Here is a 57671-nt window from a genome sequence, read left to right as displayed (position 1 = left end):
TAAATAATAGTAATTTTTTTAGGTGGATCGGGAGATACCCTTCCAGGTGTTTCTAAACGTTCTAAGGTTGTACTAGTAGATGTTGAATGTAAAAATGCTTTTTCATTAATTGCAACTCCCTCTAAAACATCTGCTAAATCACTATTCTTTGTATCAATTAAACCCAACATCTTTGAATTTGTTGAATCAATTATTGTTGTGGATGTTTTTCCTGTAATGCCTTGTACTTCACGTTCTTTTGTAACAATATTGGTATGAAAAACCTCCTCGAAAATTGTAGGAGGAGCAGCAATTGAAATTGATGTTTCTCCTATTGTTAACACTTGAAAACCATTCTCTTTTAGTTTTTTTACAGCTTTTTTTATTTTGTTTTTCTCGGAATAGAAGTTCTCAACTGTTTCACTTGTAATATTTTTCGATGTTGTAAATACAGATTCTCCACCTATTGAATGAACAGATGCCTCTGCATAAACAATTGATGGAAGTTCAAATGTGTTTGAATTTTTCAAAAGAAAAAACTCCTTTAATAAAATTAAACTCGGCATATTGCTTGTATTGACTTTAAAATTGCTAAAAGTTAATTTTCTAAAGTTACTACAATATTAGAAAAAAGTCTGGAAGAATTTTATTAGTTTATATTGAATGTTTTGAAGTACCGGTAAAGTAAATTTGGTACTTGATATGCGAAAGTATGCATTCTTCGCATTTTGTGGAGCATGTTCTTTATCGGGTTCTATAGCAGTCCATTAAGTACAGGACTGCTACATAGTGAGTACATCAATAGCTGCCATAAGTCCCACTCGCATCATGAATCAATTAGCACTATGTTTGGAGTTATGTCTATAGTTGTAACTACAGTTTCAACTATTAAAGTTAAGAAAATATCCAAACAAGTTCTTTAAAGAATATAAGCCTAATCAGTTTTATAATTTAAATCGATTAGGCTTATATTTAAAACAAAATTTAGAAAATATCCATACTTTTAGGTGCTAACATATATCCACAAAATTGAGTATATGGCCCTCTATTAGCGGTTCTTGGATCTGTAATTATGTGATTACTCTCGTCAGTATCTCGAGCAGGTGTTTGACCTGGTTTATGAGCCCAATTTCCATTACTACATTGACGATACCAATGATAATCAATAAAACCTGGTCCAGGTGCAATAACTAAAGCCATAAGAAAACGTGGTTTTTCGGTTTCTGGAAAACATCTACCCGCAACATCTGCTCCATCAGATATTGCTCCTTTCTTAACCTCTTCACAAGTTATATTATTGTACATATGACCTGAGGCGCGTCCAGGTTGTGCAAATGAATCAGTTCTTCGATTCGTAGCAAAGTTGTAACAATTATTATGTTGCATGTGATCCCGATTGTTCCAGAAACTTTGATCAAAGACTACTTGCTCTGAAGGACAAGACATTACATTGTCTTCAACCGTAGCATCTAACTCATTTTGCGGATGTGAAAATATTGGTATATCTTTAATCTGATTAACTGTCCAGTCAATTAATGATGGAGAAAAATTCGGATTATTCACTACTCCATCAGACATTGACTTAGTTCTTTCAAGCAAGCGTTCAGCAATTTCTCTTCCTTTTGATTCAATTGTAGATAATCCGTTTGCTATACTAAATGAAGACGGTAAACCATACAATTGAGGCAGATAATCAGATTTTAATGTAATGTTAATTCCTCTATACCCTAATCTTGTAACTTCTTTAGATAAGGGTGTAATAGCACCCTTATTTAAAGCTATTTCTTTAAGGAGAATTTTCGTTTCCTCATCTTCTGAAAAATTAAAAGTAGGATTACGAAGTCCTGAATATATATCTAGTGTAATGTTTAGCAAAATTTATAACCTCCTCAGAAAAACTAAATATTAAATAGATTAGTTGGTATTAAAGATTAATTTCTTTGTATACCGTCTCCGCTAAAGTACGAACTTGTTTATTTTTTTCGCCATTTACAAGTTTTTCAACTCCTGAACGAACCGTAGTATTATTTATTTGATTTTGAGAGATAGTCGATAATATTACTTTTCGTACCCCAGCATCTTCATCATTTAATAGTAAGGAAAGAATATTTGAGTCAACATCTCCCATACTTTGTGAATTGAAATTTTTAAAAGCAGCAGCTGTCGCAACTCGTACATCTGGTATAGAACTGCTTGCACCTTCCTCAAGAACTTGATTTGTTTTTTCATGTTGAATTAAACTTGCAGCATAGACAGCTCGAGGAGCTATCTCTTGTCCTCCATTTTTTGTTAAATCCAATAAAATAGGGATGATTTCAGGACCTAAATCCGAAGCAGCAGCGTAATCTGGTTCATCTCGATTAAGTAATTCAATTATTTTGTCTTTTAACATAATGTTTTCCTCCTTTTAATTTGGAGTTGTATATTGGCTATTCCGCATCGTGTCAATTTCTGAAGAGTTTAAATCGGGAGGTGGATTTGTAATATTACCAGTTCCGTTTCCAGTCATTAGCTGATCATTATTATTTACATGTTGGAGTCCCAATACATGTCCGATTTCATGCCCTAATGTCCAAACACTAGCTACTCTTGTTACAACTGCTCCTGGCCTTTGTAACGGATGAGCTGCACATCCATTGTAAGGAGGGATTGTGCTTCTTACAAAATATACAGTTAATTCATTATCATTAACATTATTACGGTATTCAAAAAGTTCCTTTTGTTCGTCAGTTATATTTCCCATGGTACATGTGCCTACATCAACATCCTTGAGATGAGGAAGATTTAAGGTTTCAGTACTTACTATTTCAACATCAAGACCTGCTGTCGAGTAAACTTCGCTCATAGCATTTACCATTTTTCCAATGGGGATATCAGGATTTTCTAACACTTTTAGATGTAAGCGGACTTTCTCGCGAGTAGCTGGCAATTTAATTGCTCCTTCCTTAATTTATAATACTACTATGACTATTTTAAGGCTTTTAGATATTAGTTTTGACAGTTAAAAAGCCATAGTTTTACAATTCAAACGTAGTTTTAACAATAAATAAAAATTTATTCGACATTTACCTAAACAAATGGAATTTGTATAGCCAAATAAACAAAAATTTAGTCAAGCAAAGATCTTCATAATGTTTTCTAAATCAATTTTTGTTCACAACCATTTGATCCAGAACTAAATCTTTTGGTACTTAAAAAATCGTTATATCTAAACTACGAAGCCATTGAAAATAGATGATTAAAAAGCTTAGAATGACTGATGTTTAACATTTTTATTAAAACATTTATTTTGCCTTCTAAGTTAATAAGAATTTCTGTAACAGCCTGAAGTTGACTACACCGTCGAACTAAGGAATAGCTCGCTACACGTTGACTAATCCAGACACAGATAATAGATAAGTAACGTCCTAAAAACTTACGCTTTTATTATGCAAAAGCTAATTCTCTAGCAAGGTTTTTTAAAATGAAGGGGGCATGTATAGTGGTCCTTAGAAACAATTGCCATTAGGGATTTATACCGATATCTCTAGTCCACATATGATTTGGAGTATATCTCATTTTAAATTTTATACCTTCCTCTTCATATTTTTAAATACTAAAGTATAATTTCTAATCTCATGTGAAAAATATACTTGTGAAAAATCTTACGTGCGGAGGGAAATTAGTGAAAAGTTCAAATGAAGTCTATACTTATCGTACAGGTGAAAAAATATTTTTAGATAAAAATCCAAATCAATTTGTAATACGAGCTCTACACGAGATAGTTAAAGAAAAATTAAATATAGAAAAGATAAAACTAGAGAAATCACCCCAACGCATCATGCATATTATGTTAGAGATACAAATACGGAATTCTTACTAACAGATTGGATTCTAGTAATGTTTCATGTTCCTTTTTCATTAAAAAAGTTAACGATTTTGCGAACCGTTATGGGTTAGTAGTAAAAGAAGCTTTTAATCATCGTGACTATATGTTTCAGTTTACTGAATTTACTGGAAGGAACCCTGTAAAATTAATTGTCCAATTAACTAAACAGGAGCCACTTGTAGAAGTAGCAGAACATGATTTAAATCGAAGAATGAAAAAATGTAATATCTCTCTCCCAACAGATGAGCAATATATAAAACAATGGCATTTACATACCTGATTCAACTACCCTGAATTAGCCCCCGCTCATCATCACGTTATGAGGAGGCTTGGAATACTTTAAATAATCTAGTAAGTTCAGGAGCTGTTGTTGGTGCTACAGACAATGGATGTAAAATGGACCATAAAGATTTTAATTCTCAAAATAAGTTTGCTTCTTGTGTGTATTTTAAAGGAGAGAATCTATTTACTAAACATGTAAGTGGTTCAAATATAAATAAAATGTACCAAGTAGGCGCTGACCATGGTACTTGCAGCTGAAGTTGATGCTGCACTTACTGTTGGTGTGACCTTCAGGCCGACTTATTCCTATAAAATGGGAATCACAAGGGCTTTTTGTGCTAATTTACAGATAGTAAAATGATAAAAGTTTTAAATTATATTGCTGATAAGATAGACGTTTTATCTAATTCTTGGGGAGGAAGTCCATATAATTTTTGGTCTCTTATGGTAATTAAACGTATTACGGAATTAGCTTTATCTGGAGAGCGTCGTCAAAAAGGAATCGTCTTTTTATGGGTAGCTGGGAATGAGAAAAGCCTCATTAATCATAGTTCTTCGGTCGAAATCCCTTACACTCAGGGATGGGAGTTTGATCCTAATTTTCATAAATTAATATGGAATCGTGTACATACATCTAAACATTTTAGAAATAATCTTGTAGGAATACCAGGTGTTATGCAAGTCGCTGTTTTGTCCAGTACTGCTCAGCGTAATCACTATTCTAATTATGGTACCGGTATATCTATTTCAGTTCCAAGTAACAATATACACCTTTATTCTTCAAATGAGGCTCTTCGTTTACCTGTGAAAGGACTTGGTATAACAACGACTACTGGTCGGTCCTGAAGACTCAACCGTAACAGACAGATTTGGAGGAACTTCTAGTGCTACTCTTCTAGCAGCAGGAAGAGCGTCTCTTGTCATTTCGTCTAATTCTGACTTAAGATTCCTAGAAGTAATATCTATTTTAAAGCGAACTGCTTTTAAAAATTTCAGCTTTGAAGGCTATGTAAAAACTCCTCCTGCAGTTTTTGATCGAGATACTTCATGGGATGTATCTCCAGTGTCACCTTTTTCAAAATCAGATTCCCCCTAACAAGTTAAAAAGTTATTATAAACAAACTTCAATAAAAAATGCCTTCCCCCTCTTTTTTATAATTCGATTTTTTGATTAGATGGATGTTATCTAAAACAGAATTATTTTTTGCATGTGCTTCGTGCTGATTCTTATAATTATTGTGTTTTTAGAGTAAATAATCACTACCCTTCTGTTGTCGACTTTCACATATCCCGATTAATCTCTCTTTATATTAAAAATAATTTATATAATGGGTCTTTTCATTTTCTATAGTGTAAATTTTTGTGTGGAATCTCTTATCTTATATTGATTGTGTCTTATACGAAACGAAACAAAAAAGTAAAGAAAAAAGCACATTTATATAAAACAACTTCTTTTTTGATATATTTTATTAAAGATTTCCATTTCAATTGTATTTATTTTTTTTCATATTAAAGACGAACAAAATCTCCTTAACTACCTTTAGACCTTTCATTATCTTGTCCTCAGGTTCTTTCTTAATCAGATTCGGATTACCCCTCTCTATTTGATTCGCAATCTTCATCACTGCCTTTTCTAGCTTCATACCGCCATGCCTGCTGAGTTCAATTAATTTCTAAATAACCATAATGGTACTGTCTATATATTGGCGTCTGCCACGATTATTCTTCTTTACAGCGAATTCCTCACACTGCAAGACTTCCATGTATTTTCTATAGATGCTATTACTTATTCCCAGTCGTTTGTATACTTCACTAGCAAAATAAACAATTTCATCCGTCTTAACGTCACGACACTTCCTAGTGAGAGTATTTCATGGTGGTTAAAAAAGTCTTGCAAATAAAAAGGCCCTGTTCAGGGCTTCTTATTATTTTTTTACAGCAAGACTATTCATAAATTTGCTAATAGTAGAATCTTGAAAGAAACGTAAATGAGAAGAGTTAATATCATACTACTTATCGATAATAATGAGGATTGGTGGAAAGAATTTAGATCCTTACTTTAGATTCTGGATAGTTTCGTTTTTTCATAATGAATGAATGGTTTGTATCCCCCTACAATGACAAGGAAGTAAAGAATCTTTTGGCTAGTTTTTCGTAGTGTCCTAGGTTGAGGGAAATATATATGCTTTGAGATATTGGCATCCAGATGACCATCTCTTCTTAATCATTTCATCACTGTATTATGACAAGTAACTGTATTCTTTAATCCTTGAAAATACAAATCGACAATATCATCACACGGATCATACCTAAAACGCTTCAGATTACTCAATATCGCTTTATCTCTATTTCTCATAACACAAGCAAAACAGACTTACTAAACGTCTTCTTATGGTGACAAGATAAGCATAAGTATTGTAGGTTCTCATGATTCAATGTGATATCTCGATTATCTATAGTCTCTGGTGCTATTTCAACAATATGGTCAAAGAATTACCCAGGTACTTCCTTCTAATGCTCGCGCATACCATCTAATGTTGTAGCAATGTATGACTCTCTGCATTTCTCCCATGCTGTTGACTAATAAAATTTCTTTGCGTATTCCTTTGCCATTCTTACCTACTACCTTCTATGTTAATAGGAATTAATTTGTCTAACTCCTCCTTATGGTAATCCCTAAAATACTGATTTTTATTGTCATACAGCTACCTAATACAACACATACTAACCCTAATAATATAAAAAACTCTGGTAACTCAAAGTGTCCGAGTATCATACATATAATTAAACCCATAGGAAATATAAGTAATTACATCCGAATTATAACTTCATTTTTCCTTGTTGTATAATTACTGACTAAAATATAAAAAGAAGTATCTCTGGTTCTAATTAAGGGTACTTCTTTTTATATCGTAAATCTAATAATAAATACATCCTTCACCAAGGAACGAGAAGTGAGTTGGTAGATATTCTGTTATAATTTTTATGCGACTTTTCATTTATCAATCCACACATATATAAATATATTTATTTTCCAGACCTAATTACTAAAAAAGTAATTTTATAAACACAAATACATTATACTTAACAGCCAATTATGAAAATTAATTTTTAATATAATCTCCACACCATTTTAAAAACACTACCTAGGAAATCTTCAAATTTATTATATAGGAAATTTGTGGCTTGTTAAAAACCTTCTGGCGGTTGCGGTATCCAATCCTCCCGTGTCATTGAAACAAATACTGGTTCATTGATGTTAATATTACGATTAACAATGTTCGCTAGCGTCGTAGTTTCATTAATTACTTGCATTCCTACCGTCGTAAACGTAACCGCATTGAAGATGTGCTTAGAAAGAAGGGGGTTTGTTAGAGCATGTGAAAATGCATCTACTGCTACCATTCTGCCGATTAAGGGAGGAACTGTCCCATTTATCTTTGTGTCTTCAGCGAATAAACCAATATACATCTCCATTCGATCAACCGTCTTATACAAATACTTTAGCTCAGCGATAACTTTGGAATCAGCTGTAATTTGTTCAAAGCTTGAAACTCGTGGATACGACATGACTTCCCTATAGTCGTTGTATGTGGCAAGACGGAAATCACGCCCCTGCTTAATACTACTTTTCTCCGCTTCATATAAAAAATCAGGAGTATTGTGCAGAGCTAAACGACCTGCAGCTTGTCGACTAGTTGTTTCGAATGCATATGCAAGTCCATAATTTATGAGTTTGGAATTATCGAACGCCATCTCCATTGTAGAATATTCACTAGATCCCCAAATAATTTTATCAGGTACAAGACTATGCCAGCGGTAAAGAAGATTAAATTCTGCTGGTATCCAGTTAGGACGGTTCCATTTTGCTGTCCATGCGACGTTCGGTTCTCCTCGAAATTTAAAATGAAAAGGAGCAATATGATTAATATATTCTTGAACAACCACTCGGATTAACGATGCAATACAAATGTTTCGAGAAATTTGAAATATCCGTTCGTCATCCCAATCAGGGTATGCTTGCTCTATTTCTCCACATATGCGATTATGCTCTCTTATAAATAGGGTGTTGACCATCGCTGTTTGAGCTGTAGAGTTCGCCCTATCTCCTCCAAATGCAAATAAAGTAGCACGCTTCTCAATTGGCCAATTGGATGGAAGCCTTATAGGTGTTGGCAAGTTAGCATACTCAGCTTTCTTCGTCACACCATCACTCTCGTATAAAAAAGGAGCATACTCTTCTTCAAATCCATCCTGATTTTTTAAAACTTGAGTCTTTAAGCGACCTCGACAGCCAATCTTGTTTGACATTTCTCTAATGGCGTTCGTTTGACATTCCGTCTGTCCATACACCTGTGAGAGATCGATTTCATGTGAAGAGGTAGTACGTTGTCTATTGTCATCTGCCGTTCTCAAGAAACCGTCTGTAAACCACTGTGCAAAAACTGGGAATAGGTTTGTCGATTTTTGTGACACCTTAATCCCACCTGTTCGCCGAAAAAGTTCAGTAACCTCAGACAATGGCGGGAGGTTTGATACGTTGCTCTCCGGCAAATATCTACTGTACCACGTCTTGTCTGTTAGTGTAGACCATGTAGTGTAGGGTGCCTTCAAACTAAGTGGAAGTGGCCTATTCCTCGTCTTATTAACAGCATTGTTAATGAGAATACAGTTTATGGCCTTCGAGAGTGATGATGATTGATTTATAAAGGACCAAGCTGGCTCAATATGTGTAAGAAGCCACGCTTCAACTCGGTTTTTTAGTCCATCTGAACTCTTGTCGCGTCGCGAAGTATTGATATGCGCTTCATTTTTATTAGCACGCGCATTGGCTGATGTATCTGAACTATTCATACATTACCCCTCCTGTCCTTGATTCCTTATTTTCCCGTCAAAATAGTGAAGCTTTCTGGAAAAGGCCCACCTTTAAAATCTATTTTGCCCGCTTCACCGCTCAAAAGCTTGGGAGTTATCTCAAGAAAAATTTGTCTAAGAACCTCCGGTATGGCTATCAAGCCAACATGTTTACCGAGGCATTCATGGTGCCCAAAACCAAAATGAAGGTATCGAGAACGTTCCCGATTAAGACGAACATTTAAAGGATCTGGAAATGCGTATTCGTCAAACATTGCAGAGCCTGTACAAATGACCGTTGGAGTTCCAGCTTTAATAGTAGCTTCTCCAGAAGTTCCTTGAGCAAGTGTAATATCTTGTCGACACACTCTAGGCACAAGAGTTGTAATCGGGTTAAATCGTAAGGCCTCCCATACAATGGCTTCAAAATCTTTCATTTCTGCTCTACTTGTCTGAATTGCGAGGTTTGTTAGCTTTGAACTTAAAAGTATCTGCTCCAACGCCTGAACTATAGCCTGTGACATTGTCTCTATAGTTCCTACCAAAAGGCCACATACGTTTGAAACTGCTCTCTCAAGAGAGATTCCACCAACATCGTCTTTTACCATCCGGCACAGACGGGACACAGGATCATTTGCTGAATTTGTTTGAGTAAGCTTAGTATTAATGAAACTCCTAACATAATTCTGCATCTCGAGTCCGGCCTTCACATTATCTGCATGCACAACAGAATCATTTCCTGGATTACGAAACATATCGTGTTGTGTGGCACGAGACCAGCGAAGCATCGTTGAATCAGCAGGTCCTATAAACCCGAAATAATTCTGGACAATCCTTAGAGGTACTAGTCTTCCTAAACTACTTACTACTTCCATCTTTTCGCCGGTATCATGAAGCGAATTCTTAGCAATCTGTTCCACTAAACTTCTTATTATTGGAAAATCATCCCACCGAAGTAGCGATCGCATTATCGATTTCTCATGCCAGTTAAGCTCCGTATTATCGTAACTTAACATGAATGGTCCCACCGAAGGGTCTATCTTAGGTCTGTATGGTTCGACTGTGAACACCTCCGGCTGATTTAATGCCTGAATAACGTCACTCCAACGAGTAATCATTGTGAAGGAGGGTGTAGAAAAAATTGGTCGGGATTTACGAAGTTCTGCATACATTGTACGCCAGTCAATACTTAGCCACTTATAAACCAGTGCAACTTTATCTGCTGGCGCCGATGAAGGAATCTGATTATATTCGGTAAGAAAACTCATATTTACCTCCTCTTATCTCCTTACTGCGTCATATTAATCGTGGAAAGCAATGTGTATATGTCTAACAATATTTATGTAATACATATAAATACTCAAATACTGAATCTTTTCTTCTGAATATAAGTTTGATGAGGAATTAACATTGTTTTCTTACCTCCTCTTTTCTCAATACTTTCCAATCCCTAGTTTTTACACTATCTCCGTTTTATACATAATACATAAATTTATTGTACCCACGATCATCTTAGCTCAGTACATACATGTAAACCATTGTTTTACTAGCATCTATGTAATATAATTATAGCTCTACTATTATAAAATCTTTACATTAGTTATTATGCCCATTTATTAGATTTTGATTAGTAAAAAACACCAAAAAAATTAGAGATTAATGAATATTGTTTCATTACGAATTAAATTTATCAGCAAAAATATATAAAGGTGATTAAACTTGACGAAATGTAAGTTATATACAAATAAATATCGTTAAAATAAATAAAATTTATAAAAAACTTAAGATATAACTTTTGCTAACAATGACATACTTCTAACATAAAAAGCTGATTTTCCAATTAAGGAATATCAGCTTTTTAATTTTTTATGAAATTTATAAATTAAATTGCCAGTTAGCCTAAGTACATTTCTTTATGACTTTCTTTACATAATAGTAATATCTAATTACAAGAATTAAACATCATATCAAAATCATTTTGCTTTAGGAATTAAATAATTATAAAATAAGTAATTCTTAGAAATAACTTATGATTTGAATCCTATATCGTCATTTATTATGTCCCATCTGTTTTATTTTTCATACTATTGCTGTTATTATATCGTTTAAAATAATCATTTACTGCTATTTTTCCAGATTCTATAAGTTCTTCCTGCTCGTCTTCTCCAATTTTAAAATCAATAGCTGACACACCTACTGAATTTATAAAAACGGTTCGATCAAAATCAAATTCACTTAATTGAGTATTCTCCTGGTTTTCCATTAGACTAGCCGTCAAATTCCAAATATAGTCAAAAAAACTGCTAATTTCATGATTTTTTGGTAAAGCCTTACCGCTAAAAATATCTATTACATCTTTTGAATCTACTCTAAATCCTAGTGTTTCTTTATTATATACATATTTGTTTTCTATAATTTTTCTATTTTTAATATCATATACATCTTGTAAACCATTTACTGTTTCAGTCAAAAATTTCTCTCTATCGAATAATCTTACAGGGTAATTTGACAACACCCCGCCGTCAACATAATAATCATCATGCATTTTCACAGCTTCAAAAAAGAATGGTATTGACATTGAAATTCTTATAGCTTCTTTTATTTTCATATCTTCATACTTTTCATTATCAGCCGAAAAAGTTTCCACTCTATGTGTAGATAAATTGGTGCCCTGTACATATAAATCTTTAAATTCTTTCATTTCTTTTAATTGCTTAAAGGTAATATCTTTATTATTTGTTTTAGTTTCAATAATTCCTTCTAACCACTCTACAAACTTATCTCCTTTAAAAAAACCATGCTTGTCACTTAACAACCTCACCGTATCTCCAATTTTTCCAAAACCACCATCCATAAATGATTCTAGATTCATCTCTTTCAATTTCTGTTGTGTTTCTTTAGCGGTATAACCTAAAGAAACAATTAAAGCTATAATTGCACCAGCCGACGTTCCACCAACCCGCTTAATATCTTTTAATACATTTCCACCTTCCAATGCTTCCAATGCTTCCAACACACCAACATACGCAATGCCTTTTACCCCTCCACCTTCAAATACTAAATTTTTAAATGGAAAATTCATACATTTACCTCCCTTATACAAAATTAATGAACTAGTCTATCTCCATTTAATATGTGTTACTGAGTTTTTTTTATACATTAACAAAAGGAATTTAACCGTTGAATATTTCTGTAATAAATTTTTTTATATAGTTAAGGCTATAATTTGAACACTAACTATAATAATACTTGTTAATCAACAAATAATATTTATATCGGAGGTTACTAATCATGCTCTTACCATTATTTTAGAAATTTCTTCAGGGCGACCTAATCCATCGCTTTTGAGATAATGAGGAAACAAACACTATTCTAAAAGAAATTGCTCTAAATCAAGAAATTATTACGCCTTATAATTAAATGGGAAAATTAGGATTTAAAGGCATAAACATTTCATTTACAGCTGACTATCTATCAAAAGAGTATACATTTCCTTTTTTTCAATATTGCAATAAATTGACTAATAGTTCGAAATACTTAGAAACAACTAAACGTATCTTCTTCCATTCACTTGTTTTTAAAAATCCTCTTTCAAAACCCTTAATTTCCATTTGTAAGTTTTGGTGGAAGTTCTTTAATGGTCAATTTAATAGCAATAGGAATATTAATTAACATTTCAATTTTTAATAAAATAAAGTTTGATAAACGTAATATACAATCTTTATATTTTTTAAATTTGACCACATTAATCAATCTATATTTAAAGAATTTCTAATTAATTTTCTAACTATATGAATATAAATATCTATGTTCACTTTAATACGAAAAAAGACAAGCATAAATTTACGCTTGCCTTCCGTTCTCAAAATCAATTACACCTAAAACAACGTGTGGTTAACCAAATCCAGATACTGTCTTCTAAGCCCTATTTTTTATTTTTCTAAAACAATTCCTGCTATTTCATTAGCATATTTTTTAGAGTCAAATTCATCATAGTTACTTAGTACTACGACAGACAAATATTCTTTTGGAAACCGCATGAAGTATGAACGATAACCTGCCCAGCTACCTGAATGCTCCAAGTATCGAAACTTAAAACCTTCTGCAACTCTCAGCCCAAAAGCATAATCTTCGTTTTCAATAATCGTTTCTCCAGCTGAAGAAATTTTCGGACCTATTTCGCTCATTCTTTTAACAAGTTCTTTTCCACCAACGGTGCCTGTAGTTAAATTTTCTCCCCATCTTACAAGATCTTCAACATTTGTATGAACTGCCCCATCACCTGTATGTTCCCAAGGGCTTTCATAGATTTTATATGTTCCTTGCTCATTCTTCGAATACCCACTAGTAATTGGTATAGTAGTTGGGTAGTAATCTACAATTGTTGTGTCTTTCATATGTAAAGGATCAAAAATACGCTCCTTTGTAAACTGAAGTAGAGACTTGCCACTTACCTTCTCTACCACTTGTGATAATAAAAAATATCCTGTATTGCTATACTCAAATTTTGTGCCCACTGGGAACCTTGCAATTTGATGACCATTTAGGTGTTTTAGTGATTCTTCCACAGTTAATGTATCAGTAAATTTAATATTTGCTGCTTCAGCCAATGCCATATAATCAACTAGCCCACCAGTATGATGAATTAGATGTCTCAATGTTACAGGTTCAGCATATGTTCCTATAAAAGGGACAAACTTTACAATTGAATCATCTAAACTCAATCTTCCCTCTTGTTCTAAGAGCAATATAGAAAACGCTGTAAATTGTTTAGAAACTGAGGCGATATTAAAAACGCTCTTTGTGGTTATCGGCAGATTTTCCTCTATAGAAGCTAAGCCAACTGTACCTTTATACGTTACTCCGCTATCAAAACTAGCAATATATGCAAAGCCAGGAGCTTTTGGTGAAAACTTTTTTAATAATTGTTTAATCGCTGTATGCGTCTTTTCATTATATGTATTATTCATCTTAATCACATCCCCTTTCTTTTAGATAATTAGAAATAGATTACCTTATTATCTTTCTCATATTGAGTCCAATTAACCTTCATATCCAATGTTTGATATAGGGAATATCTCAAGATATCTCATTTTAGTTTCCAAGGAAACCAAAATGGAGTATAATTATATTTGCACAATAGATATCGTTTACAAATCCATTGTGCAAATTCTTATATTAGCTCTTAATTACGTAAAAAAATGGAGGGCATGACATGGAAAATTATTATGATGTAGCGGTAGTTGGCGGTGGTCCGGTTGGACTTATGACAGCATGTGAATTAGCTATTCAAGGTGTAAAAGTTGTCGTTTTAGAGAGAAGATTAAATCGGATAAGAAATTCTAGAGCACTCACACTTCACCCCCGCTCCTTAGAATTAATGGCTATGAGAGGTATTGAAAATCGCTTTTTATCTAGAGGGAAGAAATTAGATACAAGCCATTTTGCTGCCCTAGATACAAGATTAAACTTTAAAAATTTAGATACCGATTTTCCATATACACTTTTTATTCCCCAATCTATTACAGAAGAAATATTAGAAGAGCGTGCGTTAGAATTAGGTGTAGACATTAAACGTGGTCATACTTTAAAAGATTTAAAACAGTATGAAACATTCGTACAACTAGAAATAGAACAAGGAGAAACAATATATAAAATAGAAGTTCCATATGTAGTAGGCGGTGATGGCGCAAGAAGTCTAGTTCGTGAGTTATCACATATACCTTTTAATGGAACAGATACAACAACTACCGCTATATTAGGCGATGTCATTTTAGAAGATGTACCAAATAACCCATTTTTTTCTACATCTAATATAAATGGGATACTAATAATGGTACCTATTGCACCTAATGTATTTCGCTTTGCAATTGTAGATCCTAAGAATCAGACAATACCTGTTCATGTTGCTGTCACAGAAAAAGAGCTTATAGATAGTATTTATAGTATTACAGGTGAACATATTCAAATTAAAAGCTCAATATGGCTTTCTCGTTTTGGAAATGCAACCAAACTAGCAAATACTTATCAACATAAACGTGTATTCTTGGCAGGTGATGCAGCGCATATCCATTTTCCTGCAGGAGGACAAGGTTTGAATGTAGGCTTACAAGACGCTTTTAATTTAGGATGGAAATTGGGACTCGCTATAAAACAAAAAAAATATGAAAGCCTATTAGAAAGTTATCATATTGAACGACATGCTGTGGGAAGACAATTTTTCAAGGAAGTACAAGCACAAGAACAATTAATGATAAACTTTTCAAATGCAGGTATAGAATTAAGAGAATTATTCTCGCATTTACTCACATACCCAGAGGTAAATCAAGATTTAGCTAAAAGAGTAAGTGGCTTAGGGGTTATATATTCCTCTATGCATACGAAAGAAAGGAATCCATTGATAGGGAAAAGATGCACAAATCTTACTATTTCTTCTCAAAATAAGAAAACTCATAAACTCTTTGAATTGATGCAAAATGGTAAATATATTTTATTAATACCTCCTTCTTATAAAGAAGAAATAGATAAAATGAACATTGATTCACACATAAAGGTGGTTGTAGGTGAAATACAGGATTCTCAGTTAAAAAATATAGTTGTCATTTTAATTCGCCCCGATGGTCACATAGCTTACATTGAGTATGACGAAAGAGAAAAATGTAAAGATTTGAAAATAAAGTTGAATGATTTTAAAAAACTACTATTTATGGCATGAAGTAAGAAATTTCTAGTATAAACATTAAAACAATAGAATTTCAAATACCCCCACAACTATCAGTGGGGGCATTTTATATTAAATGAATTGCAATTTAAACCAATCTTCTACTCAAACTGAAGCTTATTAATGAACCTCAATAGTATGTTTGAAGGTTGCTTGTCTTTACTAAGGACCCATCCATAAGAAAGAGGCTCAAGGTTAGGTACATCTAATACAATAGAAACCATTTCTTTTTGATTATTTAATAGATTATGTTTAAATGAATAATCCAATCCAATTGTAATAGCAAGTTCTTGCTTCACTGCATTTTCTATTGCTTGCGTATTATTAGAGATGAATAATATATCCACATTCCCATACTTAGAAAATAACTTATTAATGCTATCCCGAATGTATTCATCATCATATAAAACCAAATCCTGATTTACTAACTGTTCTGGTACAAGGATTTTCTCTAATGCAAGTGGAGAATTTTTATTAACTCCCACAACTATTTTAACGTCTATTATTTTTTTAAATGTAAAATTATTATGTCTCTCTCTAAACTTCTCTGATGATGCAATAAATCCAATATCAATCTCGCCTTGTTGAAGGTCTTCTAGTATTTTTTTATGATCTTTTTCATAAACCTTTATATTTACATAAGGATGCTCCTTTTTGAATGTAGAAATTATATTTATTAGTACATGCATAGGCCCAGGGATCGTCGCAATTCTTAACTCCCCGTTTAAAGTATGATTGTAGATTTGAGCTTCTTCTTTCAATTCTTTTACTTGCAGTAGAATATCACTAGCTTTTTTTATAATCGATTTCCCCTCGGAAGTCGGAACTGCCCCCAATCCTCGTGAACGTGCGAAGAGTTTTACTCCCAGTTCATTTTCTAACAAGGAAATAGATTGACTAATTGCTGATAAAGTAACGTGAGACTGGAGTGCAGCCTTAGTAAATGATCCAGTATTCGCTACCGCTACGATATACTCCATTTGTTCAAAATTCATCTTAATACTCCCTTTATTAAGATTTACTTAATTATTAGTAAATATATCTAAATTTTAATGAATTATAAATAGAGTTACAATACAGATAGTTGTTATTAATCTTTCAATTAATAACAATTTTGTATAAACACATTTAACATTCATTATATAAAAATAAAGGAGATGGATAACACTAAACCCGAGAAGAGTCGCTTTTATCACTGGTTGAGACAGAAGAATTGGTAAAGAAACTACATAAAAGTTTGCTCAAAAGGAAATCAAGTTGTAATAGCTAATTTTAATGTGGAGCTAGGTAATGCAACCGCTATAGCCATCCAGGAAAATATTGGAGGATCGATTGTTATAAAAACAATTGTTTCAAAGTTTAAAGGAACTGAGTGATTAATAGAAAAAACTGTTCAAGCTTTTGAAAGAATTTTCATTATGTTTAACAATGCCGGTATTGGCTATCCCACTGCTGTTTTAGAACATGACTTGGATGATTACCATCGTATCATTTATATCAATCAACACGGCGGAACCTATGGTATTATTGGCACCGCTAAAAAACGCGTGAATTACATCTTCATGGTGTAATTATTAATATTGCCTCTGTTTTTAGTTTTCTAGCATCAATAGGTACTTATGCTTATCCTGTTTCAAAGGGTGCTGTTATTATGATGACAAAATCAGCAACTTTAGAGTAAGACGATTATGGAATACGGATATTTGCAATTATTGATACACCTATTAGCTGGTATCCAGAGATAGCAGGCAATGCAACTAAAAACAACGAAAAATCCAGGATATGCATCATTTAAATAAGCATTATTAATATGATTAAAAACTTATTACTAAACAAAAAATTTATAGAAATACTATGATGTTTACTAATCAAATGGAAAGTAGGTATTATATATGTGCGGAATAGCGGGATGGGTTGATTGGTCAATGGACCTTTCTAAACAAAAAGAAACTTTAAAAAACATGACAAATTCTATTATACATCGTGGACCAGATGCAGAAGGATTTTGGTTCTCTAAACATGCAGCTTTTGGTCATCGTCGCCTTATTGTAATTGATCCTCAAGGTGGTCTACAACCCATGTTGTATAAGGATGGGGAGACAACTGTTTCACTAACATTTAATGGAGAAATTTATAACTACCAAGAGCTACGTATTGAACTAGAGCATTTGGGCCATGTATTTCAAACAAAATCAGATACCGAGGTATTATTACACGCATATCTAGAATGGAGAGAAGATTGTGTACAACACCTTAACGGGATTTTCGCCTTTGGTATTTGGGACGAGAAATTACAACGACTCATGTTAGCCCGTGATCATTTAGGGGTGAAACCACTCTTTTTTGCACAACGTGATAATTCGATTATCTTCGGATCTGAAATAAAAGTATTACTTTCTCATCCAAATGTACAAGCAGAAGTGGATACAGAAGGACTTTCCGAAATCTTCTGTCTTGGCCCAATGCGAACACCTGGTCATGCAGTATTTAAAGATTTACATGAAGTGCGCGGAGGACACTACATTCTGTTTACTTCTAATAAAACTGAAAGTAAGCAATACTGGAAGCTAGAAAGCAAACCACATACAGATGATATAAATACTACAGTTAATACAATTCAATCTATTTTAGAGGATACAGTGAAACGACAATTAGTTGCCGATAGACCCGTGGTTACAATGTTATCAGGAGGTTTAGATTCCAGTGGTTTAACTGGATTAGCAGGAAATGAATTCAAACAAATCGGAAAGACACTTCATACTTATTCTCTAACTTTTACAAATGAAGAACGAGATTTCGAAGAAGATTTTCTTCGCCGTGATCGGGATGAACCTTGGGTACAACGTGTATCTGAGCATGTTGGAACACAACATCATTCTTTTGAATTAGGATCTGAAAAGCTCATTGAAAATTTATTAATTCCAATGAGGGCTCGTGACTTACCAGGTGTTGGGGAACTTGAAACATCTTTGTATCTTCTCTTTAAAGAAATGAAAAAAGATGCTACAGTAGCCCTTTCAGGAGAATCAGCCGATGAAGTTTTTTCTGGATATCCTTGGTTCCATCAAGAAGAGTTTTTAAAAGCGGATATTTTCCCTTGGAATGTAAACTATTCTTATATTACAGAAATTTTATCAGAAGACTTAAAAACAAAAATAAATCCTATCAACTATCAAAAACAACGTTTTCAAGAAGCTGTAAATGAAATACCCTTTTTAGAAGGAGAAAATGATTTACAAGCAAAACAACGTCAAATGTCTTATATGTTTATTACGCGATTCCTACCTTTTATGTTAGAGAGAAAAGATCGTACTAGCATGATGACAGGTTTTGAAGTACGTGTTCCATTTTGTGATTATAGACTGGTTGAATATCTCTGGAATGTACCGTTTGAAATAAAAAGTATCGATAATATTGAAAAGGGAATTTTACGTCGAGCTTTCCAAACTGTTCTTCCCACAGATGTATGTTATCGTAAAAAAAGTGCATATCCAAGTACAAAAGATAACGCCTATTTACAAGGAATTAGTGTATGGATGCTAGATGTATTAAACGATAATACCTCTCCTATTCTACCTCTTATTAACGTAGAAAAGGTTCGTGCAATTGCACTAGGTACAGATGAAATCATTACTGGTAATGAGGCTAGAGGTTTAATTGATTATCTACTTCAAGTGAATAGCTGGCTTCAAGAATATCAAATTAAACTTATCTAAAATATATTCGATAGATAGCAAAGTAACATTTTATATATGTCGAACAATTAAGATGGATCCCTGCCATCCCTTGTTCGAAGCCAATTCATCTCCCGCCTACTCACTGGGCTGTAACCCTTCACGCTCCTTGAGGAAGGAGTCTTCTTGGCTAAAATGATAAAAACCGTAAAGATTAGAAATCTTTACGGTTTTTATTTGGATTATTTACATGCGTTGCGTATTCGGATTTATATAGTTATTCTGAATCACTTTATTTTTAAAAATTTAACTTCATTAGATTTATTTAATTGTAGCCTCCACCTTTATTTGTTCTTTTTGGGTATTGTTATCTATAGCTATATATATTTTTTCAATTTTATAGACGGTATTTCTTGGCAATAATAATTCGTATTGCCCTGGATATGCAGTCAAGTCATCTGAATTCATATAAGCACCATGAGTCCCAGAGCCTACCTTAAATTCTGTCATAACTGGTCTTGTTTTGGCATATCCGGCATCAATAAGTATAGAAGTACTTATATATCCAAACTCAGTTATTGTTTTTCCTTGGAATTTTTTTTGTATTTCCTTGAATTTCTCCCTATCAACCTTGCCATTTTTTATTATGGAATTATCATACTCCTTTCCAAAAATCCATGCATCATCCCCTCGATACACTTTTATATTGTCATTCATTTTTGCCTCTTTTCTATTTAATGCTTTATCTAAGGATTCAATTTTTTTCTTCATTGTAAGATCAGAATCTAATTTACCCGCATGCGTTCTTAAGAATTCATTATACGGCCTTGCATTTTTTGTATAATCTCTTATGGCAGATTTCTCTTCTTTACTCCACTTACTAAATTGTTTTTTTCCCCAAGCATCAGCTTCTTCTTTGTTTGTACACAGCTTATATTTGTCTACATTATTACAGTCCTTGGGCTTTGACGGTATATTTCCTATATATTTTGATGTAAATTGAAACGTCACATTATCATTTGGCTCAGTCATCGCAAATGTAGAGGTAGTACCACCAAATACAGTTAAACCTAATGATAGAATAGTAGCTATAGCTAGACTTTGTTTTTTCATACTAAAACTCCTCTTATTCTGTATTTTTTTAAAATTAAAGGTTTCCATTCTCCAAAACTATGTTTATATAGATCCGTAGAGCTATCATGACTATGAACTTTTACAAATGGGTAACATAGTCATAAAACAATAGAAAAGTATTATTATAGAAATAGTATTCAATTCAAAGAATAAACTACCCCATTAGAACTCGTACCTTAATAGTTATTCCTATAATTTACCCCTGGTTATTTATTGTATATAAAGTGAAGTGCGCATTGTATTGAATGGGAAATTAATAGAGGTTTTTTGATATTCAAATGTCCCCTGTTGATGTCCAGATGCATCCCACTTATAATACCAACCAACAATTGGGTTGCCGCCAATTACAGTTGAGCCAATACTCTTTACTGCTGAACCATTCATTTTTGCAATCGGATTTTGTCCATATCCAATTTCTTTTGTGTAAATATATAGGTAACTTCCTCCATGGTTCCTTGTTGTACTAAAGCTATTAGTATTGATTGTCTCTACCCCACCTTGCTCAGACTCTACTTGTACAACATTTAAGGAAGACAATGGTGCTGCAGGACCAGCAGATGCCTCTGTTGCCATTCCTAAACTTACAAATGTAGTGATTGCTAACGACGAAATCCCTAATGCTACTTTTTTAAACATAATAAGATCCCTTCCCTCCATTTATTGTATATCATCACAAACATAACTTTGTTTCCTAAATATGTAAATATCTTGAAGTTGTAGAAATATAAAACAGAATATTCTGTTTTATATTTCTACAGCTTTATCAACACAAGAGATAGGCTTTTCGCCTTTTTACGTAGATCGTATTATGGGCATGTCTAATTGTTCATCCTTTACTACTCTGTGGGATTAGGTTATCAAATTGATAAATTTAACAATTTATTTTCAAGATATTTATTAACTAGAGTATTATTAATGAAAGAACCATTATAGGGATAAGGAAACGATTCTAGGTATGAAGTGTCACTATTGGCATTAATTAGAAATAAAAAAAGAACTTTATTCAAGTTCTTTTAACCAATGAGACTAGGTGGTCTAGCTGACACCTCTAATTTGACATATTTCTTCATTGTAAATTCTCTTTTTCCTTTTAATCCATTAAAGTGTGTAGTTTTATAGACATACCGCCAACATTTTAACGAGAATATAAGCTAAGCAAGATTTCACATAAGAAAACGTTACTTTATTTCTTATTCCTATAAGAAATCACAGTGTGCAATCCAATCATTTGTTGTACTATTTTTAGCAAAATAAATTCCGCCACCATGAATCATCTTTAAATGTGCTTTTGGATCTTCTGTTATTTGAAAAACAAATTCATAATCCGCCGGCCATTGGATGCCTGATTGGGCAAAAGAAGCATAGCCACCTAATTTATGTATGTAATAATTTTCTTCAAAAATATCCTCGTAGTATTCAATATCAATTGTGTTTTCAAGTTCTAAAATTCTATCTTGAATGTTGTTTGGAAAATCTTCCGTATCCCATTGTGGAAACTCATCAGTTACTAATCTAGGGATTAAGGGAAAAGGTTTTAGATTTGGAAACGTAAGTGACATCTCATTGGGTACTAGTTCCTCTAAAGAATCATAATCTCTAATACAAAAATTCCTCGATAAGTTGGACAAATCTTTAGCAAAGTTTGGAGAGAGAAATACTGCGATGGCTTTCAAATCTTTTACTGCTTCTGGAAGAAAAGGTATTTGAGTTAAATTAAGCATCATGATCGCATACATTTTTTCTCCATAGCGGTCAATTGGGTAAGTTTCATTTGGTAATGAATAGTGAATCTTTCCAATCCAACTTTCATTTATAGATAAATCGGGCCTTTTTCCTCCTGTTTGAAAGATAGTTGCTCTTTTTCTTAGGATATTTTTTATTTGATCTATTTCCAAAGTATTTCTCCTCCTAAATTTATATTTTGTTTTCTCTTGATTTCATTTAATAATGATATTGTATCAATATTGTGAGTTTTTTGTTATAACGATTCTTTTGAAGGGTGCTGTTAGCGGCAATTTCACGTATCTTTTTGTGGTTTTACTGTCAATTTAAAACAAATTTGTAATGTTGTAAGTCCTTTCAATTTGCAAAACTACGTGATATATTTTTAACATATAGAGCGAAATATATCACGTAGGAGGATTGTATGAAAAATAAAATGGCTTATTTAGGATTTATCGGTTTTTTAGGGTTTTTGGCACCTTTCTCATTTTTAGGTGATATTACGTGGGCAGGTCTCCTATTCAATTTCTTTTTCTTCTTTGCATATGCAAAAGTGGTACCAGATGAGCTTTTTATACTACATGTTCGCATCTCTGCTACAAGAGCTTTTTTCGTAGCATTGGTGCTAGGTATCATACTAGTTTTGAGTATATTTATTTTTGAAAATCTACATATAATCCGTTTCCTTGTTATTATTTCAGTTTTTGCACCATTAGGTACCTTCTTAATTAACTTAGAAATATTTGAGCGTAGGGAAAAGAAAGGAATGCAAGATGCCACTTAAGACTCGAATGAAAGAATATAGAGTAAAGTTAAATATGTCTCAGGAAGATTTAGCTAATAAGGTTGGGGTTAGAAGAGAAACAATTGGCAATCTCGAAAACGGAAAATATAACCCTTCATTCAAACTTACTTATGATATCGCAAAAGTTTTAGAAGCGCCTATCGAGACTCTGTTTTGGTTTGAAGAATAGAATAATTCTAGTACAAGTAAGTCAACTTTTGTAATTAATATATTCATGTGTTTTGATCAATTTTTTCATAAAATCTACAATCAGAATTTGAAAATTGGAATCTATTTTGATTAATTTTTTTCAAAATAGATTCTTTTTAGTGTTAATTCAATACGGATTTTCAAAGCATTTAGGGGCACGCCACATCGCTATCAAGCTGACAAAACAAAATATCCCCTAAAACGAAAAAGAGATGAAGAAAATAATAAAAAGCTTATCATTATGTATTAAAAGATAAGCTTTTTTGTCTATACTTATTAAATTTTATTGGATTTATTCCATGCTATTACAATAATAAAATATTGAATACCAAACAAAATAGTAATAAGTAGAATAAACTTAATACATATTAAGATCCATCCAACAATATCTTGAGGTAATTGATTATGATATGTAGTGTAGGCTACACCAGAAAAAGATAAAATAAGAGTATAAGATAATTTAGCTTTTAATTTTTGTTTTAATTTTTCCTTGTTATCGATTTCTGGTTCGTAAACACCAGCTAAAATGGATCTAATAAAGAAGAATACTATATAACAGATAATGATACCAAGAGCTGTAGCCCATTCTAGAACCGGTCTTTGTAAGTATACGCCCCTTATTATTAAATCTAAGAAGGCTAGCAATAAAACCACAATTCCAGATTGAGCCCAAATTTTCATTTCGATTTGTTGAATTCTTTCATCTGAATGTGTACTGAGTGAAAACAAATTTTTAAATTTTTCCATTCTATTTTTCCTCCCAAAATAATTCATCTAAAGTTTTATCGAGTGATTTAGCTATATCAATACAAAGCTTTAAAGATGGATTGTATTTATTAAGTTCAATAAGGCCAATTGTTTGTCGGGTAACATTTACAAGCCCAGCTAATTTTTGTTGAGTTAGCCCCTTTTCTGTTCTTGCAATTTTTATTTTGCTTACTGACATTAAATGCACCCCGTTTGTAAAGGTAATCTTTACTTTTTATCTTATATTCTATATATTAAATTATAAACAAAATAAATGAAATATATATTTTACATTAGGACGTATATAGATTGCTTTTATCCTTTCTTTTTCCATTTCTATTATTTTTGTCTCTAAAACTATCTCACAAAGTTAAAAAACAAATTATGATTCTGGTACTGCGCATATTTATGGGAGCTTTGTAACACCTATTACATCAGTTTATAAGCCAGGATTATTTGTAGATGTTATGAAAATTGATAAACATAATTATTATGGTGGCAGCTTTAAAATTAAAAAATAATAAAAGTTAATTTCACTAATGATAATATTTTTGATATGATCAATGTATAATAAAAACATAACTCATGTAATAGTCTAGGCGGTATACTTAACCAACGGCCGCTTAGTTAATGAGTTATACCCCTTAGAAAAGGTACCTTGCAGCAGGGGTGCCTTTTCTTTTATTTTTAGTGGTAAATTGAAGCTATATAGTTAAAAAGTATAATGATTAAATTGTAATTGAAGTGAAGTATGTATCCCATATGAATATTTTTAAATATTAGAAAGAAAATCATTTGAGCGATAGCTGGTATTCCAATGATAGTTAAACATTGTACCCAATTATTGTTATACGTAGAGAGATGGAGTAATCCAAATGAGCTTCCAGACAATATTAAAGAGATTGTAATAGAAGCTATGGGGCTTATTTTGAAGGAACGTATGATCTTATGCCAAAAGAACAATATAGATACAAACATAATGTTTTCTCCGATTAATTGAATTGCAACCCCAGGTGTTTTGTGAAGCATATTAGTAATCCCTTCATTCCCAATAGGATTAGATGTTCCTTTGAATGTTGTAAAAGATATTAGTACGGCTAAAAATAACAACATAATAGCATAAATAATAAAAGCACATAAAAAAGAAATTTTTAGCTGCTGGAAAGTGATTTTTTTAGAAAACAAGGATCTTTGATCCCGCATTATAAATAGGAAAACTAGTGAAATAGGAAAAGAAAAATAAAGTGATTTAATTATGTATTGCATTAGTAAATCTAATTTATTTATATAATTAAGCGTAAATGAAGGGAAAGGTATGTAAACTGTAATAATGCAAAATATGACAAGTATTAGAAACTGCAGATACGTTTTAGTTTGCACTAAGCAATCTAAATATGTGTTGGCAGCACTTAATGCCTTTAAGCTCTGCTTAAACTCTTTAAAAACTGCGTTCATAACACTCCTCCATTTGTATAACAGTAAATGTTTTTACTTCATCATCTTATATGCCATTCTTCCCTTATTGTATTAAATGTAATCTTATCTCTACACACATCATAAAACTTCACGTACCGTACTTATTAATTACATTTAAAATATAGTCACCAAGGGGATTTCTATACAAAAAGAAAAAGCATCCCTCCGGATGCCTAACTTACCTTATTTATTAAATACATTTTCATCATGATGATATAAGGGATACTTCCAAAGGAATTTCTTCATTCTCCGTTCAACCCACCTAATAAAACTAGTACTTAGTTGCTGTTCTTGCAACCAATCTTGTAATTTTCTATATTCATACCAATATGTTTCTTGGTTTTCTTTAATAGACTCTAAATAGTTTAATTTAGTTGTAAAATATAAAAGTTATTCTAAAGTTGATTTTACAAAAAGTATATTTAATATATGTAAGAATAATTGATAGCATAATTAAATTATTGCTTCTATTAATTTATTTAGTGTTTGACCATAGTTAACTTTTCCCCAAAAATCATTAGAAATTTTTAAGTTTTTTACATTAAATATATCCATATATTTTTTAATTAAAATCTCAAATTCATTTTTATAGTACACTGCATCAAAAGAATTATAAAAAAACAAATTTTCAATGAATAAAACGTTAAGTTTTTTATCTAATTTTAAATCAATAGTTCCAATAATCTTTCCTTTTATTAAAATTGGTAAAGCATAATAACCATATTTTCTTTGATTTTTTGGTAAATAACTTTCTAAACGATAGTCTACTTCAAAGAGATTCATCAATCGAATTCGATACCAGATTAAATTATCAAATGGTGATAAAAAAGACATATGTTGTGGTTCATCATTTAATGTATTGCCAAATATAAAATCTTGATCGACTTCAAGAATATAAAATAATTCCGTGACATGTTCAATATTAATAGGTTTAATTACATTTTTCTCTATTAATCTAGTTATTGTTTGATTAACTAGATTTAATTTAATTCGATAGTAATCAGCTATATCTTTTGCACTAGCAATTCCCATAGATTTCAACGCACTTATGCAGTAATAACTATACATTTCTTCAAAATTAAAGACTCCCATTTCATTTTTTTCACAGGTATCACTTGGTATGTATAGTTTATTAAATTTTAAATCCCTAATTACTTGCACCATACCACTTCGCCAAAGATTATCTAGGGCTGAACGAACTGGGCTCATTTCCCAATTCGCAAGATCTGTTTTTGCTGTATAGAAATGTTCACTTATTTCTTTTGTAGTCAAAGGATTGCTAGTGAGTATAAGATGATAAACACTCAATATAAAGTCAATTTCTTCTTTACTCAATTTAACAAATAAAGACTGCTTAAATTCAAATAAACGATGAGAAGTATACTTAAATTGATTAGTAGGTAGTAATGACATAGCGTGAACATATGACTCAAATACTTGTCTCTCTTGATACAATTCAATAAGGTCCGATTCTTTATATGATTTTAATCGAGAATGAAAAACTAAATTATGACTTCTAGAAAAAACATTTATTGTATCTATTTGTATTAAACCTAAATCCTCTAATATACGTATAATCCCCTCTTTCCCTTGCAATTTGGGCTCATAATAAAGGTTTTGTCTATAAAGAAACATTCGAATTGCTTTTTCTTTAGAAATTTTGTACATTTGACATCCCTTTCTTATTGCTTCGAGTTATAATTGATAAAATAATTACCGTTAGTGATAAAATCCCTCCAAATATTAAAAAAGCTACAGAAACAAGTGGCTCACCAAAATTCATTACAAATGTACTTGCTAAAGTTGTCCCAAGAGGAAAACCAAATGCTCCGAATGAGGATAGAACAGTAAAAATGCGCCCCAACTTTTCTTCAGGAACATGCTGTTGAACAATCGTTCTCATATAAATCATTGCTGGTGCTGAAATAATACCAGATAATGAAAATAGCATTACAGCAACCCATAAATCCGATACTATAAAAAGGAAAGCATACACTATCCCATGAAGAATAATCGAGAACATAACAAGTTCATATAGACTGTGTTTAACTTTTAAAGCACCGATAACTAGTGAACCTATCACAATTCCAAAGGATGTAGCAGCACCTAGCATCCCATAGCCTGTTGCACCCTCCATTAGTTGGTTCTTATTAAAAATTGGAAGAAGTGTAGGTGATGTACCCCAAATTAATAAGTTCCATAGAAAACTAATTATCATTAAAGAAGCAATACTTTTGTTTTGAAAACTATAAGACAATCCCTCTCTAAATTCAGTATTCCAACTACTGAATTTTTGAGAAAGCTTTTGCTTTTGATTTTCTATACCTTTTACTAATTGCTTTTTAGGAAAAACATACATAAAAAAGATTGCAGAAATAAAAAATGTAATAGCGTTAAATATAAAAGCAATTTGAATGTATTCTTGTGAAGCAAGTATTCCACCAATTAATGGTCCTACAACTAATGCTAAATCAAATTGAATATACATGAGAGAATTCGCAGTAACCAAATTTGCTTTATCTACCGTTTTAGGAACAACCATATTTTCTCCAGCTTTAGTAATTGGTGCTAAAGAACTCGATATACATAGTAGGCCCAAAAATAAAGAAAAGTTTGCAATTGAATCCAAAGGAACAATTAATAAATATAGGAATAGGCATCCACGAATTATATTTGCTAATACTACGAGAGTTCTTGGAGAACGATCTACATATACTCCCCACAAAGGGCCAAGTAATATAGAAGGCAACTCTAAACATATTAATGCCAATGTAATAAAAAGAGGACTAAAAGTTTGATTATATAGCGTCCATATTATAACAACTACTGCAACTGCGTCACCTATACCTGAAATAAATGAACCGATCCAAAGTAATAAAAAACGTGGATTGAATAATAAAGGTTTATATTTCATTAGGTTCATATATTCTCTCCTTTATAATTACTTCCTCTTTTAAACTCAATGCTGATTTATGGAATACATACATTTTCCCAAGTGGTTCTCCTCTCAAGATTTGTTTTTTCTTTCTAGGTTCAAAAGCAATAGGAAGTCCTAAACCACTATGAAAAGATGGTAACATTTTAGATGTTAAGAGACCAGGGTGTGTAATAAACTCACTTATGCCTTCTAAAGGTTGGAAAAGTAAGACAAAATCTTTTGGAATCTCAACATTCCATCCTAATTTCCATTCAAATGATCCCTCACCATTCGGAACAAACATACTATGCCAAACACCGTCAATTATTGATTGATGAATTCTAAACCATCCGTCTGGTTTTAAACCAATATATATATCATCACGTTTTACCCAAAAATCAATCCCTCGAAGGTGTTGTATTTCTTCTAAATCTGTTGTGCTTTCCACCGATACCTGAACTTCTTCAACAGGTTCTATTATTACATCGATAGGTGAGCATATAATCCAACCTAATTCCTTGGCAAATTTGTATGGCCAGCAAGCTCCTTTTTTTCTTTTTTTATGAAACCAACGTATTTCGGAAAAATTTTCGCTCGATAAATTAACTTTCTCTTTTTCAGGTAAAATTGCCCATTCCGTTAAAGGGTAAAAAGTAACTTTATCCATTACAACACTCTCCTTAATTGTGAAAGAAAGGGAGCGTAAAACGCCCCCTTCCCAATAAATTATTAAGATTTAATATATTCTTTATCATTACTATTTATTTGATTTTCATAATGAACAGGATCGTAAATATTAATACTACATGGTCCGAGTCCTACCTTTATTACATCAACTTTTTCTTTCTTTTTTAAATCGATTACACTTAAAGAATTTGCATCATGCATTAAATCTGGTGAGAGATGTCGGCTAAATGCTGAGCATAAAATCACATGTTTTGCTTCATCGATTTTTAGTCCGCGTGGTGTCGGCCCAACAGGAATTTGTTTAACCTCTTTTTGTTGTAATGTATCTATTACGCTTACTGCATTTGAAGCTTCACAGCTTACATATAAAAAAGGTTCTTTTGGATCGGCAATAACTGCGCGTGGACCATAACCCACAGGAATTTCATTTTTTACTTTCATATCTAGTAAGTCAATTACGGAAACTGTATGTCTATGAGTGTTGGCTGAATATGCGTGTTTTCCATCATAGTGAGAAAATACGTGATAAGGTTTTGCATCTTTACCAAGGTATAACCTATAATTTTCTTTCATTTCTACTGGGTTATTATAGTTGATTTCAACAACCGAGATAGAATCTGCTCCCCAACAAGGTATATTTATATACTTTCCATCTGGAGTAACAGATAAAGCACGAGGATTATCTCCTACAGGAATTCTCGTTATTTCTTCTCGTTTAGAAGTGTCTATTACTGATACATCAGCAGAACCAGAATTTGAAACAAATAACAATGAGCTGTCTGGGGTTAAAGCTACTCCACGTGGTGACAATCCAACAGTTACACGAGTAACTTCACGGTTATTCGCTAAGTCAATTATAGAGATTGTATTTCCCGCACAATTAGAAACATAACCGTACACACCTTTTTGGTCGATTGCCATTCCTCCTCGAGGGCTCCCACCGATAGGAATACGACCAACTTCCTTATTTTCTGTTAAATCAACAACAGAAATATCATTAGAATCTGTATTTGTTACATATGCTAAACGTTTCAGACCAATCACTCCTTGTCATTTGTTTTGTATTACAGAAATAATTCTATAAATTTCCTTTATATTAATCAATACCTTATAAAGTAATAGTTTTTGATAAATATTTGTATAAAAATACTATTAAATTATCTAAATATATTCCTTAATATTTTCATTATTTGATTATAAAAAAATGCCTTCCTCTATCTCCTTTTTTGATTCCATTCTATTCTTCACTTAACTAATAGGGATTACCATATTGAAAAAGAAAACTTACGTTTAGACACATTTAAACAAAAAAACACTATACATTGAGAACACAATGATAGATAATTGGTTATACAATTTTTAACTTTTGTTGACTTGAGCCTTTTTTACTATAGCTCATCTGGCAATTGGTCAATATCCATTTCTATAATTTTAGAATTTGTGGATGAATTCTTGTAAACTACATCTTAAAATAATAAAAAACAGAAGATTTATTGGAATAACGTTAAAAAGACCCCATATTACTTTTAAAGAGTTTAATATGATTCTATACTTATAGTATTGTTACAATAAACAAAGTCTCTTAAAAACGAATCTGAAAGGTCATTTTTAAGTTACGAAAACAAATTTTTGGATTTTGTGTAAATAAAAGAGAAAAAGATCCGTTTTATGGACCCTTTTTCCTTTTGTTATTTTAAATTAGTGTAATCTGTATTGACCTGTTAATTGCTCTTCAGCCATTCGAACTAAGCGTTTGGTAATTTCTCCACCGACAGAGCCATTTGCACGTGATGATGTATCTGGTCCAAGTTTGACTCCTAATTCACGGGCAATTTCATACTTCATTTGCTCAATAGCACTTGTAGCAGCAGGAATAAGAATTTCATTTGTATTACTTTCGTATCTTTGAATATTCATAATTGCACCTCCACTATATTTATATATAACATGTGCTTAATTATGATATTTATACGTAAGTAAACTATTTTCTTCTATTATTTTTAGGAGAACTCTTTTTCGTTCTCTCTTTCCCATATTCCACTAATTGAATTTGAAACACATCTGAATCCTGAATTCCTAACACGTTCATTTCTTCTCTAAATGAACGCTAGGGCTTTACTTTTATTTATTTTTCTTGACCATTTCTTAATGTATAGATTCTAGAGTACTCTATAATTAACCCTCCTCAACGTTAAATAATATACATTGTATACATTGCATTTCAGTATAACAATAAAACCGCCTGTAAGGACGGTTTCTCTTTGCGTTATTTTTTTATGGCTCTACGCTTTCTTATTTTCTCTTTAATATATTTTATGTTACGTATACCGAGACGAATTGAAGCGAAGAAAAGGTAAATCATTATAACGGTGTAGACTACTAACCAACACGTATACATAAATGTACCTTGAAATCCATTTTCGGTAAGCCAGTTAGTCACCCACATACCACCAAAGTAAGCTGGGATTGTTAGCAAGCTTACATCTTTAGGATCTGTCGCAAGATAAATCATTAAAAATAGAAAAGCGAGTGCCCCTATCGTACTAACATTTTCAAGAATCATTTTCAAAAACCACCTACTTTATAATTTGTATTATATCAATAATTCACTATCTTACTCGCATATTGTCCCTGTATTCTTGATTACTGCTTCTTCTTTCTGCTGTCATATAACGACTTCCCTACCATGATGAGAAATACAATAAATATAGTTATATAAGGGTTATCGAAAACTAGGAAATATACGCTAACTGCAAACATAAATGCTAAAATTAAATATCCCAATTCTCCCACCTCGTCACGCCAAAAATATATTCATACTTTTATGCTCTTTCCTTCTTGTTTAAAGTTTTAAAGCCTGTTTTCCTACTTAAAACAGGAACTTTTATTTTCAAAAAACCAAAAATAGGCAGTAACAATAAAATTAGATGGGAGAACACCTAATTTTAAAAGCCCTTTTGCTTCAACTATTAACCATTGGGGGATTAGCTCCCTCCACTGACAGAGCCAATTGCACGTGCTGATGTATCTATTCCAAGTGTAACTCCTAATTTACAAGCTGTCACTAAACATAACTACAAAAGTACTCTTGATTGAATGTATTTTTTTATCAATAACCAGCTTTCGTATTATTTTTCATACGAATAAAACCCTTGTTAATTATATAAAAAACACATAATAAAATAAGGTTTTTATATTGAAATCTTATATCAACATATCCGCAAATGAAGCCCCCACATTATTCTTTCGTTTCATATGCTTCTCTAAATAGATCTTTGTTGTTTGAATATTTTCGTGCCCAAGTGTTTGCATTAAATGATATAAATCTGCATTTCCTTGTTCAACTGCCATGATTGCAAAAGCATGACGGAATGTATGTGCCGTTACAGGATTTTCACGATACTGTAGAAAATCTAAATTTGTCTTTTTTATCATGTCTGTTACCTGGTTGGATAACGTTTTTGGATTATAAAAATTCCCTCTTTGATTTACGAATAAAGGACATTCATCTCCCCTATCCAATATAGTTTGGAATCCCCTTCTCCGTCTCATTTCGCTAATACATTGGAATAAATGCTCAGGAATGAAAAGTTCACGTACTTTATCCCCTTTTCCTGTGACTTTTAACCAATACTTTCCGTCATAATGTAAGTCTTTCACTCTCGCGGTGCACAATTCTTGAATTCTTGCACCGGTACTTGCTAAAGCGAGTAAAATTGTATAGTTTACTAAATGCCCTCGTTCTTTATAAAATCCTAAAATTTTCATCACTTCATCATAAGATAGGTCCCGATTTGGCCGATCCTGTTCATTTACATTAGCGCGCTGCAGTTCTTCATGAAGAGGTCTTTCAATATAAGCAAATACATGAAGATGTTTTAGAAAAGAACGTATAAGTACTGATTTTTTTGCAAGTGTTGCGACCGCGTACGTATCTCCATTTCTACCGTTCTCTACCTGCTTTAACCAAGCATTATATTTACGAATATGCCAAGGTTGCAATGTTTTTAATAAAGATTCGTTTTGTTGTACCTCTTCCCCATTCAATTCAAATTCTTCTGCATGCTGCACCATGCACTGACAAAATGACAAGATTTCGGACACATAACTCTTTTTCGTATCCTCTTTTCTATTCTTCTTTTCATCCATATCTTTTTGTAAATGTACAAAATGATAAATGACTTCTATATCACTTAAATACGTATATTTACTCTTTCCCTCTTTTTCTGCAACTTCCATCTTCTCTTCCACTTTATCTACATGACGATTGTTATACAAGAATGGAACGATATCTCTTATATTCTCTACATATGTATCTATATATTTACTTTTATTTTTTATAATAGGTAAGTTTTCTTTTACACTTTCATTATCCATATTTCAAATTCACCTCTCCTATTGAAGATTATGAATACAATTATCTTTATTATCTATACTTATCATTTTATTTCACTTCTATTAATTATACAAATGATAATTCCTATTATTTCTGTAAGAATCCTACATTCTTCTCTATTAACCTACGTTTATATTTTTTTATAATTTATTAATAAATATATAAAGTTTAATCGTTTATTATTTAACATTAAAATTAATTTTATAATAAAATCAACTATACAACGCAATTAAAATACAAAACAAATTACATGTATGTTTTAATTATAATTATGTATAAGAACTTTAATAATTGCTATTTCTTATTTTAAATATATATCATATTCTGATATGATATATACATATCTAAAATACTAGCAAACAATAATTATGGAGGTGTCATTTCATGACACAAGATTTATTGTTCATTACAAAACCTACTGTAACGACAAAAGAGGCAGCCGGCTTATTAGGGGTAACGGTACAAACAATTTTACAAAAAGAAAAAGATGGATTAATAAAGTGTGTATATAAAGATAACTGGAAGCAATTCGGTAGTAAGATTTATTATTTAGAGGATATTAAACGTTTAAAGAATATTGAAGAGGTTGAAGGATATAGCACAAAAGAAGCAGCTGAAATTCTTAATGTAGCACCATCTACAGTTTTTACCTATATCAAATCTGGTAAATTACCTGCTTCAAAGATAGAAAAGCGTGGAAAAGAAGTATATATCATTGATAAAGATGACCTTGAAACCTTTCAACTTACTTATGAAAAAACTACCTCAAAAGAGCGAAAAACATTCATTACTAAGATTCAAGAGGAAGAGATATATTTATATCAATTATTAACACATCAACACAATGGAAAAACAGCTAGGGTAATAGAGATTAATGGAGCAGATGGCAAGATTCTTACAGAAGACGAAGAAATTTTTCCTCTATCCACTTATAAGGAACGTGATTATTCCTTTGAGCCTTTCCATAAACCAGCTGTAATTACGAAACGTGGGTATTTATCTTTTTCATTTAAAAAACCTCAGCTATTTCATTCTATCACTTATAATCTAATAAATTTATTTTATAAAGAGCTAGGTGTCACAAATATGCGATTGAGTGTTTCATCTGATACTATTACATTAGAAATTAAACCTTTTGTATTACAAGTTGATCCAGTTCAGTTTCAAGAGGAGATTAAATACTTACATTCTCACATGAAATCCGGCACGATACTTCCGCACGTAGAAGGTATTTACTTTAAAAGTAATGTAGAGTCATTAACTTTTCATGCAGATCATGAATTCAAGCAAAAAATAGTGCAAATGGCAGCGGACGCGGGTATGGGACAGGAAGAATTTTTATTACAAGCTGTAAAATCTTATATAACAAATTTGGAACAGCAATAAATTTGTTATCTTTTTTATGAATGAAATTGTATAGATCAATTTGATATTAAACAACTTAAAAAAGCCATATTACATTTCAAATGTAGTATGGCTCTTATTATTTAGATCAAAATTTAAAAATTTTATTATTCATTTACAAAAAATGCTTGTTGAAAGTTAAATAAGAATTCTTTAGCCCCTAAAACTAAAAATTGTAACCCTTACTAAGGGTTACAATTTTTTATTAACAAACATAATACTTAATTCCCATCAATTAACTGATTACTTAATATTTTCCACTTGTTTTGCATTTGAATATACAGCAAAATACGATAGTAGCATACCTAAACCTCCAATTAGAACAATTATTAAAGACATTGTCATTGATTGGAGAAAAGTTCCTATAGTGATTCCTAGACTTGCTAATATAGAAGCACCCTGAATTGAAAAAGAACCTAACGCTAAGTAAGATGCCCTTTTATCTCTAGGTATTAACTCCACTTGTAATACTTGTCTAATTGGGGAATAAATTAATTCACCAATTGTAGCTATAGTAATAAAAAACATTAAAACTAGCCATTGATTAGAAATTGCTAGAACTCCATATCCTATCACATTTATTAATATCCCTATTAAAAAAACTTTTCTTTGATTAAATTTCTTTATCATATTACTAACAACAAATGTTAATGTAACCGCCAAAATCGTATTAGTAATCACTAATAGGCTCATCATTTTTATACCATCTAATTGGAAATTGAAAATTTTCATCGGAATAAACTCTTCTGCTAGTCTAACTCCAATATAGTTACCTAAAGATAATTCCGCTGAAAAAATACATATTCCACCGACAACAAAAGAAAGCCATTTTTTATCCTTTGCAGCTAAAAAATAGTTTAATAACATATCCTTGATGCTTATATTTGTTTCCTTATTATATAAGTGGTTTAATTCATCTTCCTTGTCATCAATAAATACCTGATATATATAAGTGGTAGCAAATAAAATTATAGTAAGCATAGTGAATAACTCAAATCTATATTTAACGTAGAATAATCCACCTATTACCATCCCTAACGATAAGGATACATTATATAACCAATAATCAAATGTATAGATGGATTTTCTATTATCTTTAGTAGTTGAATCAATTATTATTGCATCCATTGCTGACTTATGCAAACTACCTACTATAGCTGATAACATAAAGAAAATAATTACACCTGATACTTTATTTATTAAAGGATATAAGAAAATAGTCATTCCTAAATATGATATCGCATTACTAAGCTGCCCTATTAGTAGAATTTTTTTTCTTGGATACCTATCTGCAAGATACCCCCCAATAAGAGAAGAAAGGAATTGAAGAATAATATTCAAGGTAAGTAAAAAACCAGTTAATACCTTCCCTATCTCATCCGAAAAATATAATGCCATAAAAGGTAAAACAGTTCTTGTAGCAAATCTATTAAAAAAGGAACAGATTAATTTTATTTTTATATTTGCATGGAATTTTCTAAACATTAGTATTCCGTCTTTTTCTTTTAGATTAGCCATATTTAATTAATCCATAATAACTTTAATTTTAGCTATAGCTTCTTGAGCAGCCGACAAAGTTTTTTCTGCTGAATTTCCCTTTGTAATTACATGCCCTAACCTACCAAAGCTACTATCAGCGTCTGTTATTTGATCTCCCTCTTTGATTCCAACTGATAATTCGACAATATTTTCATCTTGAACGGTATCATTATTATTTATTATTGTCCTTACTGTGCCAATTTCTCCTTCTTTAAACCAAATAGAAGCATATCGCTTGTAATGTGTAATATCTTGTATTTTATCAATTACCTGCTCACCAATTGAATTTCTTGCAGTCATTTCTAAAATATCTATATCTACACTTACAATTTCATATAGTTTAGAAATCATATCCCCACCTAAGCGAACATGTGTCTCGATTGCTTTTGGACCATTATTTGTCAACATAATTTCTGTGTGTGAAGGACCATTTTTAATATCAATTGCATCTAGAACTGTTTTGACAAATTTCTTTACTTCATTGCTTTCTTTTTCGGAGAGACCACTTGGAACTGTATGTCCAATTTCTACAAAGTTTTTATTATTCTTATGTTTCTTAGTAATACAATAAACCTTATGCTTGCGATCTTCCGTAAATGCTTCAACACTATACTCCTCCCCACAGATAAACTCCTCTGCACAAAGTAAATATTGAGAGAATTTTTCTCTATACTTTTTGAAATCTTTCTCTAAATCAGGGTATTCACTCTCTATTTTCCATATCCCCGTGCTTGCAGTAGAATTAAGTGGTTTGAGAATTATTGGTACTTTTGTTTCTTTCATAAAAGCATTAAGATCATTAAATGTATCGACCAGTATACTTTTTGTATTATCAATATTTAATTCTCTTAACCTTTGCCTAAAGGCAAATTTATTATTCACAAGATTTATAGTGTCTAAATTATGGTCATAACTAATTCCTAACTCCCGAGAAATTTTGAAAGCAATCTCTTGAAAGTCTTCATGAAAAGTAGCTATAAAGTTAATTTTATTGACTTTGTTTATAGCTCTTGCAAATTCGATAAACGCTTCATCACTTGATGATTCCGGCAAAGTAATTACCCTGTCATAAATTTTAGAATAATAAGGCTTTATTTTCTTAGTTGTATTAAGAATTGATATTTCTGCCCCTAAAGCCTTTATCCTTTTATGGATTTCTGAAAATCCACCTAAAACTAATATATGCTTAGACATAAAACACACCTCTTCGTTTTTAATTTTCAGTTAATAATTCCTTAAGATCAACATTAATAGAAGAATCTAAGCTTAAAGCCTTGTTTCTAATAGAGTTTCTACTTTTAACAAACTTTCTTGCTTCATTTTTAAACATGTTATCTACCATCGAACTCGCTAAAATCCAATCAGGTTTAATCCCATAAGTTTGACTTATATTTTGTATATCAACTATCCCATTTTTTAAAAACCTAGAATTTTGTTTAAGAATTGATTTATATATATCTACGGAATAAATATTTATTTTATCTAAAATATCCGAAAATTCTCGGTCCTTATCCCTTATACTATATCCTTGCTCATTTAATGAGGCCTCTAAAAATTTAAATATATTATTTTTATTTGCATCTGAAAAATTAATACTATTTAAAGAAGCTGCCACTTCTCTCATTAACTTTTTCAAAAAATGCCCATGATAACTAGCACTCACTTCGACTAAACCATCTTTGACCAAGAATGCGATTGACCTTAACAATAGAGTGATCTTCATTATAAGTGTATCTTTTAAATTTAACTCAGTTGATACGTAATTATAGAGTGGAAAAATACTATCAATAAGGACTATTTTATCTAATTGATTTAATATTAGTGATAATCTTTCTTGAAAGATAGCAATATCAGATGTCCAAACTCCATTATGTTTAATAAAAGATATAGATCCTAAAGGGACACAACCATTTTTGTATTTGTAATAAGGGTATGTATAGAAACCTTTTGGTCTATTAGATCCGATATTAAACTCTTCCATATTACGCCAAACAAACAATTGACTCTCCTGTATTCCTTCTAAAATAAAAGATCGTCTTATTTCCTCCTCATTTGCTATTCTAAATAATAGATTTTCCTTAGACAATCCTAATCCTTCTAGAAAACCAAATATATGATTCAATGTATATCTTGGCGATTCACTAGCTAAATTAAATATACTTAGGGAAACCTCTGTAGGATTAGCCAGTGGGGTATTCCCAACTCCATCTAATTTATTACCAAAAAAAACTGCTTGTTTTGTTACATAATCTTGCGAATCTTTCTCATTACTTAAATTATTAAATAATGAAATATTTGCGGATATAGCAGACATATTAAAGTACGTCTCTTCATTGTTACGGACTATTTTCTTTTCATGTAGCAATTTATAATCTAAATCGAGGAAATATTTTATAAATTCATTTGTTATTTCCTTAGATTTAACCTTCATTATACTAATTCCTTTTCTTTTTTTATAAGAGTAACATAGCCCTCTCTAATAATATCGGACTTGTTTACTCCTAATTCCAATATTAGATTTTCTATCTTTTTCATAGCTTCATTAGATTCTTCCAAAACAAGTAATTCAACTTCTACAAATTCACCTAAATCTTTAATAATATCTATATTTAGAGTAAAATCATCTTTTTTATAAGTTCTTCTGTATTTATCTATAACTAAAATTGATGACAAAGAATCTTCCATAAGTGTTCTAATAAATGTTAAATTGTCACCATCAATATTAATTTCTAACTCATCCCAAATACCTGGTTCAATGGTTTTCTTCCTTACTGCACTGTTTCCTTTTTGAGAATCAGTTCTTAGTCTATAAATATATGATCCAACTACATCTCCTTCTTTTTCGAAACCCTTGTGCTTAAAATATTCATCTATTTGCCTTTTTGCTGATAATAGGGTGAAATTCAAATCCGATAACTTCCCATGTATATATTCTGCATTATTAATTTTAAATCTTAATTCAACTTCCTTCATACCTGTACCTCCATTTTGTGTTGTTCTTTGTATTCAAGCTGTTTTTTTCTAATTTCATTAAAATGGTTACTATTTATAAACTGTTCCATTCCCATATAAGTATTTTCATTTGTTCTATGTACACATAAACGCACATTATGTTCATCTAATTTATTCTCTAAACGAATTCCATAGAAATATTCACCACATGTATCATTCTTTTTCAACTCGCAAGAATTACACATAGAGTCCAGGAATTGAGGTAACAATATCTTAAATCCGATTTCCCTTTTACCTGGAATATCATAAAAAATTGTTCCACTGGAAGCTCCGTAAATATATTTCCTCCTTTTTTCAACAGCACCATACGAATCTAGTAATTCTCTTACTGCGTTTACCGATTCTTCTAATAGGTTAACTTCATGAAGTATTCTCATATCAATATCATGCTTAAAGGACCAATCAATTACCTCTTTAATCCTTGAAATATCTTTATGTGAAGCCATTACAGTATTTAATTTAACTTTTACTCCGGCTTCCTTAGCTGCAAAAATACTATTAAATTGTCTATCTTGTTGTATCTTAGTCCACTTTAATGAACGATCAATTTGTGTTGAGTGAAGCTCTTCTGTTTCAATTGCATGTAAACTAAAATTAATTCCATCTATACCTGACTTTATTACTTTATTAATAATTTCTTCTGAATTTCCCACACTAGTCATCTTCACCGTGAATCCATGTTTTTTCAAAAATTTAATAGAATCCACTAATCCATTATATGTTGTAGGCTCTCCTCCAGTAATATGCACTTCATTAATTTCAAGTGAATTACATAAATTCAAGAATTTTTCTGAGAATTCACCTTTAAATTCAATGTCCTTCGTAATTTTCGGATTTCTCGCACCAGTGCCTTCATTATGACACCACCAACAATTCCAATGACATCTATCTGTAATTTTAATTCTAATAGATTTCAAAGGTACCACTTCACTGTTTTCTTTAGGACTTAAAAAAGATAGTACTTCAGCTTTATTATTAAATTTCAAAATAACTTACCTCCACTTTAGAATTTTCAGTTAATTCTAGGTGTTAAATCAGTTAATTAATTTCAGCTTTCCCAAATAGTATTTTCCTCAAAATATTGCTCTAAAATTTTTACTCTCTCAAACAGTTCTTTTTGGTTGTCACCTTTGAAATATACTACCGCATAAGAATCACTTGGTTTCACTGCTGAACCCTCATAATATTCCCCTAATATCCCTCTCTTCTCATAGTTAAAGCACCAATCAAAAGGTATTTCTTTAGGAAAATCAATTAAGAAGCCTTTTTGAGGTCTTATAAACAATTGTCCTGAAACATTTCGTTCGATAATATTCATGTCTAAAGGAACTTCCGCCTGTGCTTGCGTTAGAACCCTATCTAAATCTAGATTATATGAGTACTTTATCAACTCCTCTGTACCTGCACCAATTGTCCTACTCCCCATTTCACATATAAATAATTCATTTGATTTTCCATCATGGAATACTTCAACATGAAATGACATGTTTTTTGCAAGTGGCATTTTCTCTAGAGAATTCTTTACAAATTCTATTAGCTTATCTGCAAATTCATTTCCTTTCTCAAATAAAACAGACCCAAAACTAATATTTTCTTTATAAGCAAGGGGTGTATTTATGTAAGATGAGGCACAGCAAAACACTATTTCCCTATTAATTAATAATCCATCTACATGATATACCCTTGCATCTAAATACTTTTCTACCATATAGCTCTCAAACGTATTTTTACGTAGGCATTTTTTCAAATCCTGTTCATTATTTAATACCTCTATTCCCTTCGATGACCAACTACTTAAAGGTTTGATTAATACAGGATAACCTTCTTGATTAATGAATTCAAAAAGATCGACTCTATTATTAATTTTTTTAAATGCAGGTACCCTTATTCCTTGCTGTTTTAAACAAGTCTTCATCAAATATTTATCCCTAAAATGCATCGCGCTGTTTAATTTTTGACCCTCAATCCCTAAGTAATCTCTTAAATATCCCGCTCTAATTATTTCACCCTCCTCTAAAGCAATGAGGGCCTTGATTGGATCATTTTTATGTATTTCCACTACCTCATAATCTACTAATCCATTAATTGAAAAATCGTTAAACCCTTTTCTTAGTAGGCTAGTATCTTTAAAAGAGCTAACTGTTTCTTGATGATTCAAAAGATAGATTTTTTCTTTTGACTCTCTTAGCCATTCAGCATAATTTTTTTTATTTTTTGATACTCTGTTTAATATAACTATTGACATTGTTTCCTCCTTAACCACGTTAATTATTTTGGTGAATAAAAGAAAATGATACAAATAATTACAAAAATACAATCAAAATAATAACTTAAATTTCAGATAATGTAAATATTTTTAATTTATTGTAAATTTAACACCCTTATATTAGCACAATGTTAAAAAAGTGTAAATATTATTAATTTATTGTAAATTTTATTTTTTAATTACTATACTTAGATTTTTAGATAATAATTTAATTATTTAATTACTGCTATAGTCGATTTCATTTAAAAATAGTAAAATATAGTTAAAATCTGCAAAAAATCAATTATTAATTCATTAAATAATAAACAAGGAGGCGCAATCTAAAATTGAAATTTATAGAAATTGGAATTGGAAACAAATGGTTTTTGAGGACAGAAACAGAACTTAGTGACGGTAGTGAATTCGAAGAAAAAGGTATCTCCTATCCAATAAAGTTTCAATCAGTATATATTAGAATCTGGATAAGAAAAACCGTGCTTATCATTGATTCAAAAGAAGGCATAAAAAAAACAAAAAAAAAGCGTAATGCTTTTAAGATTATTTTAGGAATTGCAAGCCTTTAAATACACTGAATATCGATGGTTTTCATCTGTTATATCACATCTATTTTTCTGTACAGTAAAATTTCTAGGTAGCAGTTTACTATAGAATAATCCCTGTTGTTTATTATTAAGCTACGCTTCAGCATACTGGGATCTTGAAGCAATATTAGTTCCCCCGTATGCTTCTATCACTTTCCTTAATATTTCTCTACCATGCGCATATCCAATAAACTTCAACAAAAAAAGGACCGCCCTATATCAGTTCGATCCCGCTTGTATATCCTTTATATGGGGTAGCACCACATTGCCATCAAGCTAAGATAAGTAAATACCCCAAAAACGAAAAAATAAGCCGTTGTCTGTCAAAAATACACGGAATTTTCGTCCTGGGTTGCTAAAATAACCTTTAAGTTGTTGGGCATATTGTACCACCCCATTGTTATCAAGCTAAGCTTATATAACGGCAATAATAAGCAAGAGTATTTCTGTTAATGCTTCTAAACAGCTAGATAACTGAGTTAAAGACGTCGTAGCGATATTTTGGTTCATCCATACACATAAAGCGACTAAATCTTTTGCTTGGTACTTACTGGCTCCTTGCACAAAACCAACATCTCTAGCAAGATTTCGTAAGGTATTTGGGGATAAGGAGTTTTGAATTTTTTTGAGCAAATAGTTGTAATTCGTCAGATACAGACATAGACATACAAAAACGCCATCCTTTCGTATGATTCTATAGAAAGAATAGCGTATTTTTTCATTTAAGGAGGAATTTTATTTTATTAGCTTAATAGCGATGGAGCGGTACCCCTTTAAGTACAGTGAAGTATCTTATATCAAAAATTAAACAACTTTATTTTAACCTCGTTCTAAATTTAGAACGGGGTTATGCTTGTTTTAGGTTTTAAAATTAAATAACTTTATTATCTTTTTACAAAAAAACCTTTCTACACTTTTTTATTACTTAACTAAATATAATTTCTCTTATTGAAATTTTTAATTACCTTATTCAAAATTACAAAAGAAACAATATATTTCATCTTTTATTATGAATAAGATCAGCTTTTGGTTTACCATAATTTTATTATGGATAACAATTTAACTGTATAGTTTATATACTATTCATTCTTTATGATGAAATCATTTTCTTATTTTAGATCTTCTTGTTTTGGTACAATTTTAATAGATCTCTTACTAATCCGTATAAGCATACCAAAAGAGAGAAAGATAAAAAATCCGCCAAATAGAGCAAATACAACTGTAGGCTTGAAATGTGCTAATAATAATCCCGAAACAATTGGTCCTACAGCCATTCCCATATATCTAATAAAGTTAAACATTCCCATTGCACTTCCTCTATTATGTTCAAATTCATTTGCAATTATAGTAGCAAATAAAGGAGTGAGGATACCAATTGATATTCCGTGGAGGATTAAAGCAACTGTTACGCCAATTAAAGTTTTCGAGTGTGTAACAGCAAATAATATAACGCTCAAAGCTAAGACTACATTTCCAGTTATAAAAAGCTTTTTTTGTGAAATTCTTGATTGAATTGTTTTAAAAGTCATGCTGCCAATCATTAAACTAATAGCCATTGGTAAGTAAAGTAAACCCACTACCTGTAAACTTAATTGATAATGATCAGTTAATAAAATTGGTAAGTAAACAATGAAGGAGAAATAAAGAAAAAATGCAAAGAAACTTAATATTAATATGGAACTGCCCACTTTGCTTTTAAATATAGAAGCATAGTGAGATATAAGTGTTTTCCCACTCAATTCTTTTTTACTTCCTACACGATCCTTAGGGAAATATATCCAATTAGTTACAAATAGAATTAAAGAGACTGCCACAAGTAGCCAGAAAACACCTGGGTAATTATATTTTTCCCCAATAAAACCTCCTAGCACAGGTGCAACAGCAGGTGCAATGGATAACATGGTTTGATATGTACCCATTGCACTTCCTCGTTGTTCTCCTTGAAATACAGTACCAATTGTAGTTGCAGCAATAAGTGGTATTGCAGCTGTCCCTACAGCCTGTAAAATTCTACATATTAAAAATACTGTAAAGTTACTTGTAATTGCACAACCAATACTCGCTATAATTGTTAAAATAATACTCGGAATAAGAATAGTCCTAGCACCTTTAAAATCAATTATAGAACCAAAAACAATTTGCATAATTGCCGTAATAAAAATAAATATGGAAACGGAAAGGTTAACCATTGTTATAGATACTTGGAATGAATCCCGAATTATGGGAATTATTGGAGAATATATGTTTTGATTTAACGAAGCGAAAAAAGCACTAATACACAACAAATATAAAAGAAAAGAAGCACTTGATTTAACACGGTTCATGCTATCCCTCCTAAAAGATTATTAATAATTAGCTAATTTATTTAAGTTATAATAAATTTATTTCCCCAACATTTTATCGTTTATATTTTGTAAAAACTTCAATATTGCGTTTTGTTCAATTTCAGAAAATGAATCAACGAACTGATAAAATTCATTTTCTTTCTGGTCATGAATTTTCTGATGTAATTCACAAAGTGATTGTCCTGCCGGAGTAAGTTGATAATATACCTCCTTTTTGTTATCAACTGACTGAAAACGAGTGATTAAATTTTCTTTTATTAATTTGGTGTTAATTTTTGTGATATTCGCTTTAGATAAATTCATTTTCCTTGCAATTGTAATATTATTTATTGGTTGATTCTCACCAATACAGGCAATTACGTGTATACTTGTCATATTTGTCGGTACATGTTCTATTTCTTCCAGTTTTGCTTGCTTAAAAAAAGTCTCAATATCCTTATCTGCCTTTTGTTCATTGAGATGTAACAAATGTAGATAATTATCGTAAATTTTCTGTTTTATGCCCTTATTCATTTAAATGTTTCTACCCCTCTTTGTCTATTTTGTTTTTGTTTACCGGTAAACTATTTTGATTTTATATCCTCATTTAGCAATTGTCAATTGCTAAATTGGAATTTAACTAATTATGTAAGAACCTTTAATGTATCTGTTTTTCATAATTTACCCTAATAAAGCCCTATTATATTAAAGAGTTAGTTTCAATGCATAAAAGCCTTTTTTAAAATTGTTGACCTGATTATTGTTTACTGGTAAACTTTATATTGTTAACCGGTAAACAATAATTCTAGATAGGGGAAATTATTATGACAAATTTTGTCCATGAACAAACCTTAAAAGCTATTGAAGACTTTGTCATAACAAGAGAAAAGAAAAAATATGCATCTCAAGAGATGATAAAAGAATTAGTTAGTGAATATGAAAATATAAATAAAAATTGGACTCTAACGCAACTACATATTGTTTCGGTTATTCATGAGAGTAAACAACAAATGAATAACACTCTACTATCTATGGAACTTAATATTTCTAAAGCAACCATCTCTAAAGCTATTCGCGTTCTTATTGATAATAAAATTTTATTGACGCATCAAAATACAGATAATAAGAAGGAAATCTTTTATACTTTAACTGATAAGGGAATACAGTTAGCCATTGTTCATAAAAAGTTACACAAAATTGCACATGAGCGTTACAGTGAGTTATTCCAACAATTTAATGATTACGAGTTACAAGTTGTAACAAAATTTTTAGAAGCATGGAAACAATGTATTTAATTTTTTGTTATATCAGCTTAGAAGGTATATATGTTGACCTTCTCATAAAAATAGAAAAACTAAGGGGTTTTAGCCCCTTAGTAAAAATTGAATTATATTAATAATTAAAATAGCCATGTTTTTTTAAACTAACTTATCAAAAAGAATAGGCATGGAAATAGGTCCACGTGTATAAAGTCCTTTTTCAACATATTGAAAATCTTCTTCTAATTTAATATTTTTCATATTATCTAAGACTACATTTACAACTATTTCAATTTCTGATTTAGCAAACGCTGCTCCTACGCAATTATGAATACCTGATCCGAATGCAAGATGTCTTGCAGCACCACTAAATGCCTTTTTAATATCAAGATCCGGACGATAAATGTTGAATTCATCAGGTCTTTCAAATGCGTTGGGGTCACGGTTCGCTGCACCAATCATACAAAATACCGTAGTTCCTTTGGATAATTGAATACCATTTATTTCTGTATCTTTTGACAATTGACGAGGAATCAATTGCACTGGTGGGTTGTAACGTAAAGTTTCTGCAATAGCTAATGGTACTAATGAGCGATCGTTTAATACATCTTGCAGTTGTTTCGGTTGGTTAATTAAATTATAGATTAATAAAGCAAGAGTCTTATCACCAGGTTCTGTTGCAGCTAATAATATATTTAAAATCAATGCTAGAATATCAGTATCAGTCATAGCTATTCCTTCATATTTTGCACTGCATAATTTAGAAATTAAATCTTCCTGTGGGTTTAACCGCCGCTCTTTAATAATCGGTTCTAAATAATTAGCTAACTGTTCACTGCACCAGAGAGAATGTTTTCTTGCCTCTTGTGGTTGATTTATACTGGTAATAAATTCAGCTACACCGCTATGCCATTCACCTATCTTCTTATGATCCTTCTTATCTAATCCAATCATATCCATTGTTACATAAACAGCAAATGTTCTACCAAAATCATTAATTAAATCTATCTTTCCATTTGGAAGGTGTGGAGATAGTAAATCTTCGGCATTCTTTTTAATTAAGGGCATTAATTTTTGTAAAGCATCTCCCATAAAACTTCTTAAAACAATTTTTCTTTTTGCTACATGCTCTTTTCCACGCATTTGTGCTAATACTGGTCCACGCATTACTGGCTCAGCACGTTCAGCTAATGATTTTGTTGTAAATGTTTCAGTATCATTCAATATATTACGGACATCTTGATATCTGCTAATAAAATAACTATCAATCTCAGGTTCATAATGTACTGGGTCATTCTGACGTAGGTATGAAAAATACTTATATGGATTTTCTTGAAATTCCTCTGTTAATATATTTACCGTTTGTATAGTATTTGACATATTTCTTCCCCCTTGTATTGGATACTTACTATTTGCTAAGATAAATCTTCCATTTCTTGTACCATTAAATATCCTTGATTTGGTTTCATCCTGATAGAAAAATCATTTCTAACTATCTGTTCACCAAGCTCCCATGGTTTATGATAAATAAGTACAGCTTCTTGAGCTCCTAAAATTTCAGCTCCACCAATGAAAAATGGGAGTTCTGCAATTACATATTCTACTGCAATATTTAGCATGTCATTTGATATTTGATCAATATCTATATTAGTACCCCTTGCCCTACCTAAAATGGCTGCATGTGACATTTCTAAGCAAGCATTTCGAAAATCAGTTTCGCTTAAAAAAATATGTTCTGCTTCTGCCCTCATGCAGCTATATGCATTGTTGTCATTAAAATCAGAAAAAGTATGGATAGCATTTACATTACCACCATGCTCTTTAAGCGCCTTTTCAGCTGATCTTCTATTTCGAGATACTTCTTTTCTAACTTTTCTTTCCGCCTTACCTTTTGGTGTTCCTAAAGCCTCAAGTAAATTTGCAGCTTCTTTTCCAGCTAATAAAACACTAACATCATCAAAAGTATGTAATGCCCATTTAATGAGTCTATTAATATATTCATCTGAAAATCTACTATTAAACGGACTAATACCTATTAATGCATGATTATTACGTTTAAATATTTCAGCACAATTAGAAGATAATGGGTGAGAACTAAACTCTCGAACATTTCTTATCGCTATAGCATTTGTCATACAATCATCCCTTTAAATAATTTTATCAATATAAACCGTTTTATTGATTTTAAATAACTGATAATATATCAAACTACATACAAAGGAGCTAGGATATCTTGATGTTATATAAGATTAATAAAAATAACACTAAACAAAAACCCTGTAAAATGTTCACCAGTGAACAAAACCAATTCTATATTGCCGCCGTTATTTTGTCAATATGTATTATTCAGAAAAAATAGACAAAATAAAACTTGAAATTTTGTACACAATTATGTAAAAATTAGCAATTTATAATGTATACAGTGGTATCGTTATCAAGCTAATTTTATGCAAGTTCAAGTTTAGGTAATTGAAAGATTTGAATATGAAATACAACCGAACGGGTTTCACTATTAAACTAAGAAAGTGAATTTTATCAATCCGAGGTTTTCTTTTACATATTGACTAGTATAGGATAAAAAGGTTATCAAATGCCGAACGGAACTCTCAGCAGATGATAACCTTTTGAAATAGTGTATCAATGATTTAAATAGCTACTTACAAATATATCATTGAGTCACTCCAAATACATTGATTTCAGCCGCACTTGTCCATGGATTATTGTTTACCTCGCTTAATGCACGTAGTTTAATATAACGACCTGTCTTGTTTGCAAGTTGTTGAAGAATATGTAGAGATTCACCAAAGAAGTGAAATTCATCTCGAATCGATAAATACATAGAAAAATGCCATCCTTTCCTATAATTCTGTAGAAAGAATAGCGCATTTTTCATTTAAAAGGTACTATATAAAGAGACTTCACCCTTTCGACTTACCATGTACTTCAACGACTACTAGCTACTTCCTAAACGTTGTTCCTCATTTACTAATATATTTATGCTTTTTTTAAATTTGCAAAGGACCAATAATATTTTCATATTACTTATTAACCATTATTGGCTGGATTCTCTCCTGAATTCCCATCATTACTTGGTTGCATTGGCGTTCCATGACCCTCCCCATTGTTTGGTGGCTTTGTATTTCCTTCGCCACTACCACTGTTTGGCGGCTTTGTATTTCCTTCGCCACTACCGGTGTTTGGCGGCTTTGTATTTCCTTCGCCACTACCGTTGTTTGGCGGCTTTGTATTTCCTTCGCCACTACCGTTGTTTGGCGGTTTTGTATTTCCTTCGCCACTACCGTTGTTTGGCTCACTTTGCTTTTGATCTTCTGGTTTCTTTAATTCTTCTTGTTTCTTTTGCTTTTCTTTTTGCTTATTTTCATTTGGCTGTTCAGTCGTATTGGCTATTTTCGCATTTGGAGAAGTATCACGCTTCTCACCTTTAATACGTAATTCGCTATCTTCTTGAACCACACTGTTCGGCATTTTAAATTGCGATTTATCTGTAGCAAACTTACTCATCATTTCTTTAAAAATCAATTGAGCTATTTTCGTATTTTTACTACTAATATAATCATCTTTACTATCCTTTGTATATCCGGTCCATACAGCCATCGTATATTGTGGTGTATAACCAGCAAACCAACTATCACGATTAGCACTTTCTGGTAGATTATATTGTGCTATTTGTTCTAAAGAATAGTTTGTTGTCCCTGTTTTACCGGCTACATCTAAAGAACCTATATTAGCTGCTGTACCCAATCCAGATGAAACAAAAGTACGAAGCATATCAGTAATCATATATGCTGTAGAATCCTTCATAACTCGTTTTGGCTTTTGCTCAAAGCTTTTTGATTTACCATCTGGATAAACGATTTTCTTAACAAAATGTGGTTTCGTGTACTTACCATCATTACCAAATGCCGCATAAGCGCCTGCAATTTCAGTTGGTGACGCTTCATTTGTACCAATCGCTGTTGATTCGGTCGGTGCTACATTAAATGTAATACCTAGCTTTTCAGAGAAAGCTTTTGATTTATTAATTCCTACTTCTTTTGCAGTTTTAATAGCCGGGATATTTCGGGAAGTTTTCAATGCATCACGCATTGTAATTGGTCCTAAATGCTTTCTATCTGCATTTCTAACTTCTTGTCCTGTTGAATACTTATATGGAGAGTCATCAATTTGATGGTAAGTAGCCCATTTTAAATATTCAATTGCAGGAGCGTAATCAAAAATTGGTTTCATCGTGGAACCTGCTGAGCGATTTAATTCAATTGCAATATTATGTCCTTTAAAAACAGCTTTATTTTCACCACGTCCACTACCAATTGCACGTACTTCTCCTGTTTTCGTATCCATAAATGTGAAAGCCCCTTGGAATTTCTCATTTGGATAATTAATAATACCGCTATTTAAAAGCTTGTCCGCAAAATCCTGTGCCTTTGGATCTAATGTTGTATAAATTTCTAAACCGTCAGATCCAATATTTGCATCTGGCATTTCTTTTTCAACTTCTTTCACAACCGCATCCATAAAAGCAGGATATGGCATTTCTTTTTGTTCAGTTGCTTTCTTAAGTCCTTCTGTTACTGGAATTTTTGATGCGTCTTCCATTTCCTTTTTTGTAATATAACCATGTCGATTCATTAATTGAAGTACAACATTTCTTCTTTCTGTTGCTTTTTTGATATTTTGTTCTTTCGTTGGATCATAGTTATTAGGCGCTTTCATTAAGCCAGCAAGCATTGCAACTTCTGGTAGTGTTAAATCTCTCAATTCCTTACCATAGTAATTTTGTACTGCTGTTGCAATTCCGTATGAACGGTTACCTAAGTAAACTTTATTTAAATACATTTCTAAAATTTCATGTTTTGAATACTGTTGTTCTAGCTTATACGCTAAATATATTTCTTGTGCCTTTCTCTTTGACGTTTTTTCCATCGATAAGAAATAATTTTTAATAACTTGCTGCGTAATCGTACTTCCACCTTGAGAGCCGTAATCCCCTTTTAGGCTGACTAAAACTGCACGTGCAGTACCTTTAAAATCTACGCCACTGTGCTCGTAAAAACGTGCATCTTCTGTCGCTAAAAACGCATTTTCTACTAACTTAGGAATTTGACCATACATAATATTCGTTCGTTTTTCTTTCCCATATTCATATATCAATTTCCCATCTTTATCATAAATTTTTGAGGATAACGGATTAACAAGTTTTGCTTTCTCGAGTTTTGGCGCATCCTTGATCATAACGAAAAAAGTAGCAACCCCTGTGACTAACCCTACAATACCAACTAATAAACAACTAATTAAAAACTTACGAAAAAATGATATCTTGCCTTTTGGTTTTTGTTTTTTAGCTGCTGGCTGTTTGTTCTTTTTAACTTGTCGTCGCTCCTCTCGAGAACGATAATTTTCTGACATGCTATATTCTCCTGCCTTTCAATTCTCCTTTTGATTTACTTAAAATTATTGAAGTCACTTTAAGAAATATATTCATATTTAAAAAGGGTACTAAATAGACAATTTAAGTAATAAATTTGTTCCACTTTAAGATGCGGAAGAAATTTGAGCTTATCTGATAACGAAACAGAAACGGTAATAGTGGCACAACAAAAAAATGGAATTTCATAGAAAATCCATTTTTAGCTTGATGGGCATGTGGTGGTACCCCACATCCATCAACTTAAGGATTTAGACTATTCTTGAAGTTAAAAGCACGTTACTATTCACTTATGTTAATGAGAAAAGGTGACGTGCTTTTTATAAATATTTATCAAAAACAAAAGTTGTCTTTATTTGCTAAAGAGTTATATCGATATATGTCTCCCACTACACTTAATCAATTAGCTATAGGAAGCAGGCGGAATGAAATGAAAACGCAAGTGCCATGGGCATCATTTTTTATATTTGTGTGTATGGTTAAATCAACAAACCGCTACTACCTCTATTACTCAACTTTGTAGTCAATTAGAAACTTCAACAGGAGTTTTATTAAGTCCCTCAGGGCTAAGCCCTGCCGCTGCATGAAGCCCACTCATAATCGAACCAAGGAATCACTTGCCGCCCGTTGACTAATCCAAATGAAAATAGCAGCTAATTCTGATCGAGAGAACTTAAGTCTTCGCCTTATAAATCCTATTTCCCTTGCAAGTTCTTCTAAGAATACAGGTGTAACATATCGTTGTAATTATTCTGCAAATGGTAATAATTCATCTTGAATCGAGAGGTTCATAAGAAAACATCATCCTTTCTAATTTAGCTTGTTTAGAAAAGATAACGTTTTTTTGATATTTGAGGGTATTAAAATCACCTGAGTTGATGGTTATGTATGGTGACCCCATAGCCAAAGAAGTAAGAAGATATTTAGAAGTGCATTAAATTTTGAGGAAGTGCTTGTGAACCGTATCATAAATAAATCAGGTTTTGTATGTTCGATTTTTAAATAATACCCGAGAAGGAGTGGGTTGCAGTTATAGTAATACTCTATTTTTTGTATTTCTATAATAGATATTTTTTTAAAAAACAGAATTATCTTGACAGTTATTAAATGGATTGATAAGGTTATAAAAAAATATTTCTTATCCAGAGAGGTGGAGGGACTGGCCTTATGAAACCTCAGCAACAGGTCTGCTTAAGTAGACACTGTGCTAATTCCAGCGGGTGATAATCCTGATAGATGAGAGCTTCCGTTTTTATTTGTCAGTAACGCCCTCTTTTTTAGAGTGCGTTTTTGTTTTTTCTGGATAGTAACTAAAGGAGAGTAGAAATGGAGAACAAAAATGGGAGAGAATTTCAAAGGAAAATGCAAGCACGTCATTTAGTCATGCTATCACTTGGTGGGGTGATTGGAACTGGCTTATTCTTAAGCTCGGGTTACACTATTCAACAAGCTGGCCCGTTTGGAACAATTCTATCCTATCTGATTGGTGCGCTAGTAGTTTATCTAGTTATGCTATGTTTAGGCGAGCTTTCCGTACATATGCCTGAAACGGGCGCATTTCATAGTTATGCAGTTAAATACATTGGACCTGGTACAGGGTATACAGTAGCCTGGTTGTATTGGTTAACTTGGACTGTTGCTTTAGGGTCTGAATTTACAGCCGCAGGATTACTTATGAAGCGATGGTTTCCATCGGTTAATATTTGGGTATGGAGTGCTCTTTTTGCCATTTTGATCTTTGTATTAAATGTCCTGACTGTTAAATTTTTCGCCGAATCCGAATTTTGGTTTTCATCGATAAAGGTTATAGCTATTGTGATTTTTATTGTTTTAGGAGTAGCGGCAATGCTAGGGTTTCTTCCAATGACTCATTCAAAAGCAGCACCATTCTTTTCTAATTTTACAAGTGGAGGTTTATTTCCTCATGGTGCTACGGCCATTATGATGACCATGCTTGCGGTTAATTTTGCTTTTTCGGGAACAGAATTAATAGGCATTGCAGCTGGAGAAACAGCGAACCCAGAAAAAATAATACCGAAGGCCATTCGAACTACTCTGTGGAGATTGATCATCTTTTTTGTAGGAACGATTGTTGTTTTATCTGCGTTATTGCCTATTTCCGATGCAGGGGTATTAGAGAGCCCTTTTGTTGCAGTTCTAGAACGAATTGGGGTGCCATATTCAGCTGACATAATGAATTTCGTTATCTTAACAGCCATTTTATCTGCGGCAAACTCAGGCCTTTATGCCTCTTCTAGAATGCTTTGGTCGCTTGCTAATAAGAATACGATATCCCCGATTTTTGGGAAAATGACGAAGCAAGGTGTTCCAATCAACGCCGTCATTTTCAGTATGATGGGTGGAGCTTTGGCTTTGCTCTCAAGTATTGTGGCACCAGATACTGTCTATATCGTACTTGTTTCCATTTCCGGTCTAGCAGTAGTTATAGTTTGGATGAGTATTAGCGCTTCCCAGTTCCTATTTCGCAGACAATTTTTGAAAGAAGGAAATTCTGAAAAGGACTTGATTTATCGCACACCACTATATCCATTAGTACCAATTGCTTCTTTTATCCTTTGTCTGGCATCGTGTATTGGAATTGCATTCGATCCAACACAGAGAATTGCCTTATATTGCGGCATACCGTTTATTTTGTTTTGCTATGGAAGTTATTATCTAACAAAAAATCTAAAAAAGAGGGGTGTAGATTATGTCGAACAAAATCAACCCAATTGATGCTATTTTATCCCAACATTCCATTATGCTTCTTGACGGAGCATTAGCTACTGAATTGGAGGCGCATGGATGTAATTTGGACGATCCCCTTTGGTCGGCACGTGTGTTACTAGAAAATCCGGAACTAATTTATCAGGTGCATTCGGACTATTTTCGTGCTGGAGCAGACTGTGCCATAACAGCAAGCTATCAAGCTACTATTAGTGGGTTTTCCGCGCGTGGAATACAAGAACAGGAAGCTTTGGAATTAATTAAGAAAACGGTGTTACTTGCAAGAAGGGCAAGAGATGATTTTTGGAAGGAAAATACGCAAACGAATAGGCCTAAACCATTGGTTGTTGCATCAGTTGGGCCGTACGGAGCTTACCTTGCAGATGGTTCAGAGTATGTAGGTAACTATGTTGTGACAGATAAAACATTAGCAGACTTTCACCGTTCGAGAATGTCTGCGTTAATCGAAGCAGGTGCAGATCTATTGGCATTTGAAACGATCCCTTGCCTGCAAGAAGCAAGAGTATTAGATACATTATTGCGTGAGTTTCCAGAAACATATGCGTGGCTTTCCTTTTCGCTAAAAAATGAGAAAGAGATTAGTGAAGGTATGAAACTAGTGGAGTGTGCACGAGTTTTTGAGAAAAGTGAACAAATTGTAGCGATAGGCATCAATTGTGCACCCGTAACTGTTGTGACTGGTGCAATCCAAGAGTTACGGGCAAACACAAAAAAACCAATTATTGTTTATCCAAACTCTGGTGAAACTTATAATCCAGAAACAAAAACATGGCATGGTCATGAACAATGTAACACGTTGGATATTCAATCTGAAGAATGGTACCAAGCAGGTGCACGTTTAATAGGCGGATGCTGCAGAACGACACCTTATCACATTGAGGAGATATCGAACAAGTGGCGTTCTTCCGAGCTTTTCTATTCGAACGAAGCAAAACAGTAATGTAATGGATGATAATCTAACTTTGTGTGTATTTTCATGATTTTTCTTGTTCAGGAATCTACAGTTACGTCTAGTGGCACAAAAAGTCTTTTTAGAGACACAAATGTGGATAGTAGCCTCGGGAATCCAGTGGACTTTTGGGTACCTTAGGTATGGAAAAGAATTAGGGAAAATAAAAACTGTTAGTTTAATAGACATGGTAGACAACATGCTGAATCTTTTAATGAAGATGTAGTTGATCCAATTGAAGGTGAAGGGGACCATTTATTCGTAATTAAAGTTAACAAAAAGGTTAATTTAGTTATTCAAAAAATAGTTCAATAACTATATGAAAATTTGTTGTAGTAGTAAATGTGGTCATATTGTTGTAAAAAAGGATAGATGTAAACAGGTATACTCTCCTGTTCAACTATCCTTTCCTTTTTACATACAATATTAAAATCCAAATTAGTTCCTTTTAGGAAGGTACCAATATAAACAAGACATTTAAATACATTTTAATCTTCTTTTGTGCAGTATTTTATATTGCAATGGTTTGTAGGATTATTTATATAAACTTTGTTCAAGATCATTTTATTCCTCCAAGCAGGAAATCTAAGATTGAACATAAACATTTATAATTAGGTATAAGGAGAGCTGTACAAGATACTCTTGATTTCCCAAGATTATGAGGATAATATTTTTGATACTGTTTAGCTTCATCTAAAATGAAGAAGAACGTCACGTTTACACATTCTTTTTCTACCCAATCCATATCATAAGTTTCTATACCATAATGTTTAAAATAATCATCAATGTCATTAATGAATCTTTTTTCTCCATCCGTTCCAGTAATTCGTTTATATTGCAATTCTTCAAACGATTTCATTTCAAGTCGGCAAGTTTCTTCTAACCACTCATATCGTTGCTTAATTGCTTCCGTCTCATTTTCATACCAATCCTCATGCCCTTCATAATATTTCTTCATACATTCAGGTCTCTGTTTATTTCTTAAAAAGCTTTGAAACAAAACCAAATTTACGTTATTTCTTTGCGGAAATAGGTTGAAACCAACTATCCCTATCATTTAAGTGAACTTTAAAAACATATATAGGCTGTGAGAAGCCTTTTGTATCAGTATAGTAATCTATATTATATTTTGTGATGAATAATGTATCACCTGCTTTGAAAGATCCAATAGAATCAAATTCTCCTTGTTTCAGTTTTTGAAATGCTTCCTTTGGAGAAAGAATCTCAACATCTCGAACATGTGATTTTTTTGTACCGTAATATTTGTAAACAGGCATTTTTTTCTCTGCGTCTTTTAACTCTATTGATGTTTTTATAGTAACTTGAGACATATCATTTTTTGCAATGGGATCAATAGGCATATTTCCAAATTCCTTCATTTGATACGAAATCATTATTCCGAGTGCGACGAAACTTACTGTAATGGGCAGATATAAATATTTAATTATTTTTGTATCTGTTTCATTTTTTTTCAAAAATATAAGAACTATGTTTAACACAGAATATCCTAACATCATGCCTAAAGTATTATGAAGTAAATCTGCTAGTTCCATACTTCCTCGTTGCAGTGTAAATTCAAGAATTTCAATCAATAAACTTGCTATAATTGAGATGATTAACATCCATTTTGTTTTTTGAAAAACCTTACTAAATAAAGGGAATAAAATTCCTAAAGGAAAAAGCATACCTATATTCACAATGATATGGAAAAAGGAAGTAAATGAAAATGTATTCCATGCTTTTTTATAAATACTAAGTACATCAAAATCAATGGTTCTTGCAAAGGCCATATCATCTGAACGACCAAGTGAAGTAGCTGATAATGCAAGGGAATAGTATCCTGTTATTAAAACAAACAATATAATTTGTTTTACAGTTAGTTTTTTTTCTCTTTTACATATCTTTTTGTATACTACAAAATAACTAAAAACAAATACAAATAGTAACAAGAGTGTGAGTAGTATCGTAGGAATCGCATAACTAGCAATTAAATTGAAAATAATGTTCATTTTACACCTCTGTTTTTATGAATATAATTTTGTACATATGCATTTTATATAGTGATTACTAATACAACAATCGAGCTTTGGATCTTCAAAGGCTCGCAAAAGATGTAGGATTTATTCGTTAGGGAAGTAATTTTAAACAAGGCTGAATAAGATAAAATCGTCATGTCATTCAAAAATACGAGTTGAATTTACATAAATAACTGTCAAGAGATAAAATTTTTGTTTTTGGGGTAGGATACAGCCCAGTAATTGATAAATCGCCTTTCTTATTTTTCTCTCTATTTTTTTGTTGCTTACATTAGAAATACTAAACTGTATAATGACTCATATTAAAATTATAAATAGACTTATTAGTAATTTTTCATACTAATTATTCCTTTCTTCATGCTGTAATACTTAATAGACAACCTAAACAATAAAGTTGTTCCACATTTACAAAAAAACAATTAAATATAAGATGAAGTAGGCTACATAAGGGAGGGTTATATGTTACATACAAAAAGATGGAGATTATTTGCGTTTCTTTCTATTGTAGGTTTGATTTTACTAATTTTATTAAAAATCAACTTCATTTCAATTACTATCGCAACTTCTTCAGCTGAAAGAGGAAAGATTTTTGATCAAAATGGTGTAATACTAGCTACAAATAAGAAAGTTAAGTCTCTATATTGCACTTCTAATGA

49 protein-coding genes, 11 pseudogenes and 1 riboswitch (1 of these 61 running past the window's edge) are annotated in these 57671 nt (G+C 31.9%); of the genes and pseudogenes, 17 read left to right on the top strand and 43 right to left on the bottom strand.

Going from position 1 to position 57671, the window contains the following annotated elements:
• The 5 genes and pseudogenes from BUA87_RS31940 to BUA87_RS31935 form a co-directional block, all read right to left on the bottom strand.
• On the bottom strand, positions 1 to 509 hold the 5' portion of the coding sequence (locus BUA87_RS31940) for a hypothetical protein (protein WP_255285304.1). 1 nt of this gene lie to the left of the window's left edge; 509 of the gene's 510 nt are visible here — the first part of the coding sequence; the start codon lies at positions 507 to 509; its stop codon straddles the left edge of the window (only 2 of its three bases are visible, at positions 1 to 2).
• A gap of 454 nt (positions 510 to 963) precedes the next feature.
• Positions 964 to 1854, bottom strand: a complete 891-nt coding sequence (locus tag BUA87_RS20980) for a hypothetical protein (RefSeq protein WP_072940658.1) — start codon at positions 1852 to 1854, stop codon at positions 964 to 966.
• 49 nt (positions 1855 to 1903) lie between these two features.
• Positions 1904 to 2371 (bottom strand): HEAT repeat domain-containing protein, encoded by a 468-nt coding sequence (locus tag BUA87_RS20975; RefSeq protein ID WP_072940655.1) that lies wholly within the window; start codon positions 2369 to 2371, stop codon positions 1904 to 1906.
• 15 nt (positions 2372 to 2386) lie between these two features.
• Positions 2387 to 2908 carry a matrixin family metalloprotease gene (locus tag BUA87_RS20970; RefSeq protein WP_072940653.1) on the bottom strand — a complete coding sequence of 174 codons (522 nt, stop codon included), beginning with the start codon at positions 2906 to 2908 and terminating at the stop codon, positions 2387 to 2389.
• A 265-nt stretch (positions 2909 to 3173) separates the two neighbouring features.
• Positions 3174 to 3441: pseudogene (locus tag BUA87_RS31935) on the bottom strand (IS4 family transposase); the annotation flags it as partial.
• Positions 3442 to 3643: 202 nt separating this feature from the next.
• Here BUA87_RS31935 and BUA87_RS31930 point away from each other — a divergent pair.
• From BUA87_RS31930 to BUA87_RS31920, 3 genes are all read left to right on the top strand, one after another.
• On the top strand, positions 3644 to 3841 hold the full coding sequence (locus tag BUA87_RS31930) for a hypothetical protein (protein WP_072940651.1): 198 nt from the start codon (positions 3644 to 3646) through the stop codon (positions 3839 to 3841).
• 4 nt (positions 3842 to 3845) lie between these two features.
• On the top strand, positions 3846 to 4127 hold the full coding sequence (locus BUA87_RS31925; protein ID WP_072940648.1) for a hypothetical protein: 282 nt from the start codon (positions 3846 to 3848) through the stop codon (positions 4125 to 4127).
• Between the two features lie 359 nt (positions 4128 to 4486).
• The gene (locus BUA87_RS31920; protein ID WP_072940646.1) at positions 4487 to 4975 is read left to right on the top strand and encodes a S8 family serine peptidase; all 489 of its coding nucleotides are present in this window, start codon (positions 4487 to 4489) and stop codon (positions 4973 to 4975) included.
• A 713-nt stretch (positions 4976 to 5688) separates the two neighbouring features.
• On the opposite strand, the pseudogene BUA87_RS31915 reads toward BUA87_RS31920, so the two are convergent.
• From BUA87_RS31915 to BUA87_RS20920, 6 genes and pseudogenes are all read right to left on the bottom strand, one after another.
• A pseudogene (locus BUA87_RS31915) lies at positions 5689 to 5958 on the bottom strand (hypothetical protein); the annotation flags it as partial.
• A gap of 96 nt (positions 5959 to 6054) precedes the next feature.
• Positions 6055 to 6485: pseudogene (locus tag BUA87_RS31910) on the bottom strand (hypothetical protein).
• Positions 6482 to 6610 carry an HNH endonuclease gene (locus tag BUA87_RS31905; protein ID WP_255285305.1) on the bottom strand — a complete coding sequence of 43 codons (129 nt, stop codon included), beginning with the start codon at positions 6608 to 6610 and terminating at the stop codon, positions 6482 to 6484. Before BUA87_RS31905 ends, BUA87_RS31910 begins: the two are co-directional and overlap by 4 nt.
• A gap of 708 nt (positions 6611 to 7318) precedes the next feature.
• Complete coding sequence (locus BUA87_RS20930) at positions 7319 to 8983, bottom strand: peroxidase family protein (RefSeq protein WP_083530676.1); 1665 nt, start codon at positions 8981 to 8983, stop codon at positions 7319 to 7321.
• Between the two features lie 26 nt (positions 8984 to 9009).
• Positions 9010 to 10251 (bottom strand): cytochrome P450, encoded by a 1242-nt coding sequence (locus BUA87_RS20925; protein ID WP_072940644.1) that lies wholly within the window; start codon positions 10249 to 10251, stop codon positions 9010 to 9012.
• Positions 10252 to 11039: 788 nt separating this feature from the next.
• A complete protein-coding gene (locus tag BUA87_RS20920) occupies positions 11040 to 12065 on the bottom strand; it encodes a patatin-like phospholipase family protein (RefSeq protein WP_072940642.1) in 1026 nt (341 codons plus the stop codon).
• A gap of 516 nt (positions 12066 to 12581) precedes the next feature.
• On the opposite strand from BUA87_RS20920, the pseudogene BUA87_RS20915 reads away from it, so the two are divergent.
• Positions 12582 to 12698: pseudogene (locus tag BUA87_RS20915) on the top strand (FtsW/RodA/SpoVE family cell cycle protein); the annotation flags it as partial.
• Between the two features lie 217 nt (positions 12699 to 12915).
• Here BUA87_RS20915 and BUA87_RS20910 read toward each other — a convergent pair.
• The gene (locus BUA87_RS20910) at positions 12916 to 13953 is read right to left on the bottom strand and encodes a serine hydrolase domain-containing protein (protein WP_072940640.1); all 1038 of its coding nucleotides are present in this window, start codon (positions 13951 to 13953) and stop codon (positions 12916 to 12918) included.
• Between the two features lie 245 nt (positions 13954 to 14198).
• Here BUA87_RS20910 and BUA87_RS20905 point away from each other — a divergent pair, with 245 nt between their 5' ends.
• Positions 14199 to 15698, top strand: coding sequence for an FAD-dependent oxidoreductase (locus BUA87_RS20905; protein ID WP_072940638.1), 1500 nt, complete (start codon positions 14199 to 14201; stop codon positions 15696 to 15698).
• Between the two features lie 107 nt (positions 15699 to 15805).
• Here the strand turns inward: BUA87_RS20905 and BUA87_RS20900 are convergent, their stop codons facing one another.
• Entirely contained in the window at positions 15806 to 16699 is an 894-nt protein-coding gene (locus tag BUA87_RS20900) for a LysR family transcriptional regulator (RefSeq protein WP_069604263.1), read from the bottom strand.
• Positions 16700 to 17596: 897 nt separating this feature from the next.
• Here BUA87_RS20900 and asnB point away from each other — a divergent pair.
• Positions 17597 to 19420, top strand: a complete 1824-nt coding sequence (gene asnB / locus BUA87_RS20890) for an asparagine synthase (glutamine-hydrolyzing) (protein ID WP_072940636.1) — start codon at positions 17597 to 17599, stop codon at positions 19418 to 19420.
• Positions 19421 to 19699: 279 nt separating this feature from the next.
• Here the strand turns inward: asnB and BUA87_RS20885 are convergent, their stop codons facing one another.
• The 3 genes from BUA87_RS20885 to BUA87_RS20875 form a co-directional block, all read right to left on the bottom strand.
• Positions 19700 to 20491 (bottom strand): ADP-ribosyltransferase, encoded by a 792-nt coding sequence (locus BUA87_RS20885; protein ID WP_000744855.1) that lies wholly within the window; start codon positions 20489 to 20491, stop codon positions 19700 to 19702.
• Between the two features lie 231 nt (positions 20492 to 20722).
• Positions 20723 to 21148, bottom strand: a complete 426-nt coding sequence (locus BUA87_RS20880) for a DUF4879 domain-containing protein (protein ID WP_000475218.1) — start codon at positions 21146 to 21148, stop codon at positions 20723 to 20725.
• A gap of 560 nt (positions 21149 to 21708) precedes the next feature.
• On the bottom strand, positions 21709 to 22407 hold the full coding sequence (locus tag BUA87_RS20875; protein ID WP_072940633.1) for a DUF1963 domain-containing protein: 699 nt from the start codon (positions 22405 to 22407) through the stop codon (positions 21709 to 21711).
• Between the two features lie 251 nt (positions 22408 to 22658).
• Between BUA87_RS20875 and BUA87_RS20870 the strand changes: the two genes are divergently transcribed.
• Together BUA87_RS20870 and BUA87_RS20865 are read left to right on the top strand one after the other, a co-directional pair.
• A complete protein-coding gene (locus tag BUA87_RS20870) occupies positions 22659 to 23018 on the top strand; it encodes a DUF3796 domain-containing protein (RefSeq protein WP_000791799.1) in 360 nt (119 codons plus the stop codon).
• Positions 23008 to 23208 carry a helix-turn-helix transcriptional regulator gene (locus BUA87_RS20865; protein WP_001128814.1) on the top strand — a complete coding sequence of 67 codons (201 nt, stop codon included), beginning with the start codon at positions 23008 to 23010 and terminating at the stop codon, positions 23206 to 23208. Before BUA87_RS20870 ends, BUA87_RS20865 begins: the two co-directional genes overlap by 11 nt.
• 296 nt (positions 23209 to 23504) lie before the next feature.
• Here the strand turns inward: BUA87_RS20865 and BUA87_RS20860 are convergent, their stop codons facing one another.
• Together BUA87_RS20860 and BUA87_RS31900 are read right to left on the bottom strand one after the other, a co-directional pair.
• Positions 23505 to 23975, bottom strand: a complete 471-nt coding sequence (locus BUA87_RS20860) for a DUF6773 family protein (RefSeq protein ID WP_072940631.1) — start codon at positions 23973 to 23975, stop codon at positions 23505 to 23507.
• A gap of 1 nt (position 23976) precedes the next feature.
• Entirely contained in the window at positions 23977 to 24174 is a 198-nt protein-coding gene (locus BUA87_RS31900) for a helix-turn-helix transcriptional regulator (RefSeq protein ID WP_071715030.1), read from the bottom strand.
• A 175-nt stretch (positions 24175 to 24349) separates the two neighbouring features.
• On the opposite strand from BUA87_RS31900, the pseudogene BUA87_RS20850 reads away from it, so the two are divergent.
• Positions 24350 to 24496, top strand: a pseudogene (locus tag BUA87_RS20850) (DUF5065 family protein); the annotation flags it as partial.
• A gap of 166 nt (positions 24497 to 24662) precedes the next feature.
• On the opposite strand, the gene BUA87_RS20845 reads toward BUA87_RS20850, so the two are convergent.
• The 9 genes and pseudogenes from BUA87_RS20845 to BUA87_RS20805 all read right to left on the bottom strand — a co-directional run bounded on the left by BUA87_RS20845 (position 24663) and on the right by BUA87_RS20805 (position 33432).
• On the bottom strand, positions 24663 to 25430 hold the full coding sequence (locus tag BUA87_RS20845; protein ID WP_071715031.1) for a hypothetical protein: 768 nt from the start codon (positions 25428 to 25430) through the stop codon (positions 24663 to 24665).
• Positions 25431 to 25634: 204 nt separating this feature from the next.
• A pseudogene (locus BUA87_RS31895) lies at positions 25635 to 25838 on the bottom strand (hypothetical protein); the annotation flags it as partial.
• Between the two features lie 66 nt (positions 25839 to 25904).
• Positions 25905 to 27119 carry a DNA glycosylase AlkZ-like family protein gene (locus BUA87_RS20835; RefSeq protein WP_071715032.1) on the bottom strand — a complete coding sequence of 405 codons (1215 nt, stop codon included), beginning with the start codon at positions 27117 to 27119 and terminating at the stop codon, positions 25905 to 25907.
• Entirely contained in the window at positions 27103 to 28374 is a 1272-nt protein-coding gene (locus BUA87_RS20830) for an MFS transporter (protein ID WP_071715033.1), read from the bottom strand. Before BUA87_RS20830 ends, BUA87_RS20835 begins: the two co-directional genes overlap by 17 nt.
• On the bottom strand, positions 28355 to 29035 hold the full coding sequence (locus tag BUA87_RS20825; RefSeq protein WP_072940628.1) for a hypothetical protein: 681 nt from the start codon (positions 29033 to 29035) through the stop codon (positions 28355 to 28357). Before BUA87_RS20825 ends, BUA87_RS20830 begins: the two co-directional genes overlap by 20 nt.
• A gap of 62 nt (positions 29036 to 29097) precedes the next feature.
• Positions 29098 to 30099 (bottom strand): YncE family protein, encoded by a 1002-nt coding sequence (locus BUA87_RS20820; RefSeq protein ID WP_071715036.1) that lies wholly within the window; start codon positions 30097 to 30099, stop codon positions 29098 to 29100.
• 654 nt (positions 30100 to 30753) lie between these two features.
• Entirely contained in the window at positions 30754 to 30972 is a 219-nt protein-coding gene (locus BUA87_RS20815) for an alpha/beta-type small acid-soluble spore protein (RefSeq protein ID WP_072940625.1), read from the bottom strand.
• Positions 30973 to 31321: 349 nt separating this feature from the next.
• Entirely contained in the window at positions 31322 to 31618 is a 297-nt protein-coding gene (locus BUA87_RS20810; RefSeq protein WP_072940622.1) for a hypothetical protein, read from the bottom strand.
• 641 nt (positions 31619 to 32259) lie between these two features.
• Positions 32260 to 33432 carry a tyrosine-type recombinase/integrase gene (locus BUA87_RS20805; RefSeq protein WP_072940620.1) on the bottom strand — a complete coding sequence of 391 codons (1173 nt, stop codon included), beginning with the start codon at positions 33430 to 33432 and terminating at the stop codon, positions 32260 to 32262.
• 403 nt (positions 33433 to 33835) lie between these two features.
• Between BUA87_RS20805 and BUA87_RS20800 the strand changes: the two genes are divergently transcribed.
• Positions 33836 to 34837, top strand: coding sequence for a helix-turn-helix domain-containing protein (locus BUA87_RS20800; protein ID WP_072940617.1), 1002 nt, complete (start codon positions 33836 to 33838; stop codon positions 34835 to 34837).
• 261 nt (positions 34838 to 35098) lie between these two features.
• Here BUA87_RS20800 and BUA87_RS20795 read toward each other — a convergent pair whose 3' ends face one another.
• The 6 genes from BUA87_RS20795 to BUA87_RS20770 form a co-directional block, all read right to left on the bottom strand.
• Positions 35099 to 36373, bottom strand: a complete 1275-nt coding sequence (locus BUA87_RS20795; protein ID WP_072940614.1) for an MFS transporter — start codon at positions 36371 to 36373, stop codon at positions 35099 to 35101.
• Between the two features lie 6 nt (positions 36374 to 36379).
• Entirely contained in the window at positions 36380 to 37588 is a 1209-nt protein-coding gene (locus BUA87_RS20790; RefSeq protein ID WP_072940610.1) for an ATP-grasp domain-containing protein, read from the bottom strand.
• A gap of 19 nt (positions 37589 to 37607) precedes the next feature.
• Positions 37608 to 38825: a hypothetical protein gene (locus BUA87_RS20785; protein WP_072940605.1), complete on the bottom strand. Its 1218-nt coding sequence runs from the start codon at positions 38823 to 38825 to the stop codon at positions 37608 to 37610.
• Positions 38825 to 39367, bottom strand: coding sequence for a CYTH domain-containing protein (locus BUA87_RS20780; protein WP_071715043.1), 543 nt, complete (start codon positions 39365 to 39367; stop codon positions 38825 to 38827). The genes BUA87_RS20785 and BUA87_RS20780 overlap by 1 nt, the downstream gene beginning before the upstream one ends.
• Positions 39364 to 40392, bottom strand: a complete 1029-nt coding sequence (locus BUA87_RS20775; RefSeq protein WP_071715044.1) for a radical SAM protein — start codon at positions 40390 to 40392, stop codon at positions 39364 to 39366. Before BUA87_RS20775 ends, BUA87_RS20780 begins: the two co-directional genes overlap by 4 nt.
• A gap of 62 nt (positions 40393 to 40454) precedes the next feature.
• Entirely contained in the window at positions 40455 to 41651 is a 1197-nt protein-coding gene (locus tag BUA87_RS20770; RefSeq protein ID WP_071715045.1) for an ATP-grasp domain-containing protein, read from the bottom strand.
• Between the two features lie 347 nt (positions 41652 to 41998).
• Here BUA87_RS20770 and BUA87_RS20765 point away from each other — a divergent pair, with 347 nt between their 5' ends.
• Positions 41999 to 42235, top strand: a complete 237-nt coding sequence (locus BUA87_RS20765) for a DUF3977 family protein (RefSeq protein ID WP_071715046.1) — start codon at positions 41999 to 42001, stop codon at positions 42233 to 42235.
• 453 nt (positions 42236 to 42688) lie between these two features.
• On the opposite strand, the pseudogene BUA87_RS20760 reads toward BUA87_RS20765, so the two are convergent.
• From BUA87_RS20760 to BUA87_RS20750, 3 genes and pseudogenes are all read right to left on the bottom strand, one after another.
• A pseudogene (locus tag BUA87_RS20760) lies at positions 42689 to 42920 on the bottom strand (IS4 family transposase); the annotation flags it as partial.
• 442 nt (positions 42921 to 43362) lie between these two features.
• Positions 43363 to 44577 (bottom strand): MFS transporter, encoded by a 1215-nt coding sequence (locus BUA87_RS20755; protein WP_072940602.1) that lies wholly within the window; start codon positions 44575 to 44577, stop codon positions 43363 to 43365.
• Positions 44578 to 44634: 57 nt separating this feature from the next.
• Positions 44635 to 45111, bottom strand: coding sequence for a MarR family transcriptional regulator (locus BUA87_RS20750; protein WP_061660836.1), 477 nt, complete (start codon positions 45109 to 45111; stop codon positions 44635 to 44637).
• Positions 45112 to 45401: 290 nt separating this feature from the next.
• On the opposite strand from BUA87_RS20750, the gene BUA87_RS20745 reads away from it, so the two are divergent.
• A complete protein-coding gene (locus tag BUA87_RS20745; protein WP_061660837.1) occupies positions 45402 to 45872 on the top strand; it encodes a MarR family transcriptional regulator in 471 nt (156 codons plus the stop codon).
• Positions 45873 to 45995: 123 nt separating this feature from the next.
• On the opposite strand, the gene BUA87_RS20740 is transcribed toward BUA87_RS20745, so the two are convergent.
• From BUA87_RS20740 to BUA87_RS20730, 4 genes are all read right to left on the bottom strand, one after another.
• A complete protein-coding gene (locus BUA87_RS20740; protein WP_072940599.1) occupies positions 45996 to 47216 on the bottom strand; it encodes a pulcherriminic acid synthase in 1221 nt (406 codons plus the stop codon).
• Between the two features lie 35 nt (positions 47217 to 47251).
• On the bottom strand, positions 47252 to 47971 hold the full coding sequence (locus tag BUA87_RS20735) for a tRNA-dependent cyclodipeptide synthase (RefSeq protein WP_072940597.1): 720 nt from the start codon (positions 47969 to 47971) through the stop codon (positions 47252 to 47254).
• A gap of 533 nt (positions 47972 to 48504) precedes the next feature.
• Positions 48505 to 48675: a hypothetical protein gene (locus BUA87_RS31410; RefSeq protein WP_176524311.1), complete on the bottom strand. Its 171-nt coding sequence runs from the start codon at positions 48673 to 48675 to the stop codon at positions 48505 to 48507.
• A gap of 206 nt (positions 48676 to 48881) precedes the next feature.
• Positions 48882 to 51263, bottom strand: a complete 2382-nt coding sequence (locus BUA87_RS20730; RefSeq protein ID WP_072940594.1) for a transglycosylase domain-containing protein — start codon at positions 51261 to 51263, stop codon at positions 48882 to 48884.
• A 341-nt stretch (positions 51264 to 51604) separates the two neighbouring features.
• Here BUA87_RS20730 and BUA87_RS20725 point away from each other — a divergent pair.
• Positions 51605 to 51851 (top strand): annotated as a pseudogene (locus BUA87_RS20725) (IS4 family transposase); the annotation flags it as partial.
• Here BUA87_RS20725 and BUA87_RS20720 read toward each other — a convergent pair.
• Positions 51830 to 52074: pseudogene (locus tag BUA87_RS20720) on the bottom strand (IS4 family transposase); the annotation flags it as partial. The pseudogenes BUA87_RS20725 and BUA87_RS20720 overlap by 22 nt on opposite strands.
• 343 nt (positions 52075 to 52417) lie before the next feature.
• Positions 52418 to 52525, top strand: a riboswitch (SAM riboswitch).
• Between the two features lie 83 nt (positions 52526 to 52608).
• Here BUA87_RS20720 and mmuP point away from each other — a divergent pair.
• The 3 genes and pseudogenes from mmuP to BUA87_RS31890 form a co-directional block, all read left to right on the top strand.
• A complete protein-coding gene (gene mmuP / locus BUA87_RS20715; RefSeq protein ID WP_072940591.1) occupies positions 52609 to 54018 on the top strand; it encodes an S-methylmethionine permease in 1410 nt (469 codons plus the stop codon).
• Entirely contained in the window at positions 53993 to 54970 is a 978-nt protein-coding gene (gene mmuM / locus BUA87_RS20710) for a homocysteine S-methyltransferase (RefSeq protein WP_072940588.1), read from the top strand. The genes mmuP and mmuM overlap by 26 nt, the downstream gene beginning before the upstream one ends.
• A gap of 201 nt (positions 54971 to 55171) precedes the next feature.
• Positions 55172 to 55294, top strand: a pseudogene (locus BUA87_RS31890) (ATP-binding protein); the annotation flags it as partial.
• A gap of 244 nt (positions 55295 to 55538) precedes the next feature.
• Here BUA87_RS31890 and BUA87_RS20700 read toward each other — a convergent pair.
• Positions 55539 to 55937 (bottom strand): hypothetical protein, encoded by a 399-nt coding sequence (locus tag BUA87_RS20700; RefSeq protein ID WP_072940582.1) that lies wholly within the window; start codon positions 55935 to 55937, stop codon positions 55539 to 55541.
• Between the two features lie 55 nt (positions 55938 to 55992).
• Positions 55993 to 56988: a VanZ family protein gene (locus tag BUA87_RS20695; protein WP_072940577.1), complete on the bottom strand. Its 996-nt coding sequence runs from the start codon at positions 56986 to 56988 to the stop codon at positions 55993 to 55995.
• 486 nt (positions 56989 to 57474) lie between these two features.
• On the opposite strand from BUA87_RS20695, the pseudogene BUA87_RS20690 reads away from it, so the two are divergent.
• A pseudogene (locus BUA87_RS20690) lies at positions 57475 to 57671 on the top strand (penicillin-binding protein 2); the annotation flags it as partial.

Source organism: Bacillus sp. bc15, assembly GCF_900142585.1.
In the GTDB taxonomy this organism is placed as follows: Bacteria; Bacillota; Bacilli; order Bacillales; family Bacillaceae_G; genus Bacillus_A; species Bacillus_A cereus.
The sequence above is the reverse complement of the archived record's forward strand: the minus strand, read 5'-3'. Positions and strand labels throughout refer to the sequence as shown.

Coding starts and splice junctions, on each gene's coding strand:
- BUA87_RS20975 (WP_072940655.1), bottom strand. CDS start 2,371: ATGTTAAAAGACAAAATAATTGAATTACTTAATCGAGATGAACCAGAT.
- BUA87_RS31920 (WP_072940646.1), top strand. CDS start 4,487: ATGATAAAAGTTTTAAATTATATTGCTGATAAGATAGACGTTTTATCT.
- BUA87_RS20930 (WP_083530676.1), bottom strand. CDS start 8,983: ATGAATAGTTCAGATACATCAGCCAATGCGCGTGCTAATAAAAATGAA.
- BUA87_RS20925 (WP_072940644.1), bottom strand. CDS start 10,251: ATGAGTTTTCTTACCGAATATAATCAGATTCCTTCATCGGCGCCAGCA.
- BUA87_RS20920 (WP_072940642.1), bottom strand. CDS start 12,065: ATGAATTTTCCATTTAAAAATTTAGTATTTGAAGGTGGAGGGGTAAAA.
- BUA87_RS20910 (WP_072940640.1), bottom strand. CDS start 13,953: ATGAATAATACATATAATGAAAAGACGCATACAGCGATTAAACAATTA.
- BUA87_RS20905 (WP_072940638.1), top strand. CDS start 14,199: ATGGAAAATTATTATGATGTAGCGGTAGTTGGCGGTGGTCCGGTTGGA.
- BUA87_RS20900 (WP_069604263.1), bottom strand. CDS start 16,699: ATGAATTTTGAACAAATGGAGTATATCGTAGCGGTAGCGAATACTGGA.
- asnB (WP_072940636.1), top strand. CDS start 17,597: ATGTGCGGAATAGCGGGATGGGTTGATTGGTCAATGGACCTTTCTAAA.
- BUA87_RS20885 (WP_000744855.1), bottom strand. CDS start 20,491: ATGAAAAAACAAAGTCTAGCTATAGCTACTATTCTATCATTAGGTTTA.
- BUA87_RS20880 (WP_000475218.1), bottom strand. CDS start 21,148: ATGTTTAAAAAAGTAGCATTAGGGATTTCGTCGTTAGCAATCACTACA.
- BUA87_RS20870 (WP_000791799.1), top strand. CDS start 22,659: ATGAAAAATAAAATGGCTTATTTAGGATTTATCGGTTTTTTAGGGTTT.
- BUA87_RS20865 (WP_001128814.1), top strand. CDS start 23,008: ATGCCACTTAAGACTCGAATGAAAGAATATAGAGTAAAGTTAAATATG.
- BUA87_RS20860 (WP_072940631.1), bottom strand. CDS start 23,975: ATGGAAAAATTTAAAAATTTGTTTTCACTCAGTACACATTCAGATGAA.
- BUA87_RS31900 (WP_071715030.1), bottom strand. CDS start 24,174: ATGTCAGTAAGCAAAATAAAAATTGCAAGAACAGAAAAGGGGCTAACT.
- BUA87_RS20845 (WP_071715031.1), bottom strand. CDS start 25,430: ATGAACGCAGTTTTTAAAGAGTTTAAGCAGAGCTTAAAGGCATTAAGT.
- BUA87_RS20835 (WP_071715032.1), bottom strand. CDS start 27,119: ATGTACAAAATTTCTAAAGAAAAAGCAATTCGAATGTTTCTTTATAGA.
- BUA87_RS20830 (WP_071715033.1), bottom strand. CDS start 28,374: ATGAACCTAATGAAATATAAACCTTTATTATTCAATCCACGTTTTTTA.
- BUA87_RS20825 (WP_072940628.1), bottom strand. CDS start 29,035: ATGGATAAAGTTACTTTTTACCCTTTAACGGAATGGGCAATTTTACCT.
- BUA87_RS20815 (WP_072940625.1), bottom strand. CDS start 30,972: ATGAATATTCAAAGATACGAAAGTAATACAAATGAAATTCTTATTCCT.
- BUA87_RS20810 (WP_072940622.1), bottom strand. CDS start 31,618: ATGATTCTTGAAAATGTTAGTACGATAGGGGCACTCGCTTTTCTATTT.
- BUA87_RS20805 (WP_072940620.1), bottom strand. CDS start 33,432: ATGGATAATGAAAGTGTAAAAGAAAACTTACCTATTATAAAAAATAAA.
- BUA87_RS20800 (WP_072940617.1), top strand. CDS start 33,836: ATGACACAAGATTTATTGTTCATTACAAAACCTACTGTAACGACAAAA.
- BUA87_RS20795 (WP_072940614.1), bottom strand. CDS start 36,373: ATGGCTAATCTAAAAGAAAAAGACGGAATACTAATGTTTAGAAAATTC.
- BUA87_RS20790 (WP_072940610.1), bottom strand. CDS start 37,588: ATGTCTAAGCATATATTAGTTTTAGGTGGATTTTCAGAAATCCATAAA.
- BUA87_RS20785 (WP_072940605.1), bottom strand. CDS start 38,825: ATGAAGGTTAAATCTAAGGAAATAACAAATGAATTTATAAAATATTTC.
- BUA87_RS20780 (WP_071715043.1), bottom strand. CDS start 39,367: ATGAAGGAAGTTGAATTAAGATTTAAAATTAATAATGCAGAATATATA.
- BUA87_RS20770 (WP_071715045.1), bottom strand. CDS start 41,651: ATGTCAATAGTTATATTAAACAGAGTATCAAAAAATAAAAAAAATTAT.
- BUA87_RS20755 (WP_072940602.1), bottom strand. CDS start 44,577: ATGAACCGTGTTAAATCAAGTGCTTCTTTTCTTTTATATTTGTTGTGT.
- BUA87_RS20750 (WP_061660836.1), bottom strand. CDS start 45,111: ATGAATAAGGGCATAAAACAGAAAATTTACGATAATTATCTACATTTG.
- BUA87_RS20745 (WP_061660837.1), top strand. CDS start 45,402: ATGACAAATTTTGTCCATGAACAAACCTTAAAAGCTATTGAAGACTTT.
- BUA87_RS20740 (WP_072940599.1), bottom strand. CDS start 47,216: ATGTCAAATACTATACAAACGGTAAATATATTAACAGAGGAATTTCAA.
- BUA87_RS20735 (WP_072940597.1), bottom strand. CDS start 47,971: ATGACAAATGCTATAGCGATAAGAAATGTTCGAGAGTTTAGTTCTCAC.
- BUA87_RS31410 (WP_176524311.1), bottom strand. CDS start 48,675: ATGTATTTATCGATTCGAGATGAATTTCACTTCTTTGGTGAATCTCTA.
- BUA87_RS20730 (WP_072940594.1), bottom strand. CDS start 51,263: ATGTCAGAAAATTATCGTTCTCGAGAGGAGCGACGACAAGTTAAAAAG.
- mmuP (WP_072940591.1), top strand. CDS start 52,609: ATGGAGAACAAAAATGGGAGAGAATTTCAAAGGAAAATGCAAGCACGT.
- mmuM (WP_072940588.1), top strand. CDS start 53,993: ATGTCGAACAAAATCAACCCAATTGATGCTATTTTATCCCAACATTCC.
- BUA87_RS20700 (WP_072940582.1), bottom strand. CDS start 55,937: ATGAAGAAATATTATGAAGGGCATGAGGATTGGTATGAAAATGAGACG.
- BUA87_RS20695 (WP_072940577.1), bottom strand. CDS start 56,988: ATGAACATTATTTTCAATTTAATTGCTAGTTATGCGATTCCTACGATA.